The sequence below is a fragment of the Variovorax sp. CF079 genome, assembly GCF_900101545.1.
GTDB lineage: Bacteria > Pseudomonadota > Gammaproteobacteria > Burkholderiales > Burkholderiaceae_C > Variovorax.
The window spans coordinates 55359-113029 of sequence record NZ_FMZU01000003.1 but is presented as its reverse complement, the minus strand read 5'-3'; the positions used below and the strand labels follow the sequence as shown (position 1 = coordinate 113029).

General features: G+C 64.5%; 37 protein-coding genes and 2 pseudogenes (2 of these 39 cut by a window edge). 23 read left to right on the top strand and 16 right to left on the bottom strand.

What is annotated here, in order from left to right; all coding sequences use genetic code 11:
* From BLS74_RS04905 to mcrC, 7 genes are all read left to right on the top strand, one after another.
* Positions 1 to 1887, top strand: partial view of a DEAD/DEAH box helicase gene (locus BLS74_RS04905; protein ID WP_170855498.1) — the 3' portion only. 960 nt of this gene lie to the left of the window's left edge; the window shows 1887 of its 2847 coding nt (coding positions 961-2847); the start codon falls outside the window, past its left edge; its stop codon occupies positions 1885 to 1887.
* An 81-nt stretch (positions 1888 to 1968) separates the two neighbouring features.
* A complete protein-coding gene (locus BLS74_RS04900; protein WP_093103424.1) occupies positions 1969 to 3465 on the top strand; it encodes a type I restriction-modification system subunit M in 1497 nt (498 codons plus the stop codon).
* The gene (locus tag BLS74_RS04895; protein ID WP_093103422.1) at positions 3462 to 4988 is read left to right on the top strand and encodes a type I restriction-modification system subunit M; all 1527 of its coding nucleotides are present in this window, start codon (positions 3462 to 3464) and stop codon (positions 4986 to 4988) included. Before BLS74_RS04900 ends, BLS74_RS04895 begins: the two co-directional genes overlap by 4 nt.
* Positions 4981 to 6147 carry a restriction endonuclease subunit S gene (locus BLS74_RS04890; RefSeq protein ID WP_093103421.1) on the top strand — a complete coding sequence of 389 codons (1167 nt, stop codon included), beginning with the start codon at positions 4981 to 4983 and terminating at the stop codon, positions 6145 to 6147. Before BLS74_RS04895 ends, BLS74_RS04890 begins: the two co-directional genes overlap by 8 nt.
* Positions 6134 to 9118, top strand: a complete 2985-nt coding sequence (locus tag BLS74_RS04885; protein ID WP_093103419.1) for a type I restriction endonuclease subunit R — start codon at positions 6134 to 6136, stop codon at positions 9116 to 9118. Before BLS74_RS04890 ends, BLS74_RS04885 begins: the two co-directional genes overlap by 14 nt.
* Before the next feature lie 11 nt (positions 9119 to 9129).
* Positions 9130 to 11346 carry an McrB family protein gene (locus BLS74_RS04880; RefSeq protein ID WP_093103417.1) on the top strand — a complete coding sequence of 739 codons (2217 nt, stop codon included), beginning with the start codon at positions 9130 to 9132 and terminating at the stop codon, positions 11344 to 11346.
* A 5-nt stretch (positions 11347 to 11351) separates the two neighbouring features.
* Positions 11352 to 12473 (top strand): 5-methylcytosine-specific restriction endonuclease system specificity protein McrC, encoded by a 1122-nt coding sequence (gene mcrC, locus BLS74_RS04875; RefSeq protein WP_244503757.1) that lies wholly within the window; start codon positions 11352 to 11354, stop codon positions 12471 to 12473.
* Between the two features lie 333 nt (positions 12474 to 12806).
* On the opposite strand, the gene BLS74_RS34755 is transcribed toward mcrC, so the two are convergent.
* The 5 genes from BLS74_RS34755 to BLS74_RS04855 all read right to left on the bottom strand — a co-directional run bounded on the left by BLS74_RS34755 (position 12807) and on the right by BLS74_RS04855 (position 23268).
* A complete protein-coding gene (locus BLS74_RS34755) occupies positions 12807 to 13214 on the bottom strand; it encodes a hypothetical protein (RefSeq protein WP_212733626.1) in 408 nt (135 codons plus the stop codon).
* 17 nt (positions 13215 to 13231) lie between these two features.
* Positions 13232 to 15907, bottom strand: coding sequence for a Tn3 family transposase (locus tag BLS74_RS04865; protein ID WP_280142608.1), 2676 nt, complete (start codon positions 15905 to 15907; stop codon positions 13232 to 13234).
* Positions 15876 to 16187 (bottom strand): DUF4158 domain-containing protein, encoded by a 312-nt coding sequence (locus BLS74_RS35515; RefSeq protein ID WP_280142607.1) that lies wholly within the window; start codon positions 16185 to 16187, stop codon positions 15876 to 15878. Before BLS74_RS35515 ends, BLS74_RS04865 begins: the two co-directional genes overlap by 32 nt.
* A 139-nt stretch (positions 16188 to 16326) precedes the next feature.
* Positions 16327 to 22371 carry a CHAT domain-containing protein gene (locus tag BLS74_RS04860; protein WP_093103413.1) on the bottom strand — a complete coding sequence of 2015 codons (6045 nt, stop codon included), beginning with the start codon at positions 22369 to 22371 and terminating at the stop codon, positions 16327 to 16329.
* Between the two features lie 54 nt (positions 22372 to 22425).
* Positions 22426 to 23268: a caspase family protein gene (locus BLS74_RS04855; RefSeq protein WP_093103411.1), complete on the bottom strand. Its 843-nt coding sequence runs from the start codon at positions 23266 to 23268 to the stop codon at positions 22426 to 22428.
* A gap of 168 nt (positions 23269 to 23436) precedes the next feature.
* Between BLS74_RS04855 and BLS74_RS04850 the strand changes: the two genes are divergently transcribed.
* The 3 genes from BLS74_RS04850 to BLS74_RS04840 all read left to right on the top strand — a co-directional run bounded on the left by BLS74_RS04850 (position 23437) and on the right by BLS74_RS04840 (position 27347).
* Entirely contained in the window at positions 23437 to 24852 is a 1416-nt protein-coding gene (locus BLS74_RS04850) for a M6 family metalloprotease domain-containing protein (RefSeq protein ID WP_093103409.1), read from the top strand.
* 237 nt (positions 24853 to 25089) lie between these two features.
* Entirely contained in the window at positions 25090 to 25539 is a 450-nt protein-coding gene (locus tag BLS74_RS04845; RefSeq protein WP_093103407.1) for a hypothetical protein, read from the top strand.
* Positions 25540 to 26153: 614 nt separating this feature from the next.
* Positions 26154 to 27347, top strand: a complete 1194-nt coding sequence (locus tag BLS74_RS04840) for a hypothetical protein (RefSeq protein WP_139191625.1) — start codon at positions 26154 to 26156, stop codon at positions 27345 to 27347.
* On the opposite strand, the gene BLS74_RS04835 is transcribed toward BLS74_RS04840, so the two are convergent.
* The 5 genes from BLS74_RS04835 to BLS74_RS04815 are packed head-to-tail and all read right to left on the bottom strand — an operon-like array spanning position 27344 to position 32747.
* A complete protein-coding gene (locus BLS74_RS04835; protein ID WP_093103404.1) occupies positions 27344 to 28138 on the bottom strand; it encodes an SLOG domain-containing protein in 795 nt (264 codons plus the stop codon). The genes BLS74_RS04840 and BLS74_RS04835 overlap by 4 nt on opposite strands.
* The gene (locus tag BLS74_RS04830; RefSeq protein ID WP_170855497.1) at positions 28135 to 29337 is read right to left on the bottom strand and encodes a toll/interleukin-1 receptor domain-containing protein; all 1203 of its coding nucleotides are present in this window, start codon (positions 29335 to 29337) and stop codon (positions 28135 to 28137) included. Before BLS74_RS04830 ends, BLS74_RS04835 begins: the two co-directional genes overlap by 4 nt.
* The gene (locus BLS74_RS04825; RefSeq protein ID WP_139191624.1) at positions 29315 to 30967 is read right to left on the bottom strand and encodes a KGGVGR-motif variant AAA ATPase; all 1653 of its coding nucleotides are present in this window, start codon (positions 30965 to 30967) and stop codon (positions 29315 to 29317) included. Before BLS74_RS04825 ends, BLS74_RS04830 begins: the two co-directional genes overlap by 23 nt.
* Positions 30964 to 32256, bottom strand: a complete 1293-nt coding sequence (locus BLS74_RS35000) for a toll/interleukin-1 receptor domain-containing protein (protein WP_093103399.1) — start codon at positions 32254 to 32256, stop codon at positions 30964 to 30966. Before BLS74_RS35000 ends, BLS74_RS04825 begins: the two co-directional genes overlap by 4 nt.
* Positions 32257 to 32264: 8 nt before the next feature.
* On the bottom strand, positions 32265 to 32747 hold the full coding sequence (locus BLS74_RS04815; RefSeq protein WP_139191623.1) for a hypothetical protein: 483 nt from the start codon (positions 32745 to 32747) through the stop codon (positions 32265 to 32267).
* Positions 32748 to 32953: 206 nt separating this feature from the next.
* Here BLS74_RS04815 and BLS74_RS04810 point away from each other — a divergent pair, with 206 nt between their 5' ends.
* Positions 32954 to 34435: a toll/interleukin-1 receptor domain-containing protein gene (locus BLS74_RS04810; protein WP_093103396.1), complete on the top strand. Its 1482-nt coding sequence runs from the start codon at positions 32954 to 32956 to the stop codon at positions 34433 to 34435.
* Positions 34428 to 38810: an ATP-binding protein gene (locus BLS74_RS04805; protein ID WP_093103394.1), complete on the top strand. Its 4383-nt coding sequence runs from the start codon at positions 34428 to 34430 to the stop codon at positions 38808 to 38810. Before BLS74_RS04810 ends, BLS74_RS04805 begins: the two co-directional genes overlap by 8 nt.
* Before the next feature lie 836 nt (positions 38811 to 39646).
* On the opposite strand, the gene BLS74_RS04800 is transcribed toward BLS74_RS04805, so the two are convergent.
* The 5 genes and pseudogenes from BLS74_RS04800 to BLS74_RS04785 all read right to left on the bottom strand — a co-directional run bounded on the left by BLS74_RS04800 (position 39647) and on the right by BLS74_RS04785 (position 43993).
* Positions 39647 to 40663 (bottom strand): IS110 family RNA-guided transposase, encoded by a 1017-nt coding sequence (locus BLS74_RS04800; RefSeq protein WP_093103392.1) that lies wholly within the window; start codon positions 40661 to 40663, stop codon positions 39647 to 39649.
* A gap of 232 nt (positions 40664 to 40895) precedes the next feature.
* Positions 40896 to 41342, bottom strand: coding sequence for a hypothetical protein (locus BLS74_RS34750; RefSeq protein ID WP_212733625.1), 447 nt, complete (start codon positions 41340 to 41342; stop codon positions 40896 to 40898).
* 74 nt (positions 41343 to 41416) lie between these two features.
* Positions 41417 to 41641: pseudogene (locus BLS74_RS34745) on the bottom strand (ISNCY family transposase); the annotation flags it as partial.
* A 266-nt stretch (positions 41642 to 41907) separates the two neighbouring features.
* Positions 41908 to 42573: an FRG domain-containing protein gene (locus BLS74_RS04790; protein WP_093103391.1), complete on the bottom strand. Its 666-nt coding sequence runs from the start codon at positions 42571 to 42573 to the stop codon at positions 41908 to 41910.
* Between the two features lie 349 nt (positions 42574 to 42922).
* A complete protein-coding gene (locus BLS74_RS04785) occupies positions 42923 to 43993 on the bottom strand; it encodes a DNA-binding protein (protein WP_170855496.1) in 1071 nt (356 codons plus the stop codon).
* A 127-nt stretch (positions 43994 to 44120) separates the two neighbouring features.
* Here BLS74_RS04785 and BLS74_RS04780 point away from each other — a divergent pair, with 127 nt between their 5' ends.
* Together BLS74_RS04780 and BLS74_RS04775 are read left to right on the top strand one after the other, a co-directional pair.
* The gene (locus BLS74_RS04780) at positions 44121 to 45479 is read left to right on the top strand and encodes a site-specific integrase (RefSeq protein WP_244503756.1); all 1359 of its coding nucleotides are present in this window, start codon (positions 44121 to 44123) and stop codon (positions 45477 to 45479) included.
* A 115-nt stretch (positions 45480 to 45594) separates the two neighbouring features.
* Positions 45595 to 45816: pseudogene (locus tag BLS74_RS04775) on the top strand (integrase); the annotation flags it as partial.
* A 420-nt stretch (positions 45817 to 46236) separates the two neighbouring features.
* Here BLS74_RS04775 and BLS74_RS04770 read toward each other — a convergent pair.
* Entirely contained in the window at positions 46237 to 47787 is a 1551-nt protein-coding gene (locus BLS74_RS04770) for a MocR-like pyridoxine biosynthesis transcription factor PdxR (protein ID WP_093103387.1), read from the bottom strand.
* A 119-nt stretch (positions 47788 to 47906) separates the two neighbouring features.
* Between BLS74_RS04770 and BLS74_RS04765 the strand changes: the two genes are divergently transcribed.
* The 9 genes from BLS74_RS04765 to BLS74_RS04725 form a co-directional block, all read left to right on the top strand.
* A complete protein-coding gene (locus BLS74_RS04765) occupies positions 47907 to 48314 on the top strand; it encodes a nuclear transport factor 2 family protein (protein ID WP_093103386.1) in 408 nt (135 codons plus the stop codon).
* A gap of 21 nt (positions 48315 to 48335) precedes the next feature.
* A complete protein-coding gene (locus BLS74_RS04760) occupies positions 48336 to 49784 on the top strand; it encodes an NAD(P)/FAD-dependent oxidoreductase (protein WP_093103384.1) in 1449 nt (482 codons plus the stop codon).
* Positions 49785 to 49972: 188 nt separating this feature from the next.
* Positions 49973 to 51571, top strand: coding sequence for an ABC transporter substrate-binding protein (locus BLS74_RS04755; RefSeq protein ID WP_093103383.1), 1599 nt, complete (start codon positions 49973 to 49975; stop codon positions 51569 to 51571).
* A gap of 15 nt (positions 51572 to 51586) precedes the next feature.
* Complete coding sequence (locus BLS74_RS04750; protein WP_093103381.1) at positions 51587 to 52555, top strand: ABC transporter permease; 969 nt, start codon at positions 51587 to 51589, stop codon at positions 52553 to 52555.
* The gene (locus BLS74_RS04745) at positions 52552 to 53463 is read left to right on the top strand and encodes an ABC transporter permease (RefSeq protein ID WP_093103380.1); all 912 of its coding nucleotides are present in this window, start codon (positions 52552 to 52554) and stop codon (positions 53461 to 53463) included. The genes BLS74_RS04750 and BLS74_RS04745 overlap by 4 nt, the downstream gene beginning before the upstream one ends.
* A gap of 2 nt (positions 53464 to 53465) precedes the next feature.
* A complete protein-coding gene (locus tag BLS74_RS04740) occupies positions 53466 to 54524 on the top strand; it encodes an ABC transporter ATP-binding protein (RefSeq protein WP_093103378.1) in 1059 nt (352 codons plus the stop codon).
* Complete coding sequence (locus BLS74_RS04735) at positions 54521 to 55555, top strand: ABC transporter ATP-binding protein (RefSeq protein ID WP_093103377.1); 1035 nt, start codon at positions 54521 to 54523, stop codon at positions 55553 to 55555. Before BLS74_RS04740 ends, BLS74_RS04735 begins: the two co-directional genes overlap by 4 nt.
* Before the next feature lie 55 nt (positions 55556 to 55610).
* Entirely contained in the window at positions 55611 to 57281 is a 1671-nt protein-coding gene (locus BLS74_RS04730) for an amidohydrolase (RefSeq protein ID WP_093103375.1), read from the top strand.
* Position 57282: 1 nt separating this feature from the next.
* Positions 57283 to 57671 carry the beginning of a CobW family GTP-binding protein gene (locus tag BLS74_RS04725; protein ID WP_093103374.1) on the top strand. It continues 604 nt past the right edge of the window, so only the first 389 of its 993 coding nucleotides appear in the window; it begins with the start codon at positions 57283 to 57285; its stop codon lies beyond the right edge, outside the window.

The following is a 57671-nucleotide window of genomic DNA, read 5'->3' as shown; positions in this document are numbered from 1 at the left end:
CCCATCGTCCCGTGGATCAAGATTGCCGGCCAGGATTGGGGCGCCCCCACCGCGGCGGGCATTCGCATCGACGGCGCGGAGCTGCCGCTAGACAAGCCCACCATAGACAAGGCGATCGATGATCTTGAGGCCGCGCTCGCCAAGGGCGAGCCCGAAGTGCAAGTGGCCGGAAGGACCATTGCGGCATCCAAGGCCAACGTTGGCGCCATGAAGCAGCTGAAGAAGGCCCTGGATCTTCGCGAGAAGGGGCGAGCAGCTTCGGATGAAGAGTCGAAGGCGGTCAAGAATGTGCTGCTGATCGAAACTAACCTCGATGAAGCATCCTTCACGCGCGTCAAGTCCGGCGCGCGCTCCGGAACACTGGGGCTGCCGATGGGGCTGAGGACCACGCCCAAGCCGCACCAGGAACTGGGCATCGCTTGGCTGCAACGGCACTGGCTGGAAGGCAGTCGGGGCGCCCTCTTGTGCGACGACATGGGCCTGGGCAAGACCTTTCAGGCGCTGGCGTTTTGCGTGTGGCTGAGGGAATTGATGGACGCGGGCGCATTGGAGCGAAGGCCCTTGCTTCTGGTCGCGCCCGTTGGCCTCTTGCGAAACTGGGAGGCCGAGATTGAAGAGCATCTTCATTCGCCCGGCCTCGGCGACATCGTTCGAGCATACGGCGATCATCTGCGTGCGCTCAAGCGTGGTCGCCATGTCGATGGCACCGCCGGGCTCGACATGGCGCGTCTCAGCGGCGCCGACGTGGTGCTCGCGAACTACGAGGCCGTCTCCGACTACCAGTTGAGTTTCGGCGCGGTGCCCTTTGCGGCCGTGGTCCTGGACGAGGCTCAAAAGATCAAGTCTCCTTCCGCCCGGATGACACATGCGGTCAAGGCCCTCCATTCCCAGTTCATGCTGGCGATGACGGGCACCCCGGTCGAAAACCGCTTGGCGGATCTGTGGTGCATTGCCGATGCCGTTCAGCCGGGCGCCTTGGCCGATCTCAAGGACTTCAGCAGCCGCTACGAGGTCGAGGGTGCCAATGTGGGGGCGCTGCGCGAGATTGTCTGGCAGGAAGAGTCCGCGTCGCCGAGCGCGCCGCCCAGAATCCTGCTGCGCCGCCTGAAGACCGACAAGCTCGAAGGCCTGCCGACCAAGCACGAGTACCCGATGAAGGTCGAGATGCCTGCCCGCCAGGTGGAAGCGTATGAGCGCGCCTTGGCGCTCAAGGAGATTGCCGGGCCCCAAGGTACATTGGGTATGATCCATGCCCTGCGGCGGGTCTCCTTGCACCCGGCGCTCCTAGATGGGGCGGCCAGAGACATGGAGTTGAAGGTCGAAGAATCCGCCCGTTTCACGGCGATGATGGATGTGCTCGACCGGGTTGCGCCGACCCAGGAAAAGGTGCTCGTCTTCCTCGAGTCCCTCGACCTGCAGGATGCCGACCAGCTTCCACTGCTGCTGCAACGCCGCTATGGCCTCGTCAAGCCTCCCATGGTGATCAACGGCCAGGTCAGCACCGAGGTGCGCCAGGCCCGCGTCAATGCGTTTCAACGGGATCGCGGCTTCGATGTCATGCTGCTTTCTCCGAAAGCCGGCGGGGTGGGCCTCACCCTCACGGCGGCCAATCACGTCATCCACCTGTCGCGCTGGTGGAACCCCGCCGTCGAGGATCAGTGTTCCGACCGGGTATACCGCATCGGCCAGAAAAAGCCCGTTCACATCTACTACCCGCTCGCTGTGCTGCCGCAAGCGCATGAACGCAGCTTCGACATGCAGCTGCAGATGCTGATGGAGCGCAAGCGTGACCTTGCGCGCAACCTGTTGGCGGCGCCTGCGTTCACCCGCGCCGACTATGCAGACTTGATCAACGCAACCCGGGCAACGAGCGCTGGAACTCAGTGAATGCGGGCGATCGAACCGCCGCACTGAAGAAAGGCGCGGACAATCGCACCGTACCCGCATCGAACAGAAGGAACCATTCGCTTGAGCGATCCCAACGTCACCCTCAGCCAGCTCGAAAGCCACCTCTGGGAATCCGCCAACATCCTGCGCGGCCCAGTGGATGCGGCTGACTTCAAGACCTACATCTTCCCACTGCTGTTCTTCAAGCGCATCTGCGATGTCTGGGACGAGGAGTATCAGGAGATCGTTGACGATACCGGCGACGAACAACTGGCTTGGTTCCCGGAGTCGCACCGCTTCCAAATCCCCGACGACTGCCACTGGAACGATGTCCGCACCAAGGCGAGCAACGTTGGTGCGGCCCTCCAGCGCGCGATGCGGGAGATCGAGAAAGCCAACCCGGACACCCTGTACGGCGTGTTCGGGGATGCCCAGTGGTCGAACAAGGAGCGGCTGTCAGATGCCTTGCTCAAGGACCTGATCGAGCACTTCTCCAAGCTTCCGTTCGGCAACAGGAACGTCAACTCGGATCTGCTTGGCGACGCCTACGAATATCTGATCAAGAAGTTCGCCGATGCGACCAACAAGAAGGCCGGCGAGTTCTACACCCCGCGCAGCGTGGTGCGGCTGATGATCGATATGCTCGATCCCAAGGAAGCCGAGACCATTTACGACCCGGCCTGTGGCACCGGCGGCATGTTGCTGGCTGCCGTGCAGCACGTCAAAGAGATGCACGGCGACGTCAAGCGGCTGTGGGGCAAGCTGTACGGGCAGGAGAAGAACCTCACCACCTCCTCTATCGCGCGGATGAACCTGTTCCTGCACGGCATAGAGGACTTCCAAGTGGTGCGCGGGGACACGCTGCGCAACCCGGCCTTTTTCGAGGGCGACCGACTGGCCACCTTCGACTGCGTGATCGCCAATCCGCCGTTCTCGCTGGAAAGGTGGGGCGAGGACCTGTGGTTGAACGACCCCTTCGGTCGTAACTTTGCCGGTCTGCCTCCCTCGTCAAGTGGTGACTTCGCCTGGGTGCAGCACATGGTCAAGTCCATGGCCGACGTTAGCGGGCGGATGGCCGTGGTGCTGCCCCAGGGCGCCCTGTTCCGCAAAGGCGTGGAAGGCAGCATCAGGCAGAAGCTGTTGGAGCTGGATCTGGTCGAGGCCGTGATTGGGCTGGCACCCAACCTCTTCTACGGCACCGGCCTGGCCGCGTGCATCCTGGTCCTGCGCGAACGCAAACCGGTCAAGCACAAGAAGAAGGTTCTTATCGCCGATGCCTCACGTATGTTCCGCCGGGGGCGCGCGCAGAACTATCTGGAGCCCGAGCACGCTGCCGAAATCCTCGGTTGGTATCGCGGCTTTGCCGACGTGCAGGACGCGACTCGGGTGGTCAGCCTCGATGAGATCAAGGCCGAAGACTGGACGCTGAACATTTCGCGCTACGTGCTGCCACCGCTACAGGAAGACATCCCACCGCTGCCCGACGCCATCGCGGCGTTCAAGGTTGCGCTGACCCGCTGCCGTGAGGCCGAAGAGCGGCTCGCGCAGGTCATGAGCGAAGGAGGATGGCTGCAATGAGTCATCCAAGCAAACGCATCACCCAGCAAGAGTTGGAAAGCTACCTGTGGGGCGCTGCCGTGCTGCTGCGCGGCCTGATCGACGCGGGCGACTACAAGCAGTTCATTTTCCCGCTGCTGTTCTACAAGCGTGTCTCGGACGTCTGGGACGAGGAATACCAAGCAGCCCTGGCCAACTCAAGCGGCGATCTCTCCTACGCGCAGTTCGCCGAGAACCACCGCTTCCAGATCCCTGAGGGTGCGCACTGGAATGACGTGCGCCAGACCCCAAAGAACGTCGGCGCCGCCATCCAGAAGGCCATGCGCGCCATCGAGACCGCCAACCCGGATCTGCTCGATGGCATCTTCGGCGACGCCCCCTGGACCAACCGCGAGCGCCTGCCCGACGAGACGCTGAAGAACCTGATCGAGCATTTCTCGACCCAGACGCTGTCGGTGGCCAACGTGCCCGAGGACGAGCTCGGCAACGCGTACGAGTACCTGATCAAGAAGTTCGCCGACGACTCCGGCCACACAGCCGCCGAGTTCTACACCAACCGCACCGTCGTCCACCTGATGACGCAACTTCTGGCGCCGCAAGCAGGCGAGTCGATCTACGACCCCACCTGCGGCACCGGCGGCATGCTGATCTCGGCGCTGGACGAAGTGAAGCGCTCGGGCGGCGAGTACCGCACGCTCAAGCTCTACGGGCAGGAGCGCAACCTGATCACCTCGTCCATCGCCCGCATGAACCTGTTCCTGCACGGCGTGGAAGACTTCGAGATCATCCGCGGCGACACCCTGGCCGACCCCAAGCACATCGAGGGCGACCGCCTGCGCCAGTTCGATGTGATCCTGGCCAACCCGCCGTATTCCATCAAGCAGTGGAACCGCGAGGCCTGGAGCAGCGACAAGTGGGGCCGCAATTCCCTGGGCACGCCGCCGCAGGGCCGCGCCGACTACGCGTTCCAGCAGCACATCCTGACCAGCCTCACCGCCAAGGGGCGCTGCGCCGTGCTCTGGCCGCATGGCGTGCTGTTCCGCAACGAGGAACAGGCCATGCGCGTCAAGATGGTCGAGCAAGAATGGGTGGAAGCCGTCATCGGCTTGGGGCCCAACCTGTTCTACAACTCCCCAATGGAGTCGTGCATCGTCATCTGCAACCGCAAGAAGGCGGCTGCACGCAAGGGCAAGGTGATCTTCATCGACGCGGTGAACGAGGTCACCCGCGAGCGCGCACAGAGCTTCCTCACGCCAGCGCACCAGCAGCGCATCCTGGCTGCGTACAAGACATTTTCGGATGTTCCCGGTTTCGCCAAGGTCGCCACGCTGGCCGAGATTGGCGGCAACGGGGCCAACCTGTCGATCCCGCTGTACGTGAAGCGCATTGCCGCAGCCATCGCAACCGACAGCAATGGCGACGCGGTATCGCTGCGCTCCTCCTGGGCGCAGTGGCAGAACGACGGACGGTCCTTCTGGCAGCAGATGGCCGCGCTGGTGGAAACGCTGAATGGCCTGATTGCGGAGGACGTCGAGCGTGTCTGACGGCAAGAACTTGAAGCCGAGCTGGAAGATCTGGCGCTTTGATCAAATGGCGACCAACGTCAATGCTCGCATCGACAACCCTTCTGAGTCCGGGATGGAGCACTACGTTGGCCTGGAACATCTCGATTCCGACTCACTGAAGATACGTCGCTGGGGCACCCCGGACGATGTGGAAGCAACCAAGCTGATGTTCAAGAAGGGGGACATCATTTTTGGTCGCCGCCGGGCTTACCAGCGGAAGCTCGGTGTCGCGGAGTTCGACGGGATCTGCTCCGCACACGCGATGGTGCTGCGAGCCAAGCCTGACGTCGTGCTGCCCGAGTTTCTGCCGTTCTTCATGCAGAGTGAACTGTTCATGAAGCGAGCTGTCGAAATCTCTGTTGGTTCACTTTCACCAACAATCAATTGGAGAACGATGGCGGCGCAAGAGTTCGCGCTACCGTCGAAAGACGAACAGAGCCGTCTCGTTGAACTCGTCGGATCGATCGTCGCGCTTGAAGAAGAACTACGAACGGCCGAACACAAAGCCAACCGATTGCAGCGAGCAGCAATGCAGGACTTGCTAGATGCCGACTTAAACGGCTGGCCGAAGCAGCCGATCGGGCAGGTTTTCAAGGTGACGACCGGCGGAACCCCGAGCCGAAACAACGCGGCCTTTTGGAATGGTGACGTACCGTGGGTCAAGACCGGCGAGGTCAATTACTACGTCATTACGTCGACGGAAGAGCGCATCACTGCCGAAGGATTGAACGGGTCCGCCGCGAAGCTGTGCCCTTCGGGCTCCGTCGTGGTTGCACTCTACGGTCAAGGGCCCACGCGGGGTCGCGTTGGCATGCTTGGCATCGAGGCCGCTGTCAACCAGGCATGCGCTGCCATCTACCCGAGCGCCGATTTTGACCCTTGGTTTGTCTACTACTACCTGTCTGGGAAATACCTATCGCTTCGCGCGATGGCTCAGGGTGCTGCGCAACCCAATTTGAACTTGGCAATGATCAAAGGGTTCAGCATTCCGACACCGCCACTGGATGAACAAAGAGCGGCAGTGGCCAGTATTGACGCGGTGGCAAAGGCAAGAGCTGAGATCCTTCGACGACGTGAGCAGGCAGCGACGGTAAAGCGCGAATTGCGTGAGGAGGCGATCTGCAATGTCGTTCAATGAATCCAACACCGTCGAAGCCTACGTCCGCGACCTGCTCGCAGGCCCGATCAAGGCGACACCGGCAAACGCCGTACAGGAACCCCTGCCCAGCTACGGCCCCAGCCCCAAAGGCATCGGCTGGCGCTACGCAGCCCCCTCCGAGGTGCGGCGCCAGATTCAGGAGGTGATGGTCGAGCCCTGGTTGCGCGATGCGCTGATCCGCCTGAACCCGGAGATCGCCCTCCAGCCCGTCCGGGCCGACGAGGTGCTCTACAAGCTGCGCGCCATCGTGTTGTCGGTGCGCTCGGACGGCCTGATCCGCGCCAACGAGGAGATGACCGCCTGGATGCGTGGCGAGCGCTCCATGCCCTTCGGCCGCAACAACGAGCATGTGCCGGTACGGCTGATCGACCTGGACGACCTGAAGCAGAACCAGTACGTCGTCACCCAGCAGTTCATCTACCGCGCAGGGCCCGCCGAGCGCCGTGCCGATCTGGTGCTGCTGGTCAACGGTCTGCCGCTGGTGCTGATCGAGGCCAAGACGCCGGTCAAGAAGTGCATCAGCTGGGTCGACGGCGCGGTGCAGGTGCACGACGACTACGAGAAGTTCGTGCCCGAGCTCTTCGTCTGCAACGTGTTCTCGGTGGCCACCGAGGGCAAGGCCTACCACTACGGGTCGATCGGCCTGCCGGTCAAGGATTGGGGGCCGTGGCATCTGGACGGCGGCGATGCGCAACACCACCCGCTGAAGTCCCTCAAGCTCTCGGCCGAGAGCATGTTGCGCCCGCATGTGGTGCTGGACATCCTCGGCAGCTTTACCCTGTTCGCCACGGACAAGAAGAAGCGCCGCATCAAGATCATCTGCCGCTATCAGCAGTACGAGGCGGCCAACAAGATCGTGGAGCGTGTGCTGGCTGGCCATCCCAGAAAGGGCCTGATCTGGCATTTCCAGGGCTCGGGCAAGTCGCTACTGATGGTGTTCGCCGCGCAGAAGCTGCGCCTGCATGCCGGCCTGAAGAACCCCACGGTGCTGATCGTGGTGGACCGGATCGATCTCGACAGCCAGATCACGGGCACCTTCACCGGGGCGGACATTCCGAACCTGGAGAAGGCCGACAGCCGAGAGAAGCTGCAGCAGTTGCTGGCGCAGGACGTGCGCAAGATCATCATCACGACGATTTTTAAGTTCGGCGAGGCCAGCGGGGCGCTGAACACGCGCAGCAACATCATCGCGCTGGTGGACGAGGCCCACCGCACGCAAGAAGGTGACTTAGGCCGGAAGATGCGCGAGGCCCTGCCTAATGCGTTTCTGTTCGGCCTGACGGGAACGCCGCTCAACCGCGCCGACCGCAACACCTTCTACGCCTTCGGTGCCGACGAAGACGAGAAGGGCTACATGAGCCGTTACGGGTTCGAAGAGTCGATCCGCGATGGCGCCACGCTGAAGCTGCACTTCGAGCCGCGGCTGATCGACCTCCACATCGACAAGGCCGCGTTGGATGCCGCGTACAAAGACCTGACCGGCGGTCTGTCGGATCTGGACAAGGACAACCTAGCCAAGACCGCCGCCAAGATGGCCGTGCTGGTCAAGACGCCCGAGCGCATCCGCAAGGTGTGCGAGGACATCGTCGAGCATTTCCACACCAAGGTGGAGCCCAACGGCTTCAAGGGCCAGATCGTCACGTTCGACCGGGAGTCGTGCCTGCTGTTCAAGGCCGAGCTGGACAAGCTGCTGCCGCCCGAGGCCACGGACATCGTGATGTCGGTGCAGGCGTCCGACAAGAAGGATCGCCCTGAGTACGCGAAGTACGACCGCACACGTGACGAAGAGGAACGGCTGCTGGATCGCTTCCGCGACCCGGCCGACCCACTGAAGCTGATCATCGTCACGGCCAAATTGCTGACAGGCTTCGACGCGCCCATCCTGCAGGCGATGTACCTGGACAAGCCGTTGCGCGATCACACGCTGCTGCAGGCCATCTGTCGGGTGAACCGCACCTACTCCGAGCAGAAGACTCACGGCCTGATCGTGGACTACCTCGGCATCTTCGATGACGTGGCAGCGGCGCTGGAGTTCGACGACCAGAGCGTCAAGCAGGTGGTCAGCAACATCCAGGAGCTGAAGGACAAGCTGCCCGAAGCCATGCAGAAGTGCCTGGCCTTCTTTGCCGGCTGCGACGTCAGCTTGCAGGGCTATGAGGGCCTGATTGCCGCGCAGCAGTGCCTGCCCAACAACGAGGTGCGAGACAACTTCGCCGCCGAGTACAGCGTGCTCAACAAGATCTGGGAGGCGCTGTCACCGGACACCGTGCTGGGCCCCTTCGAGAAGGACTACAAGTGGCTGTCGCAGGTCTATCAGTCCGTACAGCCGTCCAGCGGCCACGGCAAGCTGATCTGGCATTCGCTGGGCGCCAAGACGATCGAGCTGATCCACCAGAACGTGCATGTCGACGCCGTGCGGGATGACCTCGACACCCTGGTGCTGGACGCCGATCTCCTGGAGGCCGTGCTCTCGAACCCCGACCCGAAGAAGGCCAAGGAAATCGAGATCAAGCTCAAGCGCCGGCTGCGCGGGCACGGCGGCAACCCCAAGTTCAAGAAGCTGTCGGAACGGCTCGATGCGCTGAAGGACCGCTTCGAGTCCGGTCAGATCAACAGCGTCGAGTTTCTGAAGCAGTTGCTGGAGATCGCCAAGGAGACCCTGCAGGCCGAGAAGGAGGTCCCGCCCGAAGAGGACGAGGATCGCGGCAAGGCGGCGCTGACCGAACTGTTCAACGAAGTAAAGACCGCCGAGACGCCCATCATGGTCGAGCGAGTAGTTGCGGACATCGATGAGATCGTGCGCCTTGTGCGCTTCCCCGGTTGGCAGGGCACGCAGGCTGGCGAGCGCGAGGTCAAGAAGGCACTGCGCAAGGCGCTCTTCAAATACAAGCTGCACGCGGATGAGGAACTGTTCGAAAAGGCGTACAGCTACATCCGGCAGTATTACTAAGAGGGGCCGCAATGAGTGAGCAAACGAACAATAGCGCATCGAATTCAACGTGGTTTGTCGGTGCAGCCTTTGGCGGGACCAATGATCAGATGCCGAGATTCCTTTCAGAGGGGATTTGGGAGAACGGCTATGAGGACAGGCACCTCGACATGGTGCGATCAATGCGGCCGGGAGATCGGATTGCTATCAAGTCGGCGTACACACGCAAACACGGGCTGCCCTTCGACAATCGCGGGCAAACAGTATCCGTGATGGCGATCAAGGCTGTCGGCAGGATCACTGAAAACCTCAACGACGGAAAACGAGTGAAGGTGGACTGGACCAAGGTCGCACCGGTACGGGAGTGGTACTTCAACACTCACCGGGGAACAATCTGGCGTGTGCTGCCCGGTGACTGGATGAACGATGCGTTGATCGCATTCGCCTTCGATGGCAAACCGCAGGACGTGGATCGTTTTCGAAACGAGCCGTTCTGGCGGGAGCGTTTCGGGACTACGTCGCCAGAAAGGCAGCGCTTTCAGTGGACGGACTTCTACGAGGCTGTGGCCGAGAAACTTCTCACCTTCGCGGACAACCGAACCCCGCTCATCGAGGGCATTCACCAGATTGCCTCGCGTGTTCAGGGCCTGGGCTACTTGCAGGACAAGTTTCCAGACGGCACCAGCGGCCCGCTGCGAGACATCTGCCCATTCACCGCGATGGGGACCTTCAACCGATCCATGACCGACGCAAACCGCAAGATCATCGCAGGTGAACTCGCCAAGTTCCTGGGTGTGACGGTCCCTGTGCCGCCCTCATTCGAAGGCATTCCTGTTCTCAACAACCAGCGATCCTGGTTCTTTGCATACGCCGACAAGCGTGGTGCGGGCGATATCGACGCCTTATGGAAGGTGTTCGTGGCGGCGAACCGCATCGAAGACGAGCAACCGGGCACTCGGGATGCCTTCATTCAGTCCTACGACGAGGCCACCCAAGTGTGGGGGGTCGCGTGGAATCTGTCGACAGGTCTCTACTGGATGCACCCGTGGGAGTTTCTAACCCTCGATAGCCAGTCGCGCCACTACATCAACAAGCGCCTCGGGCTGAGTGTTGCCACTGGTCAGCAGGATCCCTGTGACGCCCGTAGTTACTTGAAGCTGCTTGACGATCTGCGGTCGCGCTTCGGTGAGGACGGATACCCGGTTCATAGCTTCCCTGACCTATCGCTTTCGTCTTGGATGTACAAGGACCCGATTGACGAACCCGCACCAGCCGGTGCTGTTGGGGGAGAGGTTGCTGAGGATCAAGCAACGGAGGGCGAGGTGCGTGAGGCCTTTCAGGTCGCTGCGCCGATCGTTCCGTACTCGGTCGACGACATTCTCAAGGACGGATGTTTCCTCGAACGTGACGAGATTGACCGGCTGCTCGACCGCCTTCGTACAAAGAAGAATCTGATCCTGCAGGGGCCACCTGGCACCGGCAAGACGTGGCTGGCGAAGCGGCTGGCGTTCGCGCTCATGGGGCAGAAGGACGAAAGCAAAGTCCGCGCAGTGCAATTTCACCCAAATCTGTCCTACGAGGACTTCGTTAGGGGATGGCGGCCGACCGGCGAAGGCAAGTTGTCTTTGGCCGACGGCGTCTTCATGGAAGCGATCAAGGCCGCGTCGAAGGACCCATCGTCGAAGTTTGTCGTGGTGATTGAGGAGATCAACCGCGGAAACCCGGCGCAGATTTTCGGCGAACTGTTGACGCTGCTGGAGGCCGGAAAACGCACGCCCAACGAGGCACTGGAGCTGTGCTACCCAGATGCAGATGGCGAGCGCCGTCCGGTCCACATACCGGAGAACCTCTACGTTGTGGGCACGATGAACATCGCTGACCGATCGCTGGCCCTTGTCGACCTAGCGCTGCGCCGTCGCTTCGCCTTCGTGAGTTTAGAACCGCGGTTGGGCTCCGCTTGGCGTGATTGGGTGGTCAAAGAGTGTGCTGTCGATTCAAGCCTGGTGAAGGACATCGAGCACCGGATCGCCGAGCTCAATGACCAGATCGCTGCCGACGCCCGCTTGGGAAAGCAGTTCCGGATTGGCCACAGCTACGTAACGCCCGCCCACAGGCTGGAGGTGGGGGACACGAGGAAGTGGTTCCAGCAGGTGGTCGACACGGAGATCGGGCCTCTGCTCGATGAGTATTGGTTTGATGCTCCTGATGCAGCACAGAAGAGCTGCGCACGGTTGATTAAGGACTGGTAGTCGTTGTGGGCGCGGACCAACTCGAGAACGCGTTAACAGGCGTAGAGGGCTACATCGGACGTATTCCGGTGCGCAACCTGTGGTTGCTGATGCTATATGCCTCGGACCTGTTCCGTACTGGGGGCATCGGCAATGTCGACCTGGAGGAAAGCCCTGACGACCTGCCTGATCTAGTCGCTGAGATTCTGGCCCACGCAGTTGAAGTCAGGCAGCGCCGTCAGCTCAGTCTTGGCTACCGATCTCAGAACGCTATTCTCAATCGCGTGCGGGGTCGGATTGATGTCCTGAGCACGGAACGGCAGCGACTGCTGGACCGTGGCCTCGTGGCCTGTCGGTTTGACGAGTTGACGATCGACACTCCGCGCAATCGTTTCGTCCGTGCGGCGCTGGAATCCATCTCCAGGATCGTGCGCAGGAAAGACGTGGCCCATCGCTGCCGGTCACTTGCGAGTGGCATGAAAGCCATGGGAGTCTCCGGCAAAGTTCCCACTCGAGCTCAGATGAGCACCGATCGATTTGGCCGCAACGACGCGCACGACAGATTCATGGTTGCTGCGGCGCAGCTGGCGGTTGATCTTGCCTTGCCAACCGAGACGACGGGGATGAACGTGTTGACTCTGCCGGACCGTGAGGTCACTTGGGTCCGCCGACTGTTCGAGAAGGCCGTAGGGGGCTTCTATGACGTGGTGCTGCAACCGCAGGGATGGCGTGTTAGGTGCGGCGGAACGCTCGGTTGGCAGATTGAGCACAAGACGTCAGGAATTGACAAGATCTTGCCAACGATGCGAACCGACGTGGTGCTGGACCACGCGCCGTCCGGTCGGCGAATCGTCATTGACACCAAGTTCACGTCGATCGTCACAAGCGGCTGGTATCGAGACGAAACACTGCGCAGCGGCTACGTTTACCAGATCTACGCCTACTTGCGTTCTCAGGTTGGGAACGGCGATCCGCTTGCGGATTGCGCCAGTGGCTTGCTGCTTCACCCTTCCGTCGGTGACGCCGTTGATGAGACGGTGGTCATCCAGGAGCACGGCATCCGATTTGCGACGGTGGATCTGACAGCGCCGCCCGGAGAGATTCGATCGCAACTACTGCGCCTGTGCGAACCTGCGCTTGTGGCATAGAGCAGGCCTCGGCGATCTTGCAGTCACGGCGCGTAACAGAAGGGGATGTCGAGATACCGGGCTCACTGACCTATTTGACCGCGTCGAACGAAAGCTCGAGACCTTTGTCGCCAAGGGGCAGAACGCTCATCGAATACGATAGCAGTTCGACAACAGAGCCGGGATTCGCATTTAGCGTCCTCGTGGCATGTCAGGCTCATCGAGATCCAGGTCAATCAAATCGGTTTCCGGAACCGACCGTGTTCCGAAGGGACCTCGATTTCAGTGTCAGACATGCCGACCCACTGTGAGCGTCCAGCCGTTCCACCTTGACCGGAGGTCCGGGATCCTCGGTCAATCCGACGGCGGTTGAGTTCCGACGAGGGCAATGCACTCCACGAGGTTGAGAACGGCGAGGAGCAGGAACTTCTCGGCATCATTGCGAACACTCAGCAGGTCGTGCTCGCCCAGGTAGCCATAGGCGAACGCGAGCAAGTAGCGCTCAGAGTGTTCGTTGCAGAACTGCTCCACGACTTGGTCAGCCAGCCCAGGCGGCAGTCCTTCGTTGAACCGCAGCCGTGCCGCCAATCGTTGCAAGCAGGGGTAATCGTATTTTTTTGACAGATTGACACGGTCGCCCCGAAAAACGTCAATCACGACAAGCACTTGCAAAATTGCCTGTCGGAGCAGGGGAGTGCGACGGGTGCAGATTGACACGGTCACCGACTCGGCGCCGGCCCAGGCGTACGTGTGATCTCGCACGGCTCGGGCTCAGGTGATCAGAGTGCCGCTGTGCCCGAGCGACGCTCGACCAGCAACGGCCCATACTTCTCGAGGTTGAACCGGTACGTCCCGCGGAAGTTGATGTGCGAGAAGTGTGCGGGTCCGATCCGGCGAAGCCAGTCGTCCTCCATCGGCAAGCCGGAGGCTCTGAGACGGGAAACGACGCTGTCCATGCGGCTGGTGTTCCAGGCAAGCACGATGTTCGTGAGCAGGGCGTGTGCCCCGGAGATGGCCACCATCTCTTGTCTGCGCCGTCCCCGGTCCTGCGCTATCTGCCCGCCGTGGATTGCACGTTGGAGTTGATGCACCGATTCGCCGCGGCTGAGTAGCGCGAGGAGTTCACGTCGAAAGTCGTTGATCGTCATGTAGTCGCACAGGAACAGCGTTCGCAGCAGCCCTCCCAGGTGATCAGCCGCACGGTGCAATGGATCGCCGACGGCGGCCGATCCAAGGCGATGGATGGCGTGCACCGCGGACACCTTACCAGCGCGAATGGAGGCCACCAGTCGCACAAGATCATCCCAGCCGCGCTCGATGGACTTGAGAGACACTCGGCGGACGGTGGCCCTCTCCAAGCTTTCCGGCACCGACCATCCCCTGGGAACGAACAGCTTGCGCTCTCTCAGGGCCTTCAGTCGCGGACACAGGTCAAACCCCAGGAGCTTTGCAAGGGCGAGGGCCACGCTGGTCATGCCATGGGTGTCCACGGCCAGGAGAGAGATGCGAATGCGATCCTCGCTGCGATTGTGTTGCTCGACGCCTTCGACGGCGGCACCCGCCTGTCGTTCGTTCAGCACGATTGGCTGGTCGTAGAAGAGCCCCCAGCGGTCCCGGATGTGGGTGTACAGGCCGGCGGCATAGGTGCGTCGCCTCGGATCTACCCTGGCCGTCCACAAGTGCCGGCTCGCATCCATGGCCATCATGTCTGCCGACCCTTTGGTGCCGTCTCCCCACAAGGCGGCGATCGGCAGCGAGTTCTGGTATTCCGAGACCCGTTCGTTGGCCCGCCGCAGGCGGCCACTGAATTCGATGGTGCGCATGGCCGCGGCAATATGCGCTGGATCCAGTCCAGGAATCATCGATCCCACCCCGGTGGCGTCGTTGTCGCTCCCATGGGCAAGCAGCGCACCATAGACTGCCATCAGTTCTTGGCCAGACTCGGGGCGACGGGCCAGCAGCGCCTCGCTGAAGTGCGTCGCCGCGTCGACCTCCATCAGCAGGTCGGGCAATTGCACATGCCCAATGTGCTTGAAGACGGCCTCTCTGGTCTTGCGAGGTTCGATCTCCTCGTCCAGCGCATTGATCGCCTGCAAATGCACCAGACCCTTGGTGTCGATGTTCACCTTCCCGCGCTCGACCGCTTCGGCAAGCGCGTACACCCCGACCGACATCGTGGCCAGAATCGGCGCCAGGAACTCGCTGGCCTGCGCTGGCAGCCCAAGGATCTGGTAATGCTGTTCCTTGAACCTCGTCCATTCCGCGTCGGCGAGCAGCATGGATTGGCTGGAGCGGTGACCGATCGAATGATTTACCCATACGCTGCCGCGCCGCAAGCTCTTGCGCAGGGCCATCATCGTGCTGGCCTCGAACGCGCGATAGCGGGACCGAGGATCCAAATCGGTGACGATCGCGCTCCATGCAAGCCCTACCGATGGACGCTTGAAGTCCGCCGGAATCTCCCGGCCGCCGATCGCCTGAAGCTTCATCCACGCCTGCCATTGCTCGTATGCCAGGTCACCAGGTCTTCCGGCGAAGTCGATGGCTTGAAGTCCTGCCAAGTGCGCGTGAACGCGGCGGCTGTCCTCAGCAAGAGCTCGACGAACCTGCGAGGCGAATGAGGTGGCCCCTGCGTCGCCGATGCCGTCGAGGAGGCTTCGAGCTTCGAGCACACGTTCGCGCCACGACTTCGTCTCGTCACGAAGCACGGCCCTCGCTCTGACGGCCTGCTCCAGCGTGGCGCTGTTGTTTCGGGCGCGACTCCTGAAGACACGCTCCGCAGCATGCCGGAACAGTTCCTGGCTGCGCCGCGAAGCCTGCAGCAGCGCGATGTCAGTCAACTCCATCAACGTGGCGTGCAGAAAGCAGACAACCTCGACGATCTGGCGTCGCTGTTCGATGCGAGCGGTCATCGATGGCCGGCGCATCTGGACGTGCGCCGCATAGGCCTGCTGTTTGCTCAGGGCGATGGAATCCAACGCCCAGTTGTGCACGCCCAAGGCCTTGAGAGCGCGGATTTTCTCCAGGGTCTGCTCGGTCGTGCTCGGGGCTTGGCGCTGAGGCGGTGTCTTGAGCCACTCCAGATGACTGCCTGAGGCCGCAGGGGAGGGTGCATAGGCCCAGTCGATGGCTTGGCGCAGCGCCGCCCTCCCAATTGCCGCCTCGATCGTTGCGGCCATTGCTGCCTCCGTGGCGTCGAACGCCTTTCGGGCCCAGTCGGCAATTCGGCGTGAGCCCGGGATGATGATTCGCCTGCCGTACCGCCAGATGCGCGCGGTTCGTATCAGGTCGTCAGGGTGGGCGGCCTCGAGGGCAGCGACCGCGAGAACCTGGTCGATCTTCTGCAGTTGGACCTCATCCAAGTCGCCCAGGCCAAGATACGTGCGGGCCCAGGCCTGGTGCTCGTACAACGTCTGGCGACGTTCATAGAGTGATCGCAGACTGGCGATGCTCACGCTGGGCGACCGCTTCGCATACTGAACGCAGCAGGACTTTCGGTACCGTGGCAAATCGGTCCATGGGGCGGCCGCTCGCCCGCAGAAAGAGCAACTGGATGGCTGCAGCGACGCGGCGGTCGTCGCGGAACCGTTCGCAGACCGCGGAGATGTCGTCCTTGCTCAGGCTGAAGAACTGTTGGACATCGAGCTCGGACATCCTGGAGGGAAGGGTTTCCGCGCCAATGAAGCGCTGGGCGAACGACACGGCATGATCCTCCACAGGGATGCGGCCCGCCAATCTACTCCTTAGGCGCGCGTTGTGGCTGCGGCTTCCGGTCACTCCGTCGAAAGCGTGCGCGCGTCGGCGACAACTACGACCGTGTCAATTTGTCAAAAAAATACGATTACCCCTTATTGCTCAACCCGACTATGTCGAGTTACGTGCTCGCAGTTGCCGCCAAAGGTTTCGTTTCCTTGGGTCGGTCGTCGCGTACGTCGCGCCCAGGCCGCAACTGACCGGCAACATCGAGCAGGGCGCCGGCCATGCGCTGGTATGACTCGCCTTTGCCCAGCCGGAAGCGCGCGTCGAACAGCGTCGCGAGCATGTCCATCTGCGCGACCGCGGCGTCGATGTGCCGCGCCCTTGGGCCCAAGTTGTCGAGCGCGGCGCGATAAGCGTCCAGCACCTCGTCGAGCGCCTCCTTACCCGCGTCGCCGGGCTGGCCGAGCTGGCCATCGCGCAGCCGCTCGACCAGCAGCGACTCGGGATTCACTACGACGTCCCAGGGGTCGCCGTCGGCGGTCAGGGCGCGAGACGCGGCCGCACCGCACTGCCGCGCCAGCGCCACGGCTGCGGATGTTTCTGCTGCGTCATCCCAGCCATCTCCCGCCACGCGCAACGCAAGCCCGTTCAGCACGCAGTAGGGCCGGAAGCCTTCGGCGCCGGGCGTCCCCTGCGCCCGCGCCAAGCCGTCTACGCCGGCCTTCACGGACCTGTCCATCTCGTCGGCCCATGCCCTGCGCAGGGCCTCGTCCGCGTCGACGCGCAACAACTGCAGCGCGATCGCCGTGGCCTTTGTTTTGTAGGCATTGCCGAGCGTGGCGAAGCGTTCGGCATTCACCGCAGAAGCCGCGCCCGCCTGTGCGTCGCCGGCGCCGGCGCCATCGGAGATGAGAAGGTCGAGCGACTCCAGCCGGTCGATGCCTCGCTGGATCAGCGCATGGCCCTCGTTCAGATCCGTCTGGTCGAACCCCTTGCGGTTGCCCTGGTCCGCGCGAATGCGCTGCACCGCCTTCTCAACTTTGCTCGCGCCGAGCTCGACCTCAACTGCCGCCAGCTGCTCGATGTCGCGTATCGGCACGCGGCCCAACACGTCCACAGCTCGCACGGCGATCCGCAGCGCCTGGTAGGCCTCGTCGAGGCAGCCCAGGTCGCGCCATGAGGCGCCCAGGGCGGACTGCAGCGCTGGCAGCCGCAGCCAAGCCGGAGGACAGCGCTTGTCGCGGGCATCCTCGATGGCCTTCACGAAGGCTTGTCGACGGCTGTCGGGCTGGCCGTTGGGACGGCGCGAGGCCTCGACGCGCGTCCGCGCCAGTTCGTCGAGCATTTCATCCAGCGAGACGAAGGGCTCGCCGTCCCTGGATACGCCGCCGCCGTCCGCCTCAGGTTCGGCCATCCACAGCGGGTCGCCGTAGGCCTGAAAGGCGCCCCAGGTGACGTTGCCGGAGCGCTCCGCCCACAGCGCCTGGCGCGCGTCGAACACAGCGGTGCCAAAGGGCCGGCGCGATTGCAGCAGCGACTTGTAGAACACCTCGCCGAACATTTGAGCCAGCTTATCGTCTACCGCCCAGCCCGCCACTAGAACGCAGCGTACGCCGATGTCGATCAGCTCGCGTGCCACACTCGCGGCGAGCTTATTGCCATCGCGCACCGTCACCTCGGGTAGGTGCGTGGCATCAATTTTCCCGAGGTGGCAGCAGTTGAGAAACACTAGCTCGGGCACAGACTCCATCGCCGCGATCTCGGCCGCAGTTATCAGCAGCCCGCCCGAGAGCACTACGCCGCTGCGACGCAGCCCGTCGACGTGGGCCAGGTCGAACACGCCGTGAGCCGACACGTGCAGGATGCGGTACGGCTTGCGGTAGAGCTTGGACAGCACGTCGGTCGCCAGGTTGTCTGCGCCAATGGCGCGGCTCATCTCGTATCCCATGCTCGCGAGGAGCGTCGCGATCGCGTTTGCCTCTTCCTCCGCGGCACCGAGTGCAGGCGGGTCCTTGCGCCGCGGTTCTGCCGGATCGGGAAAGGCCTTGGCAAAACCTTCGACCGAGGGATTGCCGACCACGTAGGCGTTGCGCGCGACGCTCTGCCGCACGTCACGCCGGAACGCCGACGACGAGAGCTGCCGCACCACAGGCGTGCATACTGCCAGCGGCAGCAGCGGCCCGTCACCCTGCGCAGCGGGCGTGAAGAGCGGGTCGGTAAGCATCAGCTCCCAGGGCAAGTTCGCGGTGGCGCTGTCGACCACCAATACCACGCGTTGCAATTGCCGCGCAGCGTCCTTGAAGTCGGGCGGCACGATCAGCTGGAACAACATGCGGCCGAAGTCCTGGTTCCAGCTGGTCTGCGTGATTTGCTGCCGAACCAGTGTTTCGATCAGGCTAGGCTGACGCTGCTGCACAACCGTTTCTGCGCGCGCGCGCTGGCCGACGTACAGAAAGCGCAGGCGGTTGGCCAAGCCGCTTCTCCGTTGAGGCTGTCCAGTGCAGCCCGGCGGGCATTCGGCATTGGGGTCTTCGGCGTCGGTGACGATCAGTCGGGGCCAGGTGCTCGTCCCGCGGTTGTCAAAGAGCCGCTGGCGCACGCCGATGCCCTGGATCAGCTCGCTGCCACAGGTGAGCAGCGTGTCCTTGCTAGCGGCCATGGTCAGGAGCCGCGGCGCGAGCTGGCGCAGCTCGTAGACCGCCGTGATGGCAGTGTCGAGGTACAGCTCGACCAGGTCGAGCTGCGCTATGCGCACGGCGAGGCCGGTGGTGCGCCGGAACTTCTCGTTGGCATCGACCACCCCGCGCACGATGGCCTCGACCGATGCCGCGATACTGAGGCTTGCCGAAGAGTTGTAGCCGAGCAGTAGGGTGGCAAGCGACACCTCCCGATCTTCGCGGCCCATCACGTCGACGACCTGCAGCAGGAAGCGCATCACGCCGGCGCGCACCGCAAGCATCAGCGCGTCCTGGGTCAGGTTGCCTTCATAGCGCCCGAGGCCGGTGACCACAGCGCCGGTAAGAACGCCGCGCCGGCGGTCTAGCGCACTCGGGGCGCGCAGCACCACGGCGGCGGTGCCGAGCGGCCCGGCGTAGAGGTCGAGCGCCTTGCGCTGCGCAAGCTGGCCGTCCATGAGCTCGGTGTCTACCAGCGCCTCGGTGCCGGCAATCGAGTCGTTCTCATAGTGGCCGACCATGATTGGGCATGCTAGGAAGCGAAGGTCCATCGCCTTGAGGTTGACCTGCAACCGCACCTTGGCGCGCGGAGTGATGCCGCTGCCGGGCGTGCCGCCGGTGAAGGCCGCGGCCAGATCGACGGCGTCGCTGGCGCTCGGCGGACCAGGGTCGTAGCTGGTGGGGCGCTCGGCGCCGCCATCGCGCGTCTTGGGCGGGTTGCGGTCGAGCGCATTGGTGGCGCCATTCAGCAGAAGTTCGGTCAGCGCAGCGAAGCTGCCCGCAGTGGACAGCAGGTCTCCGTGCACCACCGGCAGGTAGTAGAAGCTACCGATGCCGCCGATGCGCCCTGAGTCCCAAGTGACGGTGCCGTCGCCGCGCGTCGTGGCTACCATGCGCAGGCGCGGCTTGTCACCGCGCTTCTCGAGGCGCACGCCGCAGGGCGTCGCGGGCGCGACGCCGAAGATGTAAATCGACTTGTCGCGATAAGCGTCGGGCAGGGCCGGCGTGACGCTGTCGGGCAGCGGCGGCGATGCGGCAGCGCGGGCCTTCGCGTCCTCGGACCACAACCAGCTCGCCTCCTTGAGGGCCATGGCATCCGGCAGGGCGCAGATCTTGTCGCCGAACCAGAGGTCGGTATTGACGGCCTGCAGGTCAATCCAGGTCTTCGGCTCGCCGTAGGCGTGCGTCTCGCCGCCATCGTCCTGGCCTTCGAAGGTGTCGACGAAGCCCGGCCGCGGCAGCAGCTGCAATGCACCGCGAAAGCCGGCCACCACGTCCAACACGCTCTGCAAGCCGTTCGTGACGTCGAGCCGCGCCAGCGTGCGCAGCGCGCCACCCTTGCCGAGCATGTTCTCAACCATCGAATGCGCCCCCTGGTGCGGCGTGCCGCACATCACGAGCCGCGCGCCTTCGCGCCCCATTAGCCGGTCCATTACGTCGCGCCGGCGGTAGATGCAGGAGCGCACCACCAGTCCGCCCATGCTATGCGCGAGCAGGCGCACGGGCCTTTCGGTGTCCTTGAGCAGCCCGTCGAGCATTTCGCCCAGGCGCTCGCCGAGCACGTCCAGCGGCTGGCGCCAGTCGTAGGGGAAGGGCACCACCCGGTGCGTCTCGGCCAGGCGCTCGCAGATGGCGCCATAGGTCATTCCGAAGAGATCGCCGGTCGTGACCTGTGGCGCACCGAAGGCGATCTTCTTCACGCCGCCATTGACAAGCGCCAGAGGGTTCAACCACACGAGTGCATCGTCCGCGCGCAGACAGGTGCCCATCACGCCCGGCAGCACGACGACAACCGGCCGGGCTGCCAGCGCAGCCGCCGCCGCCGCATCGCGCGATTTGCCGAAGCCCGCAGCGTCTAGCGTGGTGAAGCGCGACGGCAGTTCGCGAAAGGCCTCGATAGCCTTCGGCTCGTCGGCGAGCAGCCAGTCCCGCATGGCGCTGCGCGTGTCGAGGTTGCCGAAGTAGTTGAAGTGCGACACGTCCGCCGCGCGATCGAACAGCACCCGTGCGCTGGTCTTGGTGGCAATGCCCGCGAGCATCGCGGCGGTGTTGACGACCAGGTCGTTGTCCGTGTTCTCAAACAGCAGGAAGTCGGTGAGCATCACGCCCATGCGCATCAGGAGGTTGCCGCCCTGAATGTCGCCGGCGATCAGTGCCATGGCGATGCCCGGCTGCACTGCACCGTCGCGCAGCAGCGCGGCCATTGGCGAATCGGGCAGCATTGCCTCGATGCCGGGCACCAGATGCGGGTTGGTGCGGTTGCGGGCGATCTCAATTACCACGCGCTTGAATGCCGAATAGAGTGGGTTGCCAAAGAAGTACGGCACGTGGCCTATAAGCGTGAGCAGGCCCGAGAGAAAAACGTCGAAGTTGCCGCTAGCGAGCTTGGTGCCTTGGGCGGGGCTGGCGACCCGGACATAGCTCTGAATCTCCGGTGCCTTGTCGCGCAAGGCCTGGAAGAGCTTCCTCAGTTGTTCGCGATGCTCGGCATGCGCTTCGTCGAGTTCTGTGCGCACGTTGATCTGCGCGTCCTGCGGATCGCCCGCGTCCTTGAAGGCGAAGCCGTAGGTGTCAATGTGCTGGTCGATGTCGCGCAGGCACAGCAAATCACCGACCAGTCCGCCACGCGAATGCGTGACGAGGCTCACCAGTGCGCCCTTCGGAAGTGCGTCGACGAGCTGCAATGCGTTCTCGATCGGGCTTTCGGACAGCGTGTAGTGCTCCAGGCCGTATATGCCGCCCGGAAAGCGGCTCTCCAGCCTCGTCCACAGACCGCGGTCGTTGCGCTGCAGGTCGCCGAAGCTGCCGAGGGTGCTTGAGCCGGTGCCGTGTATGAAGATCAGTGCACGCCTGGGCTTGCCGTCTTCGCCAAGCATCTTGCTGCCTATGCCGCCGGGCGCTACAGCAGTAGCTGCGAGTTCGTTCTCGTTGCCCCAGGGGTAGAGGCCGGGTTTGCGCGGCAACCGGTTCTCGACCGCCCACATCAGCGCCTTGGTGCCGAGCCAGCTCACGCCGAGCGCGGCCGCGCCTGTCGCGTCCGCCTTGAGCTTTTTTTTGCTAAGAAGCTCGGCGAGCTTGGTTTCAGCTTCCTTGATCAGCTTGTCGCCGCTGACGTTCACTGCCAGTGCCACCACCCGCGTCACGAGAGAGCCCGCCGCACCGCCGAGAATGCTGCGCTGCTGCAAGGCACCTTCGACATTCATTCGGTCGAACAGGATATGCCCCGCGTCGTCTACCAGGTCGGGCCGGTTTCTCTGCAGCGCGGCCTTCATTCGCGAGGGACTGGTGATGAGCGTGCCCCCGTCCGCCAGCTCGATCACCAGCACTTCGTCATCGGCGGCTTCGAGCTGCTCAGCCGTGGTCGCGGTTGAGCCGCGCGTGCTGGCGCTCACGTCGATAGCGGTTTTGGCCTTCAGCAACTCGGGCGGCAAGTAGGCATCTGGCCCACGACCGTCCACACTGCGCGTTGACGAGCGCATCAGCGAGGGCACCTCGGGCTTCTCGCTTTTGCGCCCGGTGATCTTCAGCACGATCGGGTCCGACATAGTGTCCTCGTCGTCGTTGTTCTGGTAGTCCGCGCGGCTTTCATGTGGGGGGCCTTAGGTGAAGATCGCGCGGCCCGTCGAAGTCTCCGTACCCTGGATCCGCGGCGTCTGTGGATAGCGCGTGGACGGCAGCGAGTCCTTCAATGCCCTATGCCAGTCGGCATAGGTCGCACCTGACCTCAAGGTGCGCAGTGCCTTCAGCGCGTAGAACGTGAAAGCGCCGTTCGGGCGGTCCATGAAGGTGGCGTCGTAGCTGAAGTGATCTTCGCCTTCCTCGCAGCCCGCCATCAGCACGTCGCCCGCGTCGTCCTGCGGCGCATCGGTAAACGGCGTCGATGCGACGTGCGCGGAACCGTGCGGCGCCGTCGCGCCGCGTGGCCCGCCTTTGGCGAAGTGCTCGGGCGACATCCAGTTTTCCATTGGCATGAAGCGCGGGGCCCGGCCAGCTTCCACGTCGCCGCTGCGCGGGATCGCGCGGCTCACAGTGCCCGAGTGGCAGCTGTCCGAGATCAGCACGATGTGCACGCCGTCCTTGCGGGCCTTGAAGAGCGCGTGGATCTCGTCGTCGATCAGCGCCGCGTCGATGGCGCGGATATCGTGGGGACAGAGCGCCTCGTCTAGGTCGTCTTCCTCGTCGCCGTCGATGTCGTACTGGTAGGTGCCGTGGCCCGAGAAGGTGATCACCACCACGTCGCTGCGCACCGCCGCGCCGATCACCTTTCTGAAGCCGTCAACCATGCCCGCCTTGGTGGCCTGCGCATCGATGAGCTTCGTGACCTCGAAGCCGCGCGAAGCGAGCTCGGTGGCCCAGTCGTTGGCGTCGTTGACGCAGCCGGCCAGATCCATGTCGGTGCCGGGATAGTTGTTGATGCCGATGCACAAGGCGAGTTTGGCCATGGGGACCTCCAGGCGTTGTTGAACCGTGGTGGCGCGCAAGGTGAGTTGTGCACCTCCGACGATCGGTATTGGACGCTTCTACGCCGGGCGCTTCGTCCACCAAACGAGGTATTGCGCGCGTATTCGCATCGGTTCAGAGTGGCCCGACTTTGTATTCGAGGAGCTGCCATGTCCGTTCCTTTCCTCGCCAGGGAGTTCGTCTTCGCGCAACCGGACGGCGGCACGCTGACAGTGCAGGGCTGGGGCGACCAGCAGCGCGCGGAGTTCCGGACGGCCGCCGGCACGCCGGTAGTCCGCGATCCGATCACCGGCTTCTTTCGTGCGGTCTCCCCGTCGACGGCCGGGACGCCGGCCACAGCGGCCGACGGCCTGCCGGAACCACGCTGGCGCGTACGCCACGAACAGCAGCGCCAGCGGCTACGCGAGCAGGTGGCGACAGATGGCCGCCTGAGAGCGCCGCCGCAGCGCGAGACGGTAGGAGACTTCACTGGGCTGTGCCTGCCGATCGCGTTTCCGGACGTGCCGGCGACGATTTCGCGCGAGGAGATCGATGACTTCTGCAACAGGCCGGGCTACAACGGCTTCGGCAACAACGGCTCGGTGTTCGATTACTACCACGACGTCTCGGGCGGCCGGCTGCGCTACCGTACGGTGGTTGCGCCTCTCTATACCGCGAAGCAGTCTCATGCGCACTATGTCGACAAGACACTGCCTTTCGGCCAGCGTGCGCGCGAACTGATCGTGGAAGCCCTCACTTCGCATCGCGACGCTGGGCTGGACTTCTCGGCGCTCACGGTTGACGCACAGCGTGGCGTGTATGCATTGAACGTGTTCTACGCGGGCGATGTGGTCAACGAGTGGGGCCAAGGGCTGTGGCCGCACTCTTCACGGCTCAGCCATCCGTTGCCCCTGGCGCCGGGCAAGAGTGCGTTCGACTACCAGGTGACGGCCACGGGCGACGCACTGACTCTGGGCGTGTACTGCCACGAGAACGGGCACATGCTGTGCGACTTTCCGGATCTGTACCAGTATGACAACACGCGCAAGGGCGTGGGTCGCTACTGCCTAATGTGCCTGGGTTCGTACACCACGACCACCAACCCGACACGTGTGGGTGCGTATCTCAAGTTCAAAGCCGGCTGGGGTGAAGCGGTACCGCTGGCGGCGGGCAGGCAGACGCTGAGCGCGGCCGAACCCAATCGCTTCTTCATCCACCGCCGCAATGCGACGGAATACTTCATCGTCGAGGCGCGGCGCATGGTCGGGCGCGATGCGGGGTTGATGAACGACGGGCTTGCGATCTGGCATGTCGACGAGTTGGGCAGCAATACACACTCGGAGACTGCGCCCGAGGGGCATCAGCACTATGAGTGCGCGCTGTTGCAGGCCGATGGGTTGGACGAACTTCGGCTCGGTTCGGATGATGGCGATGCGCAGGATCTGTTCGGCGTGTCGTCGGGACCGGTGTTCGGCAAGGGTGCCAAGGTAGGAAGCCCATGGTGGGATGGCACTCCATCGGGGCTGTCGATCCATTCTTTGGAAGCGACGGGTGCGAATCTGACCTTCTTGGTCGAACTCGAGTGAAGTGGGCCCATGCAGCGACTCTTGCATGGACGGCGTTGTTCGCCGCATTGGCTCGTTTCGGGCTGCCTTCTTTCCGCGCGACATCACCCGGCCAATCAGTGCAAACAGGGAGTCGGCGCTGGCGCAGGACTTTCCTCCGTGGGCATCTCGCTAGTCGACGCCCGCTGCGTGCCAGTACTTTCAATCGCTTGGGTTGGCGTGCTGTGGTCCGTGCCTAACCTGGAGCGCGTTCGACGGATGGCATGGGTCAACGACCTGGAGCCCGAGACCAGCGACACCCGAATGCTGAAGCTGCTACACAGCGATCGGCCGAACAAGTTCTGGCTGTTCGCATCGCGAGGTCAGTTCGTCGCGTGCATGACGGTCGGGCGCCTGCAGGCCGCGGCTGCCACCCCCCGTGCCGCGATAAACGAGCTTCGCGAGGCAGTGAAGCAGCACCGCACGCACTATTCGGACGGACCGGCGAGCGCGCAACCATACCCCGTACCTCCGGACATCGAACAGCAAGATGCGCGTCAACGATGCGTTCTATCGCTCGCCTCCATACTGAAGCAAGGCCAGAATGGCTTCTGGAGGCTGGCTCCGGAAGCCATGGAGGTCACGAGACAAGGGACGCAGCGGCAGGCCACAAAGAAAAGCGGACTACAGTGCCTGCGCCGGCCCAGTGCCACTTTCGGACGGCGGTGACGTTTGACCTGCAGCGGCGTCGTCCGTGCTGAGCTAAAACCGACGCCCGGCTTCACACCTCGGAGAACAACATGACCAAGTTCAATCATTTCCATCATCGGCCGTACTACCGTGCGCGAGATGCTTAAGGCCACCGCGGCAAAGGCGGCCAAGGAGAACGATGAGGTGGGCGCGCCGCCGAGAGCGACTAGGGTGGATGGGCGTGCGGTTATCACTCCAGCCAAGTCGATCAAGCATGCCGATCCGCGCTCGGGCGCAACGCCCCGGTACGCAAGTAAACGCGTCATAGGTAGTCGGTGCTCCATCCAGGGCATAGCTAGAATGCAGCTATCGCGACGAGTGCCCTTCAGTCCTTCTTCCAGGTATCCGGATGCCGTATAGACGCGGCGAATCATCTTGGCTCGAGATATGCCTGCCACTAGGAAGAGGGTACGAAGGTGGAGCGCAATGAACCTCGCCGGTCAAGGCTGCCGGCCTTGCAATGCCCGGATGACAAGCCCGCATTAGTTCCACAGCGGCGTGCACGATTGCAAACGCTCGAGCGCGCCGAATCCTGGAGAGAATGCACCGACCGCCCGCGCACCGACGCACTTCGATCAAGGCGGCGCGGTTGGTTGACATTGGCAGTATTGGGCGCCGCTGTCGTGATTCGCGGCTTCTTTCCATTTGCATCAAGCGCGAAGGAGCAGGTCGAGCAGTTCGATTCGCGACTGTTCCATCGTGCGCTTCTTGCCGACATTGAGCCCGGCAGTGGCCACACCGATCCGCTCGACGACAGAAGAAGACCGCTGCCGCTCTTCGTTTTCAATGCGACTAATCTGCAGACCGGCGAACTGTGGCAGCTCAGGTCTTCCGCGATCGGCGGTCCGATTACACATTGGACCGCGCCGCGCAAGACGCTTCTGTCAGAGGCGGTTGCCGCCTCGAGTGGCTTCCCGCTGGTGCTTTCGCCGCTGCAGTTGGACTTGTCCGATACGGATGTCCGATCCGACTGGCACAACTGCAGCGATTTCCACGACAACCCCTATGGCATCGCCTATAGCAACGAGCCGGGACGCGTGCTCCCCGACGATCGCGACGGCCTGGCCGCATTCCGGCAGAGGGTGTATCTCGTCGATCGCAGAGTTCGGGACAATCTCGGCATCGGAACCATTGAGGAGATCAATCGACTGAGGAGGCTGAACGGTGTTGCACACGCGACGGCGACGCTCATTTCCGACGGCGGTGCGACAACAGCGCTCGATGCAGGCCCCGCCGGGAATTGGCTCAGCCAGAGCCTCCGGGTACTCCATCTCATGTCCGATCAGCCGGACGAGATCCGCGTAGCGAATATCATTCGTGCGGGGAGTCTGCGCTTGAGGGCATTTTCGTGGCAGGTCTCGGCGCCGGCGGATTCCTGCACCACCGCCGATATTCCAGCCACCCTGGAGTCCGCTAGACGCAGGGCGGGTGCAGACTCAGCGTCCGATGCCTATGCCTACTGGAGCGTGCGCCGACGTCCGAAATACCTTGGGTTTGAATGCCCGGCCGAGGCGCGATGGATGACGGACGAAGTTCGCGCGCTTTCCGCGATACCGACCCAGTTTCGCGCCATGCCCGACTCTCTGCAGGCCAGGTTGATCAATTGGGGATACATCGCCGCGCACCATGTCATTCCCTATGTAGACTATGCGTGGCCAGATCGCGGGATACGCAAGCGGTGGCTCGACTCGTGCGTTCTTCCTTTCGAGCCAGCGATCACCGACCCTGTGGGCGATACTCCGTCGGCGCACGACGCGCGCTGCCTGAAGATGATGTCTGTCGATTAGGTCGCGATCGGAAGTGGCCCTAGCAGATCCAGAACGATCCTGCGTGCAACGACGCTGTAGGAGCGCATGTCCGCCAGCAGGGAAGGGTCGCTCAGCGTGCCGCGAAACGCATTGGGATCGTCGTCGGCGAGCGACTCCGCCGCGGAGCCGGTGGACGCGATAGCGTAACGCTTCTTTCTCGGATGCGCCTTCTGAAAGAGCTGCGCTTCGCGCTCCACCCCCTGCATGCCGCCGACGAACACCGCGCCCAGCAGTCCCGGCACGCGGACCATGGCCTTTCGCATAAATTCCAGGCTCTTCGGATTTCGCCTGCTCGACGCGCTCTCCTTTTGGTCCGCAGTCATGATCAGCACGCCGGCGTCCCACTGGGCGAGCGCCAGGGTGGACTGGGCCAACCGCCCGGCGTAGACGGCGGATTGGAAGATGACAATGCTCTTCGCCTGCGCGCGCATGTCGCGGGCGGCCTGCAGCACCATCGGGCTGATCGCGGGATGCGCACCGAAGACCAGGCGGAGTTCGTGATTAAGGGCGACCCGCGTCAATGCGGAGATCGCGGCGCGAATCCGGTCGGGCCTAGCGCGGCCGACATAGCGCTGATTCAGGAAAGGCAGTCGCGCGACGTCCTTCGGTTCGCACATCGATTCGTCGAGCGCATAGGGAACGCTCGCCGAAAGCAGCAGGGACGGAACATCGTCCAGCAACGCCTCGACTTCGGTCACGTCGGCCACGCGAAGCATCAACCCGAATATCGGCGACGACGCAGCGGCAATGTCGGTCGGCCCGGTCGTCATGGCAATATCTCGTCGCCGAGGCACGCCCAAAGCTGGCTGTGGGCTGCCATGCCAGCTTCCTCGTGCGGTCGGTTAGCCAGCCAGCGCAGCGCGCGCGCGCGTTCGTCGACCTTGTCGCATTCGCTGTAGAAGCATCCACCGACATCCTCTCCCTTGGCCTTTCTACAGGCGTCCCAAAGGGCCTTCGGATCGGGCCGAAAAGGAAGCACCCGCACGAAGCAGCGCCGGTTTAGTTTGTCGGTGAACTTGAAGTCTCCCAGTTCCTCGCTCGATTGAAAGCTATCTTCCGCATCAAGCATTTCGTGGGCCAACGGGATCAGGTCCTCGAGTCGCTGCCGAATCGCAAGTGAGCGCTGGCGGGCACAGGCCGTAAGCAGTCTTTCCATGCCGATGGGGGACAGCGGCCGATCGCATAACGGATCGTCCCGGAGTCCCTCTAAGTCCTTTTCCCGCAACTGAAGTCTCTGGTCGGGGTCGGTCGCCTGCAACACCGAAGGTCGTAGGCTGCCAGCGGCAGCGCCGGGGAAGACGCGGGTCATCTTCTGCGCGTAGACACTATCGGGCCATTCGACGGCCAGCAAGCCGATCGATCTGGACCTCGCAAAAGCTATTTCCTCCAGGCACCATTTGGAACTCGTGAAGTTCGGACTGAGCAGGACCAGAAGCAGGTCGGCGTCGTTGAGCCACCACTTCAGATCGCTCTGAAAGTCGGTGCCCTTGTCGATCGACACATCGTCGAGGAAAGTCACATAGCCATGCCGCGTGAGTTCGTCATAGAGCCTGTTCGCGAGAGCCGCGCTGTCGGTTCGCTTGTAGCTGACGAACACTTTCCTCTCACGCCGGCGAAGCCAGGCATGGCTCAGAACTTCGTCGACGAGGCCTGTTGGCCACCCTGTTCTCCAAGGGCTCGTCAGAAAGGCATTGTACTTCGTCAGAGCCGACGGAATGCGCGTCGCATTCGCAGCAACGTCGATGACCGGAAGCACCCGTCGATCCCGGCAGGCGAGGTCCGCGAAAGTGTCGAGGTCGAGCGATGACCAATCGACGCCGTGCTCGGCAAAAACAACGGAAACTGCTGCTGCCAAGTCCCCTGCAGCGACAGTATTCAACTCGATTCCGAGTTGCCGGCACTGAGCCCGCAGCGCCCTCTCAAACGCCTTGCGATTGCCCTTGGGGTCACCGTAAATGTCGACGCGCATTGTCATGCTCCGGAAGGTTCTCGTAGTCCCGGACACGCGGTTTCAGCGGCCCGAGGAGTGCCAAAGCCAAAGCGTCGACCGTGCGCAACCCGTAGGGCACGTCTTTCCCGAGTCGCTGCATGCTGCTGACGACCAGAGACGACGCCACGAAACCAAACATCGCGGCCACCGGCAACTTTGGGGATAGCTCCGCGAAGATCAAGACCCAAGCCGTTCGAGGATAGTCGCCGACCAGGACCGTCCAGAAGAAGTACATGGCAACTGCGACAATACCCATGCCCACGCTGATCACGAAGCCCTTGCTGGCAGAAACGGAAAGCGCTTCGGCCCGCTGGCTTTGCAGGACGTAGTACGCGACCGTCCGACCGAAGCTCCTCCTGTCGCTGTCCGTCAACAGGTCCAATTCGCGACGGCTTAGGAGCAATCGCCAGGGAAATCCGGAAGTCCGCCAGAGTTGCTCTTTCGCAAAGACGCCGCGGAGAAAATCGATGTCGTTGCCGAATGCAGCGATGCTGCCGGTACTCGAGCCCGTTGTGTCGCCGTCGCGCAGAGCCCCGGACTCGTCCGCGCTTGCTGTGCTTTTGGGCGAACGGTCGTCCAGGCCGTTGTCGAGCGCGTATCTCGCCAAGACCCGGTTCCGATCGATGTCAATGATTTCGGGCATGCGCAACGACGAGTCGCCGGTGATTCTGTGCGCGACCGCTTCCACCTGCGACAACATGGTGTCGGCCGCTCCGGCAGCGCCCGTGGCATCGCCGAAGGCCGCCAGCACCTCCTCGAAGGCGTACGAAGGGCGGTAGGTGATTTCCATGCCGTCCCAATAGTCGCGCACGCTCGATTGCGCATCCTTTGGCAAGAACTCGGCCATGGCCGAGCGCGCATAGGCACGTGCCGTTTCGAGCCGCGCCTGTTCGGCGTTTTCGATCCGCGTGGCGATCGGATAGAAGTCGATCCTGTCGCTGTCCAGGTTCTTGCTGCGAAACGATCGGATGGATCGTAGGACGGCTACGACCCCATCGATGCTCTGCCGGTTAAGGGTGAAACAGGAGACAACCGCATCCGGCATCTGGATCGTGCAGATGCCCGAGGTGTCGGATACGCCAGTGCGGCTGTCAATCAGGACCCAGTCGTAGAGCCCGCGCAGGTGCTGCGTCGCCGATTGCAAGATGCGGTCGCCACCGATTTCGTAGAAACGTGTCCAGTCGAAGGTGTTGACGCGTTCGCTGTACGTGGCGCCCTGTCGCCCTGCCCCGATGAAGTCGATGTAGCCGTCGGTGGCAAACGACCAGTCGAGTCGGACGGTTGCGTCCTCCAAGGCGTCGACGAGCGTGTCCTCATCCACGAGGGCCGGAGTCGGCGCCGGCATCGGGGTCGACGGCGACTTGGCCATCGCCGCCGCGGCGAAGCGCCAGAAGGTCTCGATCAGGCCGTCCGTTTCAAACAGGTCGGGATCGACCAGAAAGGGCCGGAAGTAGCGATGCAGCCCGGGCGCTTCGAGGTCCCAGTCGATGGTCAGCACGCGCTTGCCGCTGGCCGCAAGGAGCCACGCGAAGTTCGCCATTGCCATCGAGCGCCCTGTGCCTCCCTTGTACGAATAGAAGGTGACGATACGGCCGCGGCTGGGCGTCACGGGCGCTCCCCGCCGACACCCCGAAGCAGAGGCAGCCGCTTGGACTCCAAATTGACTCGACTGCTGGTGCGCAACGCTTCCCCCCTTGACTCGACGAACACGCGGCGCAGCACCGGGACGCGCTCGACAGGCGTCCGGGGTAGGGTCACGACCCGCGGCGGAAGATTGGCTCCGGCCGAACTGCCGTCGAAGATCGGCCGCAGGACCGGCCCGCGCCAATTCTGCGATCCGACGATGCCGTCGATGAGACCATCGTTGTAAGCGCCCGGCGCGACTGGCCAGAGGTCCGGATCGATCACGACCGCCACGAGCACATGCGCGCTGCTCAACGAGGCGAGATGTGCCAGCAGCGAAGGGAGCTGTGTTGCCGCATGGAACGCGTTCAACCCTTCGTCCATTGCGGCGGAACGGATGTCGGCGAACAGGCCGGCAAGGTCTAGGTCCGTCGCTGCCGCAACCCCCGAGAACGACTCGGCGATCAAGTGCTCGGAAAATTCTCCACGAACGGATGCGACGGTGTACGCGCGCTTCGTGATGTAGAACGCGACCAGCGAATTCAACGCCCCTGGCCGTTCGGCGAGGGCCGATGGCGCCGCAGGCACTGGTGGCAAACAGTTCGGGTCCGAAGGCGCGCCATTGAAGTGCAGTCGCCAGTCATAGCTGAATGCGTCCTTCGCCGTGTCAAAGCTGGCATCGGCGGCGGGCGGAAGCTCGCCCATCTCGCGGATGCGCAGCGCGAGGAGTTCGAGCAGGATCGTGTAGTAGCGCCGCCCGCGCGACACGCAGTTCTGCATGCCGGTCCTGCGGTAGCGTTCGATGGCTCGCGTCCGCTCCGCATCGTGCAGATCGTCCGCGGGTCCGTCCTGCACAAGGCGAAGTATTTCGGGGATCAGCGCATCTTTCACGTTGTTGACCGCATACGCCTCCTGTGTCATCCAACGTATGGGCAGCACATTGCTCACGCCGGTCAACTCGCCGCTGTCCGTTACGCCCAGCTTCGGGCTGCGCAGGAGGAAGACGCCCAGCTCCTTGCCGCAGTTTAGGCGGGTTGGGTAGTAGGGTGTCAGGACGGCGATGAAAGCTTTGTCGCGCATTAGGCCACTGCTGAGGAATTGATCCCAATCCGTGCCGTGGCCCACTCGCTTGTCGATGGTCCCTAGCGGAAGGGCGGCCGCGTGGAACGCCGCCACCGTCTTCTCGAGGTCTTCGAAGAAGCGCAGTAGGTAGCGCCCCGGCATTTCAGTGTCTAGGCGGGCATGCGAGAAGAAGAAGCGCGGGGGCACTGCCATGCGGGCCTTTACTTCGCGGCTGACGCCGGGATTGCCAGGATCGCGAGGTATCCCAGGCTATGGGCAACGAAGTAGGCCAGCGCGAGTCCGGCATACACCGGCCCTATCGACCACGAGCCCAAGGCATGCCAGAAGTCCCCCGCATTGCGCGGCGCGTCCGCGTCGAAGAGATCGTCGAGCGTGTACTCTTTCTGCCGGATCTTCTTCGCAAGGTTTTCGAAGTGCCGGCGGTACGCCCGCTCCTGGCTCAGGTACATCGTGTCGAGATAGCCGAACACGGCCACGGGAACCAGTGCGATGCCGACGATCGCAGGCGCATGCGCGGCGCCGGCCAAGCTTAGCAGCGCTGCGACGAGGGTCATGCACCAAGTCTTGCAAGATGCGCTGTTGCCGGCCAGGCGGTTCACGACGCCCTGAAGCAGGCTCATGTGCGCGACTACGGCTGGGCTGTCCGCGGGCCACAACGGTGACGTTGTCGGGTCGTTGCTCATGCCTCTTCCCGCTTGTTGATATCGCCGTATGTTAAGAGCCTTGGCAGACACGGACAGTACGCCAAAAGCAATAGCTCGCGACCGCCCCGCGGGCGCGCCGAAGGAGCAGCGTCCGCTCCGCGCCTGGATATAGACAATCCGTGGGATTGCGCCGATCTGCACTTGGAATATCTTCGATCGCACTCGTTTCGAGCTAAGGACGCACCATGCCGTTGGCTTTGCCTGCCGATCTGGACAACCGGAGCGAACCTTTCGACGTGTTTGTGAGCTACGCCCGCGCGGACGACACGGCATTGGACGGCAAGATGGGCTGGGTGACGCGGTTCGTTCTCAATCTGGACCGTCAGCTCACCATGCAGATGGGGAACGGAGCGTCGATCTTCATGGATCACCAACTGGCCGCCGGTGTGGCCGTGACGCCGCTCCTGGAAAGGACCGCGTCGTCAGCAAGGACGCTTCTGCTGTTTCTTTCTAGGAGTTACCAGCAGTCTCCCTGGTGCGCCACGGAGTTGATCACGTTCCTACAGAAAAATGCGGCGGCGGCACGTCCCGCCAGTGTTTTTATCGTCGAGATGTTCACCACGAATCGAAGCACCTGGCATCCGCAATTGCAGAGTCTGAAGACGGTCCAGATGTGGGCCAAGGACCCGAGGGCCACCGCCCCCAAACTGCTTGGCGATCCGATGCCGAAAGATGACGAGTCCAGCCCCTACTGGATCAATGTCAACGAACTGGCCTTCGCGCTAATGAATCGCCTGGACGGGGCAGTACTTCCCTCGGATCCGCAGCGCTACCTCGGCGCCAAGGTTTGGATTGCGCAGCCACCTCCGGAACTGACCGAGCAATGGGATCTCCTTAAGTCGACGCTCGTCAGGGAAGGCATTGAAGTCCTGCCGAAAGCGGCACAAGTCTATCCTACCGATTCGGCCCCGCTGTTCAAGAATGCCGTCGAGGCAGACTTAAGCCAATGCAGTGTGCTGGTGCAGCTCTTCGGCGCCACCTTGGGTGAAGCCATAGGTACATCGAATGCGACGGTCGCAGGGCTGCAGGCACAGCTCATGGACGTCAGCGCCTCACTGGACACTAGCGTTCGCGTCCTACGTTGGCGCGCTCCGACGATCGCGATGGAGAAGCTTGAGGATAAAACGCTCAAGGAGCTCCTCACCGGCACCTCGAACCAGAACTTCGAACAGTTCCGCCTCGCGGTGCTGGCGGCATGCAGGCCACCGCCGCCGAAGAAATCCGGCCACGACGACACTATCTCGCTCGGCATCTGCGTCGCCGCTGGCTCTGATGACGAAGATATTTGCACGCAACTGCTGGACACCATCGGTTCGCTAGGGCATCGTGCGATCCAGCCTCCGTTGCAGCTCTCCGCGAACCAGTCCTCCGGCGACTATCAGGCAACAGTCGACGAGATCATCAGCGGATGCGATGCCATGATCCTCGTCTACGGCGCCGAGTCGCCGACCTGGGTCCAGGCGCAGTATCTGAGAGCCCAGCGCCTGCTTGCGAAAAGGTCACGCAAGCTCTGGGGCGCCGTGCTGAATGCACCGCCGCCCAAGGGCGGAAAGTCTCCCCGGATTGCCGACGAGCGCGTCATGCCGCTTGAATGTAGCGCGGGCGTTTCTGCGCACGAGGTTCAAAGATTCCTCGATGCCCTAGTTTTGGAGGCTGGGCATGCATGAGGCGACGCTGGGCCTTACGCACGACGACTTCGTCGAGCAGCCGCCGACGGAAATCGACGACGAGGATTCGTTCACCCTGCAGTCGCCGTCGTCACCGTATCCCGGCCTCCGCCCCTTCGGGGAGGCCGAGGCGGGGATTTTCTTCGGGCGCGAACGGCACGTCGGCAGATTGCTCGAGATTCTTCAACGCGAGCGATTTCTTGCAGTCATCGGGCCCTCCGGTTCGGGAAAGTCGAGCTTGGTACGCGCCGGCCTGCTACCTCTCCTGCCGCTCGGACCCGTCGGCACCGGAACGAGGTGGAGGGTCGCGGTCGTCAGGCCCGGCCAGAAGCCGCTACGAAGCCTCGCGGAAGCGTTGTTGAAGCCGGACGTATTGGGTGATGAGTTGCTCCCTTTGCCCGCACGACAGCCCGATCAGTCGGTGGTCACGTTGATCGAAACCGCCCTCCGGCGCGGCCCTCGCTCCATGGTCGATTTGGTCGATGCAGCGCGCGGAAAGAGCCGACATCCGGAATTCAATCTTCTGATCCTGGTCGATCAGTTCGAGGAGCTCTTCACCTATGCTGAGGCAGGCGACGCGCAAGCGGACGAGTCGGACGTCTTCGTCAATCTGCTTCTGACTGCGAAATCGGCACACGAAAATAAGCTGTTCGTCACCTTGACTATGAGGACAGACTTTCTCGGCCACTGCGTGCGTTTTCTCGATCTACCGGAGGCGATCAATCGCGCTCAGTATCTGACGCCACGCCTGGCCCGGGACCAGGTCCGGGAGGTCGTGACCGGACCGGCCGAAATGTTCGGGGGGGGCATAGAACCCAGGCTGGTGGAGGAATTGATCAACGCCGTCCAGAAGAACTCGGATCAGCTTCCCATCCTGCAGCACGCGCTGGCCCGGATGTGGTCCGCGGCGAAGGTCCGTGCCGCCGGATCGGAGATACGAGTCACGATGGCAGACCTGAGCGAGGTCGGAGGCGTCGATGGCGCGCTTTCGATCCACGGCGAGACGCTGCTGACCCATCTGAACGCTACGCAGCGCATCGACGCCGAGTGGCTCTTCCGCGCAATCACCGACGAACGATCGATGGACGGCGGGGGTCAACGCGTCAGGCGGCCGCAGACTTTGAAGCGCATCGCGGAATGGAGCGGCCGTGCGTGGCGCACGTATGTTCCGATCGTCGAACTGTTCTCGGACCCGAGCGCGAACTTCTTGACGTATCGCGGCCAGCCGCTGGAGCCGGCCGACGGCGAGAACACCGTCATAGACCTTTCGCATGAGTCGCTGATGCGCCAATGGGCGACGCTCGAGAAATGGGTCACGCGGGAGGCGGACGGCGGACGGGAATACCGCCGCCTGCAAGAGCGCATGAAGGATGAACGGCTCAAGACCGGCTCCCTCCTGAGTGGTGGCGACCTACAACGCGCAATGGTCTGGTTAAAACGAGGGCTGTGGCTAGGTGACGAGGGTGGCAGGCCGACTCTGGCGTGGGCGTCCCGCTACAAGAGCGCGGAGCGCAACACCTTCGACGATGTTGCGGCTTTCATTCACCGGAGCGACATGCGCGAGAAGGTGGGCAAATACACGCTGCACGGATTGTCGGCACTGCTCGTAGTCGCGAGCGTCGCGGTGGGTTACTTCAGCTATTCCGCCTACAACCAGGAACTGAACACGCAGGTCGGATCGCTGTGGACGGACATCCGCATCAACGAGAACACGGAGTCCCTTCCCGCCAGCGCGGCTCACAAGATGTTCGATGTGGCCCAGGCCAGCGAGCAGATTCGCGCGAGATTCGCACTCCAGGGCGTGAGTGAAACGCGCCTGCAGCGAAGCATGTTTGCCGGTACCGGGTTAGTGGTCCGGGGCGCCGTGGGTCTGGATGACGCATTGCGCAGCGAGATCGCCAGCAGGATACGCTCTTCGACACAGGGAAAAGAGCGCGACAAGGCAGCCGACGCGAGCGTACTAGGGATGCTGGGCGAGAGCAGATTCGAAGACTGGGACGCTGCATTGCAAAGCAAGAGCGCGATTGTCTCGCCGGGCGATCTGGCGGCGCACTTTGGCGCCGCAGCGGCCATGGCGCCGGCTCGCGAGCGGTCTGAGTGGGTCGATCGGCTTGTTCAACAGATAGTCGACGGTTCCCGAAGTGAGATGCTGTTGCTGGACGCACGCTCAGCGCTGCTGAGCAGTGCCATGGCCGAAATCGGGGGGCAGGAGCGCGAGAGATGGCTGCTGACCTTGCACGACCACGCGAACAGACCGCTGGAAAAAGCACAGAGCGATGCATTTCTGAAAGGGTTGGGGCAGGTCGCGAAGCATGTCGACGCGGATCAGATCGCCCGTTTTGCCGCCGTGTGGTCTTCGCGGCTCGCAACGACGTCGACCCCGGAGGCTCAAGGACGTCTGGCGCAGGAGGCGCAGATCGTCAGCGCAAACATACCCAACACGCTGCTGCAGCCATGGTCCGTCGTTGTGATGCGGGCTGTGACCGCGCCGACGACAACCGTGTCATTGGCTCCGGCGCTTCGAACCATCATGAGGCGGGGGGACGGGCAGGAAGGGCTCGTTGAGCATCTCATCGGCGAGGCCTCGAGGCTCGGAGACCCCCTGCTGCTTCGCGAGGAGAGCTGGATCGCAACGCTACCCGTCAAGGTTCCCGAGCCCCAGGTCGATCGTCGGTTCGACTTGGCCCGCAGGCTGGTCAAGCTTTCCCCGGAGGGCAGGCTGGGCGTGACAGGCAAGATCATCGACGCCGCCCCGATTGATCATGTCATGTCGTGGAATGCTTCGATCGCGCAGGAGATGGAGTCCGCGAAGCCATCCGAGAGGCTGCGGTTGGCGGGCATGCAAAAGCAGTTGGAAAAGGCGATCCAAGCCGACGGCATGAAAGTCGCGAATCGCGGATCTTCGGTCAGGATACGGGCCCGCAAGGCGGCGAGCACCGACGGTGTTCTGCGTGCTATTCACGCGACCATCGATGCCGAAGAGCTGGTGACGCTCGGCGACGATCTGGTGGGGGTGATCCAGCGAGTTCCCGAACGGCAGCTGCCAGGATTGTTTGCCGCACTGGAAACCCAACTGGTCACTCTCAACGACGACGACCAGATCGCAGCCCTAATGAAAGGACTTGCCGCGACTGCCAAGCGTTTTTCCCCAGCAATTCGTCGTGAGATCGTCGACGCCTCCATAGCCTCGATCAAGTTGGCGACGAGCCGCATCGAAATGAACAAGCGGACAAGGATGATGCAGGTCCTTGTGCTCTATACGACCGCCGGCGAGGCCGTGGGCATAGGCACCGCGTTGCTGGGCAAGTATGCGGAGCTTCAGAATGCGAAGTTCGCCCAGGTCGACGCCGAGTCGACGCGTCCCTTCGGAATCGCCAGGAATGTTTCGGACATGGTCCGACGACTCAGGGCGTCGAACCTTCAGCGATCGGACACGCTCGGCGAGGTGCTGGTCTCGGTTTCGACCTCCGCAGCGAAAGATCCAGCGGAGCTGGAAACGTGGACCAAGGCCTTGATCGACGTTAAAGTGGACAAGGAGTCGGGATCTCATATCAATTCAGCGCTGGTCGCCACCGTCGAACACCAGCCGGCCGCTGCGCGCGAAAAGCTATTCGATCATCTGGCCGGCATCTTTCCCGCGGTCGCTCGTGACGACAGGCGACTTGCCGCGGCGGTCCTATCGTCGACGTTAGGTGACGACGACTCGCTCGATGATGAAGAGGACGGCGGTAGTCTATCCTCGAGACTGCGAGGCTCGTCGAAATCTCCCGCCACCGTGCAGGACGGCCTTGCGATCCTCGGAGCCAAGCTGCCCGACGCCAGCGCCGAAGTACGCGTCCGGCAATTTGCCCGGCTCAGCCACGTAACCGGGCGGCACAAGCGCTTAATCCTGGCGGCCTTGCTCAAGGGACGCGAAGAACCCGCCCTTCATTCGTCCATCGTGGTTCTGCTGACCAACATGGGTGACGCAAAAAGCACCCGTGACCTCAACGCCATCGCCGCGGTCATCAGAGCTCACACCAGACTACTCAGCACGGAGCACCGGACCCAGCTTACCGAGAAGGTTTCCACGGCCATGCTGACTATGAAGATAGGCGCTGGACCCAGTGCGATGGCGATGTCGGGAATCCTGTCGTCCCTGCTCGAACCTGGGGACGACATCCGGCAGGCGGTGCAGCCGAACGAGAAGCTCTCGCGTCTGCTGATCGAAACGTGCAAGGTGCCTTACGTTGATCGCGCAGCGATAGCTTCCGCGATTCGGCGTGGCGACACGGAAGCGCCGCGCGAGGAACTCGGGCAATGGGAGCTACTGAGATGGGCGGTCAAGAAGTACGATGTATCGCCGAATGCGCCACCAACATTGCCGAACACGTGAGTCAGTGAAGGCCGCGGGGATGGGCGACGAATGCAGGACTTGCCCTGTCGCTTCCGTCCCTTATGTCAATCGGGTCCAGCGATCTCGCACGACGTTCTTGTTCGGTGGACGGTATGACTTTTTCCTGTCCGTTTCCTTTTGCAAATACGACTATCGCGATAAGGCAGAGGGTCTTTTGCGTGGCGGACGCGGCGAGCTGCTGTTGATGAACGAGACGACGCCACCTCCGCGTCCGGTGCGCAAAAGACCGTTTGGACTGAGCCGCCGCCGCTACGGTCGCAGGCTATGGAGATTCGATCTGTTCGAGCGTCGGGCAACGCCGCGAAAGCGCGCAGACTGCACGTCTGTGCGCGCCGATGGCAGTTCGATCACAGGCTTCCCGCGCATCGGCAGTACATGCCAAGCGCGCGGAAGCAGGGTTGTCTTGTCGTTGGCCGGCGTGCATGCAGCGGCGCCCCTCGGGCGGCGCGACACGATGGCGAGCTCGGCGATATGGGTCGGCAGTCTCATGGGGGGTCAAGGTGGGCCTCTCGGCAGAGCCTGTGGCAGAAAGGTCTCCACGCACACCATCTGCCCACGCGCGCACGCCGGGCAGTCGCGCAGCGAAATGCCGGTCAACCGCTGAAGCGGACCCTGATGAAAGACGCGCGCGAGGGCCTCATTCATTTCGCGAGGATGGCATGTTGCCACCTCCCGACATTTCTCAGGCACTCCCCGCGCGGGTCCAACCTTGCTTCATCACAATAAGCCGTCAAGCGGCGGTGCCAATCAAACTCGGGGCAAATTTCGTGGTTCGAAAGGTTGGCTCGAAGACTTCAAGTCGTTGCCGACCCCGGTCATGCTGGCATTGCGAACGTCTCTCCTCGAGACAGTACGGCCCAGGCCATGCGGGCATTCTTGGCGGCGATGGCCACGATCGCTCGCCAGTAGCCTCGACGCTCGGCAAGCGTCGTGGCCCATCGGCTCACTCCATCCGTCTTGCTTTGGGCTCTGTTGAGCATCGATCGGGCTCCCAAGACCAGCAGCGATCGCATGTACGCATCCCCCGCCTTTGTGATGTGCCCGAGTCGTGTCTTTCCACCCGAGCTGTACTGACTTGGCACCAAGCCTAGCCAGGCTGCGAACTGGCGACCGTTCTTGAAGTCGTGCCCGTTTCCGATCATGGCCAGCATCGCAGTGGCGGTGGTCTCGCCAATCCCGCTCAGGCGCATGAGCTGCTGGGCTCGAGCGTCTTCGCGCGCCATCTGCGCGATGTGTCGGTCGTAGAGCGCGATCCGCTCGTCCAGACGCGTCAATTCGCTGAGCAGATCGCCGATGACAGTGTTGCTCCACCCGGGCAGATCCTCCAGGCACGCCATGGCTTGGCTGCGCACGGTCGATGCCTTCAGCGGCAGCACGATACCAAACTCACTAAGCAACCGACGTACCCGGTTGATGACTGCCGTGCGCTGCTCGACGAATCCCTGGCGCACGCGATGCACGCTCAGTTGCGATTGCTGCTCCAGGCTCTTGATCGGCACGAATCTCATGTTCGGCCGTTGCGCTGCTTCGCAGATCGCGGCCGCGTCGGCTGCATCGTTCTTGCCGCGCTTGCCGGACAGGCGATACGGGCTGACGAACTTCGGTGCCATCAGGCGAACGGTGTGACCATGAGCCATGAACAGGCGAGCCCAGTGGTGCGCGCCGGAGCACGCTTCCATTCCGATCACGCACGGCGGCAGCGACGCGATCAATTCGAGCAACTTGGCGCGTGCCACCTTGGGAGACACGAGCTCGGGTTTGCCGGCTTCGTTGACGCCGTGGACGGCAAAAACAGACTTGGCGAGATCGATGCCAACGTACAGAATGGTCATTGGGCTTCCCCTTTCCGAGTGAGTTGATGGAGCTTCGCAACCCCATCGTGGCACTCAGTTGCCGGCAGCCGCAACACGCAGCGGCTAGATCGGGACGGGGAAGGCCCTTTCATTCATTTCTTCTTTCTGATGGAGCCCCTCGAACGCAGTGGCCGCCTTGCTTGAACTCGCACAGGCCTTGCCAGCCGAAGGCCGGCGCGTTCGGTTGTTCAACGCTGCTGAATTGATTGGGCTATCGCGTCGAAGGGCGCGCTGCCGTGGTCGAAGCAGACGACAAGGGCGTCATCGATTTGCACGCCTTGCGCAGGGCCTGCTCAAAGTCCTGGACGTTGAACTGTCTCGAGTTACTCGTGCCGGGTACTGCCGCCCTGGGCCGTGGAGGCTGCCCTTGATTCGTTCGCGATGGCGTGCAGCGCCGGTCATCTCGCTGCGCCTGGATCGCCTGCGCCGCGCGCAGCGCATGATCCAGGCGCTTGTTCTCCACGACGGCCGCGGTGTCGATCTGCGGCAGCTTGTCATAGCGCACGTAGGGCAGGGCGCGGCCCCCCGCGCACACCTCGATGCGCCCATCGGGATACTCGTATACATCGATGTATCGCTGGATCAGCCTCCGGTTGCCCGCCGTGTCCGCCGTGTCCGCCGTGTCCGCCAGCATGTAGATCTCGCGCGCATAGTTCAACGTCAGCGACAGCGATACCTTGCGCTGCTCGCGCCACGTGAAGGTGAGGTCAGGTCTTCGTCCGCGCGCAGAGGGCGGTGTGCATCGAAGTCGCGCCGCGGTGACTTGGCGACCCGGCCGTTGAAGTCGGCGATGAAGTGCGGCGCAAACGCGTTGCCCGCCTCGAGCGTGCTGATGCCGCGCAGCCGCAGCTCCTTGGCCAGCCTGTCCTGCAACGTCTGGTTGGCGCGTTCAACCCTGCCCTTGGCCTGGCTGGTGTTGGCGCACATGATGTTAATGTTCAACTCGTACAAGACCCGGCCGAACTGCGTGACTCCAAAACGAGTTGTATGCGTTTGACGGTTGCGCTGACCTCAAGCCGGACCGGAGGCAAGCCATTCCAAGTAAGGACCGGCGCGCGGGCGGCATTGCTGTGACAAAGAGCTGCGAGGCGGCCCTCGACCGTGCGGACGTGGATACCTGCTGCGGCAGGGTACAAGCCGGATGAGTGGAGGGCGCCGTTCGAATGCGTTCTCGTCGACGAGCCATCGCCACCGAACGCGGGTTGGCCCCCCAACGTTCAGACTCAGTATGAGTCCGTGCGCATCCACTCGATGTGCTTGGACAGGCCGTCGAGGTCCGGGAAAAGGCTTGCGCGGTGAATGCCGTACCTGAAGAGAATGCTCTTCAGGTTCTTGCGGAATGCCTGCTTGATGATGAGCCTATCCACAGCGGCGCGGCTCTCAAATGGCCTTGTTGGGTCCGGGTGCGCAGTGAATAGGCCAGCCTGGGACGTAATGCGGCGAGTCACGTGTCGCGGGATGAACCGCTCAACGCTGTTGATGTCGAAGGGGCTTCCACGCTTTTCCTTGAGGCTCTTGGATGACCGATAAGCGTACACCGCGCTGTCACCGTCATGCGATTCCTCAACGGCAAAGTACGCAGAAACGAGTGGATTGCGGGACCAATCAAGAAGGCGTGTTGGCAGCCCATGGTGTTGGGCGAGAGCCAGCCACTCCCAATCGTCTTCCGGTTGGAAGTTGAGGTGGGGCATGGCCTGGTCCTTGAAGAGCTTCAGGATTTGGCGCTCCTCCTTTTGTCGGTCGGTCAAGTGAAGCTTTCTGTACCGCCCAATCTTGGGGAGCAACTCAAAATCGACGCTTCGAACGCCGCGAAACACGACAGCTATATCACTGTACTTCGTCACGATGTCGTGAAAGTCTGCGAAGGAGTTGACGAGATGTTCTGCCATGGGCGCTCTGCTGGCTCCGAGTTTTGGTTCTTGTTACGACGTCATTTCTGCTGCCACAGTCTGACGGCCTGAAGACTTTACCTGCCATGGCGTTCGGTCGTAGCCGAGCGGCACGCGGCAACTTAGCTCAAGGAACGTGGAATGTCGGCGCCGGTTGAACTTTGACCCACAACCCCTCACAGGTGGGTCAATTTTCGGCCGGCGCCAACACTCCAGCGGCATTGCCCGAGCTTCCATATGACCCCGGAGCGCCAACCCCAGGGAGGTCCAAGCTCGTCCGGAAAGTCTCCGCGGTGCGGAGGCAATATCCCATGGCACGTCGCCCGGTTTGCAGGCTCAACAGGGCAGGTCACTTCGTGCCTCGCGGGCGCTTGGCACGCGTCACGGGCGCGTCGCTTGACGACTGGCGGCGTTCGCCAAGCGCCTTGGCAAGGAACTGGCGAGTCGCCTCGTGTGCAGTTCGTTCCTCCTCCACGCGTCGCCGCAGCGCTTCATTCTGTGTCTTGACGGCGGTGCCTTCGGCAACCGCCTGCGCCAGTTCCATTCCTTTCGCCGCTAACCGGTCGCGCAATTCAGCTTCCATCGAGCGCGCGGACTCGCGTACCTGGTTCAGCTTCTCGAGCTCCGCCTCAAGACGCTTGGCCGCGGCTTCTTCGCCCCTGGCTCTGCGCTGCTGCTCCTTGGCCAGTTCGGCCTCCAGCGCCTTGGCCGCCTGGCGCGCGCGATCTACCTCGGCGAGCATGCGCTTCTCCTGCCCGGCATGCCGCTCTTCGGCTTGGCGCAGATCCTGGTCCCGCGCTGCCATCGCCTCGGCGTGTTCCCGCCGCATCCGTTCCTGGACTTCGCCCGCCTGAGAGAGCAGGGTGGTCAGCCGCTTGATTTCGTCATCCTGGCTCGTGCGCACACGGTGTGCCTCGATGGCGTGCTCCTTGAGCTGCAGCTCCAGGGTTTCACGCGCCTGCTGAGAGGACGCCAGCGCCGAGTCCAGACTGACCCGCGCCTGTGCGAAGGCTTGCTCGCGCTGCGCCAGGGCTGTTTGGGCCTCGGCCAGCGCGTCCTCGCGGGTCTGAAGTTCCGCCCGCACCGATTCCAGCTCGCCGCGCTGAACTTCCTCGGCCTCCCGCCGCGCCGTCTCCCACAGCAGCCGCGCGGCGTTGCGAACGCCCATCGGCATGTCGTCCGGATCGTTGCCGGCGAGACGCCCCGAAGCCGAACCTGCCGTCGACCCCACCAGCCGTTGGCCCAGCGACGCAAACCAACGCTCGAGCATCGGGCTGACGGTATTGGGCGAGCCGCGGCCGATCTTCTGGCGCACGCGCTCGATCGTGGGCCGCAGGCCCTCATGGAGCAGCAGGTCGGCGGCGCCCCAGACGTCGTCTTCCTGGATGCCGCGTGAGAGTGTTTGTCGAATTTCAGCCATTTGCCCCTCGTACTTTCCGTAAACAGCCGCCCTGCCCCGTCCCATATTTACCCTCGATAAGGGATGGTTATCGGAACTTATCGATGTATGATGTAGCAAATCATACGTGATATGTAATTTACTCGCCATGAACCCGCTGCCGTCCCAACCCGCCAATGACGGGCCGAGCGCGCCCGCGCAGCCCCCGACCCCGGCGCAGCATCCGCTGGCCACCCTGGCCGAGCGCCATGCCGTGCTCGATCCCGCACGGCTGGCCTCCACCGCCGAAGACGCCGCGCGCGCGCTGCTGCGCCAGGGCGAATCGGTCAATACACGCATGTCCTACGGCTCGGCGATGCGCTACTGGTGCGCCTGGTACGCCGCGCGCTACGGCCACGCGCTGTCATTGCCGGTGCCCGTGCCGGTGGTGGTCCAGTTCATCGTCGACCACGCAGCGCGCCGGCACGAGGATGGCGATGCGGAGGGCGACGCAGATAGCGGCGCGCATGGCGACGGCATGCCTGAGGAAGCCGGCCAGGCGCGCCACCGCGAGTCACCCCCCGTCGGCCCGCGGCGCAAGGCCAGCGCGCTGGTCAGCGAACTGCCGCCGGACGTCGACCAGGCGCTGGTGAAGAACGGCTACAAGGCGCGCCTCGGACCGCCGGCCTTGAACACCCTCATCCACCGCATCGCGGTGCTGTCCAAGGCGCATCAGATGGCCTACGCGGGGACCACCGGGGCGACGCGCGCTTCAGCGCCCGCAGCCGGCCCAGGCGGGTCAGGCCGCGCCACACCCGGCGTGCCCAGCGACCAGAAGCTCGCGAACCCCTGTGCAGACCCCCTGGTGCGCGAGCTCCTCGCGCGCACCCGCCGCGCCTACGCCCAGCGCGGCGCGCGGCCCAAGCGCCAGCGCGCGCTCACCAAGGACCCGCTGCAGCTGCTCTTGGCCACCTGTGACGCGTCCCTGCGCGGAAAGCGCGACCGCGCCCTGCTCCTCTTCGCCTGGGCCACCGGCGGGCGCCGCCGCTCCGAGGTGGCCGCCGCCACCCTGGAAAACCTGCAGCGGGTGAATGCCGAAGCCTTCGTCTACACCCTCGCCCACTCCAAGACCAACCAGCGCGGGGAGCTGCGGCCCGAGGATGTGAAGCCGCTGGTGGGCAGCGCCGCAGCCGCCATGACCGAATGGCTCGCGGTGCTCCAGGCGCACCGCGTCCAGGAGGGACCGATCTTCCGGCGCATCCGCAAGGGCGGCCACCTGGGCGAGCCCCTCGCCCCCGCGGCCGTGCGCGACATCGTCAAGGAGCGCTGTGCGCTGGCGGGCATCGAAGGCCGCTTCAGCGCGCACTCGCTGCGCGCCGGCTTCGTCACCGAGGCGGGCAAGCAGAACATGCCGCTGCCCGAGACCATGGCCATGACGGGGCATCAGAGCGTGGCGACGGTGGTGGGGTATTTCAGGGCGGAGAGTGCGCTCGGAAGCAAGGTCAGCCGGATGATGGACGAGGAGTGAAACGGATGCTTGGTCGGGATGAGACGCAAAGGGCGGTGAAGTCCCTCGATCCACATGAGCAAACCCAGGCGGCGCAGTCGGCCCAGGCCGCGCCACACCCGGCGTGCCCAGCGGCCAGAAGCTCGCGAACCCCTGTGCAGACCCCCTGGTGCGCGAGTTCCTCGCGCGCACCCGCCGCGCCTACGCCCAGCGCGGCGCGCGGCCCAAGCGCCAGCGCGCGCTCACCAAGGATCCGCTGCAACTGCTCTTGGCCACCTGTGACGAATCCCTGCGCGGAAAGCGCGACCGCGCCCTGCTCCTCTTTGCCTGGGCCACCGGCGGGCGCCGCCGCTCCGAGGCGCGCGCCGCCTGGTCGCATGCCGGGCTGGCGATCGAGCTGGGCGCGGCCACGGCGCTGGCGGCCGTCAGCGAGCGCTGCTTCGAGCGGCACGAGGACGAGAAGATTGCCGTCGTGCTCTGCGGTAGCGGCAGCGACGGAATTCCTAGAGTCTGAGGCATGTCGGGCCTGCGACGCCCTGAGCGACCGCGGCGGCACGTGAACTCCGTGGATCGGCACGGACATGGCTCGTGGCGTCGACGAAGCCGAGCGCGGATACCAAGAAAACGCCTCGCTCCTCATCGAGGCGCGCGCGCCATCCGGCTGGTCCTGCTGTTGAGTGAGCTTTCTGAGCGGAAATACCCCATTACGGCGGCGACGCGCTGAAGCCCGTCATCGCCATGGTCTCAGACAGCGGCATGTTCTGCCGGCCAGCCTCCGTCACGGAGGGAGCAAGTCAATGGGTGCGAGGGGTGGCGCGAAGCTCTCCCCACGTGCCTGCGCCAGATCCTGCACCGCCATCCCCAACGCCCGGATCCCCGCGGGGATCTGCGCCGCCGCGATCGACGACAGCCGCAGCCGGAAGAAGGGGCACGGATACGGCGGCTTGGCGAAGAACACATCGCCCGCCTCGATCAGCACCCCATGGCTGCGCGCCATCAACGCCAGCTCCGCCGCATCCACCCACGACGGCGCCTGCACCCAGATCGAGGCGCCGCCCGAGGGCAGCCTGAACTCGAAGTCCGGCAGATGGTCGCGCAGCGCCTGCGCGGCCAACGCCAGGCGCTCCTGCATCGCGTGGTTGACCCGACGCGCATGCGACTCGTGGTGGCCCAGCGAGAGGAAGAGCGCATAGGCATGCTGCAGGAAGGCGCTGGGATGGCGCACCATCGCATGCCGGATCACGCGCAGCTCCTTGATCAGCGCGCGCGGCGCCACGATGAAGCCCAGGCGCAGCGCCGGCGACAGGCTCTTGGACACCGAGCCGACGTAGATGACGCGCCCGGTCTTGTCCAGGCTCTTGAGCGCCGGCATCGGCGTGCCTTCATACAGGTTCTCGGCCTCGTAGTCGTCCTCGATGATCACGAAGTCCTGCAGCTCGGCCTTGCGCAGCAGCCACTGGCGGCGCTCCAGGCTCAGCGTGGCGGTGGTCGGGCTCTGGTGCGACGGCGTGCAGAACAGGTAGTCGGCGGCCGGAAGCGCATCGACCACCAGGCCTTCCTCGTCGACGTCGATCTCCACCCACTTCGGGTTGCGCATCGCGAAGCTGTTGCGCGCATGCGGATGGCCGGGCTCCTCCAGGCCGATGCGCGTGTGCTCGTCGAACAGCGCTTCGGCCAAGAGATAACAGGCATGCTGGGCGCCGAGCGTGACCAGGATCTCCTCCTTCAGCGCGAACACGCCGCGCTTGGGCAGAAGGCGCATGCGGATCTGCTCGATCAGGTCGGGCACGTCGTCGGTCTCGAAGTCAGGCGTCCAGTGCGGCAGCTGCGAGCGCGCCAGGCTGCGTGCGCAGCACTCGCGGAAGTCCTCGGTGGGAAACAACTGCGGGTCGTAGGTGCCATAGACGAAGGGGTACGGATAGTCGCGCCAACGGTCGGGCTTGGAGAGCGTGGGCCGGTCCAGCTGCGAGCGCAGCACCCGCGCCGACCACTCGGGCGGCTGGCCCGACTGGCCGCTGCGTCCCACCAGCGGCTCGGCCAGCTCGGCCGTGAGCGGCCGCGCGTTGTGCGCGACGAACACGCCGCTGCGCGGGCGCGCCTCCAGGAAGCCCTCGTCCATCAGTTGCAGGTAGGCCGAGGTCACGGTGTTGCGGCTCAGGCCCAGCAGCGCCGCCAGCTCGCGCGACGAGGGCAGCGGTGCGCCGGGGCTCAGCCGGTCCTCCAGGATGGCCTGCACCACCGCCGCACGCAGGCGGCCCTGCAGCGGCAGGCCGGGCTGGTCGGGCAGCGCGAAAAGCTGCGCCCACTGGATGGCACGGGGGTTGGGCATGGTGCGGTCAGTTTAGGACCAGTTGGAAGCGACTGGCTCGGTCGAATCCCTGCATCTGGCTCTATCACCGCGCGCGCCGGCTCTCTACGCTCCGCTCATCGACAAGACAGGAGTTTCGCGTGACAGCAGCAGCATCGCCCGCCCCCGTGACCATCGCCACCCTGGAGGCCTTCAGCGAGGCCTGGAACCGCCACGACATCGATGCCCTGATGGGCTTCATGCACTCGGACTGCGTGTTCCAGACCGCCGCCGGCCCCGAGGCCTGCGGCACCCGCCACAGCGGCACGGCAGCGGTGCGCAGGGCCTTCGCCGCGGCCTGGGAGACGGTGCCGGATGCGCAGTGGATCAACGGCCAGCATTTCGTGGCCGGCGACTTCGGCACCTCGCAGTGGACCTTCACCGGCACCGCGGCCGACGGCAGCCGCATCGAGACCGACGGCATCGATGTCTTCAGCTTCAAGGACGGCAAGATCGCGCTCAAGAACGTGTTCCGCAAGACGCGGCCGAACCTGCCTGCGGCGAAGTAGCGCCTGGTTCGAGGAAACGCCATGACGATCACCGCAGGCACCGCGCAGTTCTCGACGGCCGGCCGGGCCGCGCCCGCGCCCAAGCCCTACGACCCGCGCTACGACCCGCTGGTGGCGCCCGACCCCGGGGCCGGCCGCGCCTACGCGCCCACCTGGTGGGTGGCCAGCGCGGGCACGCCGCCCGAGGACGACGGCCCGGTCGTGCGCGACATCGACGTGGACGTGGCCATCATCGGCTCCGGCGCCACCGGCATGTCGACCGCGCTGTACCTCGCGCAGGAGCACGGCATCCAGGCCACGGTGCTGGAGGCCAACCAGACTTCGTGGGGCTGCTCCAGCCGCAGCGGCGGCCAGGGCCAGAACGCGAGCGGCCGGCTCAAGCGCTCGCAGTGGATCCAGCGCTGGGGCCTGGACACGGCCCGCCGCCTCGACGCCGAGATCCGCGCCGGCTTCGAGAACTTCAGGCACCTGACGACGCAGATCGACTGCGACGCCTACGACGGCGGCCACCTCTACCTCGCCCACCGGCCCGAAAAGCTCGCCAGCCTGGAGGCCGAGGCGCGCGTGATGCGCGAGCAGTTCGGCTACGACACGCGCATGCTCACCGCCGAGGAGGTGCGGCGCGACTACTGCGACGAGCGCGAGACCGCGGGCGCCCTGTTCGAATCCGAGGGCGTGGGCATCCATCCGCTCAAGTTCACCTTCGGGCTGATGGAAAAGGCGCGTGCGCTGGGCGTGAAAGTCCACACCTCGAGCCCAGTGCAGGGCTGGCAGACCATCGACGGCGTGCACCGCCTGCGCACCCCCGGCGGCATCGTGCGCGCGCGGCGCGTGGCGGTGTGCACGGGCGGCTATACGGGACAGGCGCTCTCGCCGCTGCTCAAGAACAAGATCATGCCGATCCTGTCGAACTCCGTGGTCACGCGCCCGCTGACCGAGGCCGAGCTCCAGGCCACCAACTTCAGGTCGTTCACCTTCCTGACCGACACGCGCACGCTGCGCTTCTACTACCGGCTGCTCAAGGGCAACCGGCTGCAGCTGGGCAGTCGCAGCTCGGTGAGCGGCGCCGATGCCGAGGACCCGGTGCACCTGAAGCTGCTCACCGACGCGATCGCGCGCAAGTTCCCGCCGCTGGCCGGCATCCAGATCGACTACTCGTGGTGGGGCTGGGTCGACGTGAGCCACGACATGATGCCGCGCATCACGCAGCCCGAGCCCGACAAGAAGATCTGGTACGCGGTGGGCTACGGCGGCAACGGCGTCTCCTTCTCGACCTGGGCCGGCAAGCGCCTGGCCGAGCGCGTGGCCGGCAAGGACGCAGGGCGCAAGGTCTTCGAGCTGCCGATCTACAAGTCGCCGCTGCCCTTCCCCAACGTGCTGGGGCTGGTCGAGTCGCCGGCCTTCGCGCCCTTCCGGCGAATGGGGCAGCGCGTGCTCTACAAGTGGTATTGGCTGCGGGACGAGAAGTAGGCGCGCTGGTGGTGCGCGCTGAGGCAAGCGCGCATTGCCCTGGTGCATACCGGTAATAACCCGCCCCTTCTGGCCCTTCAACTGGTCGCCAGGTGGATCTTCGCCGGCGTCCGCCCTGCGCCTATCTTCGACTTCGAGGCCGCAATGGCCCGGACGCTCTCTTCCAGTCGAACTTCATGAGGTCACGCATGCCCACCTTCACCTTCACACGCCGCGCCGCGATGCTGTCGGGCGCCCTGGCCACCGTCGGCGCGCTGCTCGCGCTGCCGGCCGCCGCCGACGAAGCCCCCAAGCGCGGCGGCACACTGGTGGTCGGCAGCACGCAGACGCCGCGGCATCTCAACGGCGCGGTGCAGTCGGGCGTCGCGACGGCGGTGCCTTCGACCCAGATCTTCGCCAGCCCGCTGCGCTTCGACGACAAGTGGAACCCGCAGCCCTACCTGGCCGAATCGTGGAAGCTCGCCGAGGATGGCAAATCGCTCACCCTCAACCTGCGCAAGAACGCCGTGTTCCACGACGGCAAGCCGGTCACCTCGGCCGACGTGGCCTTCTCGATCATGGCGATCAAGGCCAACCACCCCTTCACCACCATGATGGGCCCGGTGGAGCAGGTGGAGACGCCCGACCCTTACACCGCCGTCATCCGCATGAGCAAGCCGCATCCGGCGATCGTGCTGGCGATGTCGCCGGCCCTGTGCCCCATTCTTCCGAAGCACATCTACGGCGACGGCCAGGACCTCAAGAGCCACCCGCGCAACAGTACCGACGTGGTGGGTTCGGGGCCCTTCAAGCTGGTCGAGTTCAAGCCGGGCCAGCGCATCGTGATGGAGCGATTCGACAAGTTCTTCCTCCCCGGCAAGCCCTACCTCGACAAGGTGATCGTGAACAGCATGCCCGACCTGGCGAGCCTCATGCTCGGCCTGGAGCGCGGCGACGTGCAGATGCTGCCCTTCGTGAGCGTGCCCAGCGACCTCAAGCGCCTGGCGACCAACCCGCAGGTCACGCTCACGCCCAAGGGCTACGAGGGCATCGGCGCCATCAACTGGCTGGCCTTCAACCTGACGAAGAAGCCGCTGTCGGACCTTCAGGTGCGCAAGGCCATCGCCACCGCGATCGACAAGAACTTCATCACCAAGGCGCTGATGGGCGGCTTCGCGACCCCGGTCGACGGCCCGATCGTGGCGAGCAGCCCCTTCGCCGTGCCGGACCTGGTGCGCTACCCGGTGGACCTGAAGAAGGCCGCCGAGATGCTGGACGCCGCGGGCTACAAGGCCGGCGCCAACGGCGATCGCTTCAAGCTCACCATCGACTACCTGCCCGGCGCCGACGACCAGCAGAAGACGGTGGCCGAGTACATCCGCGGCCAGCTCAAGAAGATCGGCATCGCGGTCGAGGTGCGCGCCTCGGCCGACTTCCCGGCCTGGGCCAAGCGCATGGCCTCGCACGACTTCGACATGTCGATGGACATGGTCTTCAACTGGGGCGACCCGATCATCGGCGTGCACCGCACCTACCTGTCGACCAACATCAAGCCGATCGTCTGGACCAACACGCAGTCCTACAGCAACCCGAAGGTGGACGAGCTGCTCGGCACGGCCGGCGGCATCATCGACCCGACGAAGCGCAAGGCCTACTACGCCACCTTCGCGAAGATCGTGACCGACGAGCTGCCGATCGTCTTCATCAACCAGGTGCCCTACCACATGGTCGCGAGCAAGAAGCTCGCGAACGTGCCGCAGACCATCTGGGGGCCGATGTCGCCCTTCGACGAGATCTCCTTCAAGTAAGAGCGGGTGACGAGCATGCCGCGCTACATCGCATCGCGCCTGCTTCAGGGCCTGGCCCTGGTGCTGGCGGTGGTGATCCTCAACTTCGTGCTGGTGCACGCCGCGCCCGGCGATCCGGTGGAGACCATCGCCGGCGCCAGCGGCGGCATGTCGCCCGAGCTGATGGCGCAGCTGCGCACGCAGTACGGGCTCGACAGCCCGCTGCCGGTGCAGCTGGGCGTCTACCTCGGCAAGGTATTGCAGGGCGACCTCGGCTACTCCTACTTCTTCAACCTGCCCGTCACCGCGTTGATCGCCGAGCGCGTGCCCGCCACGCTGCTGCTGGTGCTGAGCGCGGTGCTGATGGCCTTCCTCGTCGGCACCGCGCTGGGCGTGCTGTCCTCGCGCAAGCCCAACGGCATGCTGTCGCAGTTCATCACCGTGCTGTCGATGGTGGGCTTCGCGGCGCCGGTGTTCTGGGTGGGGATCATGCTGGTGATCCTCTTCGCCTCTATCCTGCCCATCCTGCCAGTGGCCGGCATGCGCTCGGTCGACGGTTCGGGCGAAGGCATCGCTGGCGTGTTCGACGTGCTGCACCACCTGGTGCTGCCGACGGTCACGCTGGGCCTGGTCTACCTCGCGCAGTACAGCCGGCTGGCGCGCTCCTCGATGCTGGACGTGCTGGGCGCCGACTTCATCCGCACCGCGCGCGCCAAGGGCCTGGCCGAGCGCGTGGTGCTCTACAAGCATGCGCTGCGCAACGCGCTGCTGCCGGTGGTGACGGTGCTGGGCCTGCAGTTCGGCAACGTGCTGGCCGGCGCGATCCTGGTCGAGACGGTGTTCAACTGGCCCGGCCTGGGCCGGCTGGCCTTCGACTCGGTGCTGCGCCGCGACTACCCGACCATCCTCGGCGTGCTGCTGTTCTCCTCCATCGTGGTGGTGGTGATGAACCAAGTCACCGACCTGTGCTATCGCCTCATCGACCCGCGGATCAAGTCCTCATGAACAAGAGCGCCACCCTGCAACACTCGGTAGCTGCGGCCCGGCCCGCGGCCCGCCCCGCGCCGAAGGTCGAGCACCCCGGCGCCGAGGCGCTGCGCATGTTCCTGCGCAACCCCTCGGCCATCGCCGGCATGGCGATGCTGCTCATCATTCTCCTGGTCGCGATCGCCGGCCCGTGGGTGTACCCGGCCGATCCCTTCGAGATCCGCTCCGCCCCGCTCACCCCGCCCTTCAGCGACGAGGCCTGGCTGGGCAGCGACTACCTGGGTCGCGACGTCTTCACCACGCTCATCTACGGCGGCCGTGCCACCCTGCTGGTGGGCGCGGTGGCGGCGCTGCTGTCGGTGACGATCGGCATCACGCTGGGCGCCTTCGCCGGCTACTACGGCGGCAAGGTCGATGCCGCGCTGATGCGGGTGACCGAGTTCTTCCAGGTGCTGCCCGCCCTGCTGTTCGCGATGGTGGTGGTGACGCTGTTCTCGCCCTCGCTGGTGACGGTGACGCTGGCCATCGGCATCGTCAGCTGGACCGGCACCGCACGGCTCACGCGCGCCGAGTTCCTCAAGTTCCGCGGCCTCGAGTTCGTGCGCGCGGAGCGCGCCATCGGCGCCGGCAACGCGCGCATCATCTGGAAGGTGATCCTGCCCAACGCGCTGCCGCCGCTGGTGGTGTCGGCCACGCTGGCGGTGGGCGCGGCCATCCTGTTCGAGGCCGGCCTGTCCTTCCTGGGCCTGGGCGACCCCAACCAGATGAGCTGGGGCCTGATGATCGGATCGAGCCGGCAGTACGTGCTGTCCTGCTGGTGGGCGGTGGCCTTCCCGGGCGCGGCCATCTTCCTCACGGTGCTCGCCGTCAGCCTGATCGGCGACGGCCTCAACGATGCACTCAACCCCAAACTGAGGGAGCGCTGACCATGCCCGCACCTTCCTCCAACCCGCCCCTGCTGCGCGTGCAGGACCTGCATGTCGAGTTCAGGACGCGCCGCGGCCAGGCCCAGGTGCTCAACGGCGTGGACTTCGAGATCCGCAGCGGCGAGACCCTCTGCGTGGTCGGCGAATCCGGCTGCGGCAAGAGCATGACCGCGCTGGCGCTGCTGCGCCTGATCCCCTCCCCGCCCGGGCGCATCAGCGGCGGGCGCGTGCTGTTCCAGGACGAGGACCTGCTCAAGTCCGGCGATGCCCGCATGCGCGAGGTACGCGGCAACCGCATCTCGATGATCTTCCAGGAGCCGATGACCTCGCTCAACCCGGTGTTCACCGTGGGCGACCAGATCGCCGAATCGCTGCAGCTGCACGCCGGGATGAACGTGCACGCGGCGCGGCTGCGCGCCATCGAGATGCTGCGGCAGGTGGGCATCCCCGCGCCCGAGCGGCGCGTCGACGAGTATCCGCACCAGCTCTCCGGCGGCATGCGCCAGCGCGTGATGATCGCGATGGCCCTGGCCTGCCGGCCCGACATCCTGATCGCCGACGAGCCCACCACCGCGCTGGACGTGACGGTGCAGGCGCAGATCTTCGACCTGCTGCGCGACCTGCAGCGCGAGAAGGGCACGGCCATCCTGCTGATCACCCACGACATGGGCGCGGTGGCCGAGATGGCCGACCGCGTGATGGTGATGTACGCCGGCCGGGTGATCGAGCAAGGCACCACCGCCCAGGTGTTGGGCGAGCCGGGCCACCCCTACACCCGCGGCCTGATCGAGTGCCTGCCCGAGCTTGGCAGCAGCACGGCGAGCGAGGAGCGCGAGGCGCTGCCCGAGATCGCCGGCATGGTGCCTTCGATCTGGGAGCTGGGCAGCGGCTGCGCCTTTCGCGAGCGCTGCCCGCATGCGATGGAACGCTGCGCGACCGAGGTGCCGCCGATGTTCGAGCTGCCGAGCGCGGTCGTTCCCCTGCACGCGGCGATGCCGCACGGCGCGGCCTGCTGGCTGCATGCCACGTCGCAGCCGTACACGCTGAAGGAGGCCGCATGAGCTTCATGGCCGATACCGACACGCTGCTGTCGGTCAATGATCTCAAGGTGCACTTTCCACGCGGCAAGGCCGGCTGGGGCCGCCCCGCCGAAGTGGTGAAGGCGGTGGACGGCGTGTCCTTCCAGGTCCGGCGCGGCAGCACGCTCGCGGTGGTGGGTGAATCGGGCTCGGGCAAGACCACCACCGCGCTGGCGGTGATGCGGCTCGCGCCGATCAGCGGCGGCCATGTGCAGCTGGGCGATACCCAGCTGGGCACGCTGGAGGGCGAGGCGCTGCGCAAGGCGCGCTCGCGCATGCAGATCATCTTCCAGGACCCCTTCTCCTCCCTCAACCCGCGCGAGCGTGCCGGTGCCACCGTGCGCGCGCCGCTGGACCTGATGAAGATCGGCACGCCGGCCGAGCGCACGCAGCGCGTGGCCGAGCTGTTCGAGGCGGTGGGCCTCAGGCCCGAGCAGCAGCAGCTCTTCCCGCACCAGTTCTCGGGCGGCCAGCGCCAGCGCATCAACATCGCGCGGGCGCTGGCCACCAACCCCGAGCTGGTGGTGTGCGACGAGCCGGTGTCGGCCCTGGACATCGCGATCCGCGCGCAGATCCTCAACTTGCTGGCACGCTTGCAGCGCGAGCTGGGCCTGACCTACCTCTTCATCTCGCACGACATGGCGGTGGTGGAGCACATCTGCGACGACATTGCCGTGATGTACCTGGGCCAGATCGTGGAGCGCGCGCCGCGGCGCAGCTTCTTCGCGCGGCCGCTGCATCCCTACAGCGTGGCCCTGATGTCGGCGGTGCCCACCGTCAGCGGCGGGCGCCGGCGCGCGGCGCAGCGCATCAAGCTCACGGGCGACCCGCCCAGCCCCATCGACCCGCCCGCGGGCTGCCGCTTTGCCGGCCGCTGCCCGGTGGCCGAGCCGGCCTGCAAGGCCGAGCTGCCGCCGCTGCGCGAAGTGGCGCCGGACCACTGGGTGCGCTGCCGGCGCGTCGAGGTGCTGCAGGGCCAGCCGCAGCCGCCCCTGCGGCTCCAGCCGGCCTGAAACCGGCGCACCATTCGTTCCTCTTTCCCTCTTCTCTTCGATTCGACACTTCTTCATGAGCGCCACCACCGTCTACCCCGCCCGCAAGATCATCACCATGAACCCGATGCAGCCCGAGGCCACCCACGTGGCCGTGCGCGACGGCCGGGTGCTTGCGGTCGGCACGCTTGAGGACATGCAGGCCTGGGGCGCCTTCACGCTGGACGAACGCTTCGCCGACAAGGTGCTGATGCCCGGCCTGGTCGAGGGCCACTGCCACCTGAAGGAAGGCAGCATGTGGGACTGGACGTACCTGGGCTGGTTCGACCGCCGCGACCCCGAGGGCAAGGTCTGGAGCGGCCTGCGCTCGATGGAATCCGTGGTCCAACGCCTGGCCGAGGTCGATGCGCAGATGACGGCCGCGGGCCGGCCCGCGAGCGAGCCCCTGATCGCCTGGGGCTTCGACCCCATTTACTTCGGCGGCGAGCGCATGACGGCCGCGCACGTGGACCGCGCGAGCAGCACCCGCCCCATCGTGATCGGCCATGCCAACGGCCACCTGATGAACGTCAACAGCGCCATGCTGCGGCTGGCCGAGATCACCCGCGACAACGAGGTCGAGGGCGTGGTCAAGTTCGCGGACGGCGAGGCGGCCGGCGAGCCCACCGGCGAGCTGCAGGAGCCGGCCGCGATGTTCCTGGTGCTGCGCAAGATCGGCAACGCGGGCCTCTTGGGGCCGATGACCGAAGACGGCGTGCGCTCCTTCGGCCGGCTGGCCTGCATGCAGGGCGTGACCACCGCCACCGACCTGGTCAACAAGCTGACCGAGCAAGACTGCCGCGTGCTCGAGACCGTGACCGGGGACGAAGGCTACGGCGTGCGCATCCTGCCCGCCTTCCAGGCCTTCCATGGCACGCATGGCGCCGCCCTGGGCGCCGAGCATGTGAAGAGCCTGATGCCGCGCAACACCGACCGGCTGCGCTATGGCCTGGTGAAGATGATGCTGGACGGCTCGATCCAGGGCTTCTCGGCGCGGCTGCGCTGGCCCGGCCACTTCAACGGCGCGCCCAACGGCATCTGGGTCACGGCGCCGGCGCAGTACGAGGCCGACTTCGAGGCCTACCACCGCGCCGGCCTCACCATCCACACCCACACCAACGGCGACGAGGCCAGCGAGGCGGCCATCGATGCGATCGAGCGCGTGCTGGCCCGCGCGCCGCGGCCCGGCCACCGCCACACGCTGCAGCACGGCCAGATGATCGACGCGCCGCTGTTCCGCCGCATGGCCGCGCTGGGCCTCTGCGCCAACCTGTTCGCCAACCACATCTGGTACTGGGGCGACCAGCACTACGAGATGACCATGGGCCCGGACCGCGCCAACCGCCTCGACGCCTGCGGCAGCGCGCTGGCGGCGGGCGTGCCGCTGGCCATTCATTCCGATGCACCGGTCACGCCGCTGGGGCCGCTCTTCACGGCCTGGTGCGCGGTCAACCGCGTGACGCCCAAGGGGCGCCTGCTGGGCGCGGCCGAGCGCATCAGCGTGCCGCAGGCGCTGCGCGCCATCACCCTCGGCGCCGCCTGGACGCTGAAGCTGGACCAGGAGATCGGCAGCATCGAATGCGGCAAGCGGGCGGACTTCTGCGTGCTGGAGGAAGATCCGCTGGCGGTCGATCCGATGAAGCTCAAGGATGTGCGCGTTTGGGGCACGGTGCTTTCCGGCCGGGTGTTCGAGGCGCGCCGGAGTTGATGTGAAGCAACGGCTGCCGCTCACCGTCATCGGCGGCTTCCTGGGCGCCGGCAAGACCACGCTGGTCAACCACTGGCTGCGCGAGGCCGAGGGGCAGCGCATCGCGGTGCTGGTCAACGACTTCGGCGCGCTCAACATCGATGCGGCGCTGATCGCCGGCACGAACGGCGACACCATCGCGCTGACCAACGGCTGCGTGTGCTGCCAGATCGGGGACGATCTGTCTCGCGCGCTGATCCAGGTGCTCGAATCGGCCACGCGCTTCGATGCCGTGGTGATCGAAGCGAGCGGCGTGTCCGACCCGTGGCGCATCGCGCAACTGGGCATGGCGGCGCCGGAGCTGGCGCTGGAGGGCGTGATCGTGCTGGTCGACGCGGCCGCGGCGATGGC

What these genes read in the sequence shown, in the direction of transcription:
- BLS74_RS04895 (WP_093103422.1), top strand. Translation starts at nt 3,462, where the DNA reads ATGAGTCATCCAAGCAAACGCATCACCCAGCAAGAGTTGGAAAGCTAC.
- BLS74_RS04885 (WP_093103419.1), top strand. Translation starts at nt 6,134, where the DNA reads ATGTCGTTCAATGAATCCAACACCGTCGAAGCCTACGTCCGCGACCTG.
- BLS74_RS04880 (WP_093103417.1), top strand. Translation starts at nt 9,130, where the DNA reads ATGAGTGAGCAAACGAACAATAGCGCATCGAATTCAACGTGGTTTGTC.
- BLS74_RS04860 (WP_093103413.1), bottom strand. Translation starts at nt 22,371, where the DNA reads ATGTCGGACCCGATCGTGCTGAAGATCACCGGGCGCAAAAGCGAGAAG.
- BLS74_RS04855 (WP_093103411.1), bottom strand. Translation starts at nt 23,268, where the DNA reads ATGGCCAAACTCGCCTTGTGCATCGGCATCAACAACTATCCCGGCACC.
- BLS74_RS04850 (WP_093103409.1), top strand. Translation starts at nt 23,437, where the DNA reads ATGTCCGTTCCTTTCCTCGCCAGGGAGTTCGTCTTCGCGCAACCGGAC.
- BLS74_RS04845 (WP_093103407.1), top strand. Translation starts at nt 25,090, where the DNA reads ATGGCATGGGTCAACGACCTGGAGCCCGAGACCAGCGACACCCGAATG.
- BLS74_RS04835 (WP_093103404.1), bottom strand. Translation starts at nt 28,138, where the DNA reads ATGACGACCGGGCCGACCGACATTGCCGCTGCGTCGTCGCCGATATTC.
- BLS74_RS04830 (WP_170855497.1), bottom strand. Translation starts at nt 29,337, where the DNA reads ATGCGCGTCGACATTTACGGTGACCCCAAGGGCAATCGCAAGGCGTTT.
- BLS74_RS35000 (WP_093103399.1), bottom strand. Translation starts at nt 32,256, where the DNA reads ATGGCAGTGCCCCCGCGCTTCTTCTTCTCGCATGCCCGCCTAGACACT.
- BLS74_RS04815 (WP_139191623.1), bottom strand. Translation starts at nt 32,747, where the DNA reads ATGAGCAACGACCCGACAACGTCACCGTTGTGGCCCGCGGACAGCCCA.
- BLS74_RS04810 (WP_093103396.1), top strand. Translation starts at nt 32,954, where the DNA reads ATGCCGTTGGCTTTGCCTGCCGATCTGGACAACCGGAGCGAACCTTTC.
- BLS74_RS04805 (WP_093103394.1), top strand. Translation starts at nt 34,428, where the DNA reads ATGCATGAGGCGACGCTGGGCCTTACGCACGACGACTTCGTCGAGCAG.
- BLS74_RS04800 (WP_093103392.1), bottom strand. Translation starts at nt 40,663, where the DNA reads ATGACCATTCTGTACGTTGGCATCGATCTCGCCAAGTCTGTTTTTGCC.
- BLS74_RS04790 (WP_093103391.1), bottom strand. Translation starts at nt 42,573, where the DNA reads ATGGCAGAACATCTCGTCAACTCCTTCGCAGACTTTCACGACATCGTG.
- BLS74_RS04785 (WP_170855496.1), bottom strand. Translation starts at nt 43,993, where the DNA reads ATGGCTGAAATTCGACAAACACTCTCACGCGGCATCCAGGAAGACGAC.
- BLS74_RS04780 (WP_244503756.1), top strand. Translation starts at nt 44,121, where the DNA reads ATGAACCCGCTGCCGTCCCAACCCGCCAATGACGGGCCGAGCGCGCCC.
- BLS74_RS04770 (WP_093103387.1), bottom strand. Translation starts at nt 47,787, where the DNA reads ATGCCCAACCCCCGTGCCATCCAGTGGGCGCAGCTTTTCGCGCTGCCC.
- BLS74_RS04760 (WP_093103384.1), top strand. Translation starts at nt 48,336, where the DNA reads ATGACGATCACCGCAGGCACCGCGCAGTTCTCGACGGCCGGCCGGGCC.
- BLS74_RS04755 (WP_093103383.1), top strand. Translation starts at nt 49,973, where the DNA reads ATGCCCACCTTCACCTTCACACGCCGCGCCGCGATGCTGTCGGGCGCC.
- BLS74_RS04750 (WP_093103381.1), top strand. Translation starts at nt 51,587, where the DNA reads ATGCCGCGCTACATCGCATCGCGCCTGCTTCAGGGCCTGGCCCTGGTG.
- BLS74_RS04745 (WP_093103380.1), top strand. Translation starts at nt 52,552, where the DNA reads ATGAACAAGAGCGCCACCCTGCAACACTCGGTAGCTGCGGCCCGGCCC.
- BLS74_RS04740 (WP_093103378.1), top strand. Translation starts at nt 53,466, where the DNA reads ATGCCCGCACCTTCCTCCAACCCGCCCCTGCTGCGCGTGCAGGACCTG.
- BLS74_RS04735 (WP_093103377.1), top strand. Translation starts at nt 54,521, where the DNA reads ATGAGCTTCATGGCCGATACCGACACGCTGCTGTCGGTCAATGATCTC.
- BLS74_RS04730 (WP_093103375.1), top strand. Translation starts at nt 55,611, where the DNA reads ATGAGCGCCACCACCGTCTACCCCGCCCGCAAGATCATCACCATGAAC.